The 55,546-nt window shown below is 73.2% G+C and carries 53 protein-coding genes and 1 pseudogene; 24 read left to right on the top strand and 30 right to left on the bottom strand.

The features are described 5' to 3' along the window. The first annotated feature begins 71 nt into the window (after positions 1–71). The 4 genes from ACFVYI_RS20830 to ACFVYI_RS20815 all read left to right on the top strand — a co-directional run bounded on the left by ACFVYI_RS20830 (position 72) and on the right by ACFVYI_RS20815 (position 2,769). Complete coding sequence (locus ACFVYI_RS20830) at positions 72–1,709, top strand: BCCT family transporter (RefSeq protein WP_387887607.1); 1,638 nt, start codon at positions 72–74, stop codon at positions 1,707–1,709. Positions 1,710–1,872: 163 nt separating this feature from the next. Beyond that, a complete protein-coding gene (locus ACFVYI_RS20825) occupies positions 1,873–2,052 on the top strand; it encodes a hypothetical protein (protein WP_387887605.1) in 180 nt (59 codons plus the stop codon). Between the two features lie 40 nt (positions 2,053–2,092). After that, positions 2,093–2,374 carry a hypothetical protein gene (locus ACFVYI_RS20820; protein WP_387887603.1) on the top strand — a complete coding sequence of 94 codons (282 nt, stop codon included), beginning with the start codon at positions 2,093–2,095 and terminating at the stop codon, positions 2,372–2,374. Continuing rightward, entirely contained in the window at positions 2,371–2,769 is a 399-nt protein-coding gene (locus tag ACFVYI_RS20815; RefSeq protein WP_387887602.1) for a type II toxin-antitoxin system VapC family toxin, read from the top strand. Before ACFVYI_RS20820 ends, ACFVYI_RS20815 begins: the two co-directional genes overlap by 4 nt. A gap of 3 nt (positions 2,770–2,772) precedes the next feature. Here the strand turns inward: ACFVYI_RS20815 and ACFVYI_RS20810 are convergent, their stop codons facing one another. Next, on the bottom strand, positions 2,773–4,485 hold the full coding sequence (locus ACFVYI_RS20810) for a DUF2398 family protein (RefSeq protein WP_387887599.1): 1,713 nt from the start codon (positions 4,483–4,485) through the stop codon (positions 2,773–2,775). A 224-nt stretch (positions 4,486–4,709) separates the two neighbouring features. Between ACFVYI_RS20810 and ACFVYI_RS20805 the strand changes: the two genes are divergently transcribed. Beyond that, positions 4,710–5,465: a lysoplasmalogenase gene (locus ACFVYI_RS20805; protein WP_387887596.1), complete on the top strand. Its 756-nt coding sequence runs from the start codon at positions 4,710–4,712 to the stop codon at positions 5,463–5,465. A gap of 80 nt (positions 5,466–5,545) precedes the next feature. Here ACFVYI_RS20805 and ACFVYI_RS20800 read toward each other — a convergent pair whose 3' ends face one another. From ACFVYI_RS20800 to ACFVYI_RS20765, 8 genes are all read right to left on the bottom strand, one after another. After that, the gene (locus tag ACFVYI_RS20800) at positions 5,546–6,163 is read right to left on the bottom strand and encodes a hypothetical protein (RefSeq protein WP_387887595.1); all 618 of its coding nucleotides are present in this window, start codon (positions 6,161–6,163) and stop codon (positions 5,546–5,548) included. A 180-nt stretch (positions 6,164–6,343) separates the two neighbouring features. Continuing rightward, on the bottom strand, positions 6,344–7,147 hold the full coding sequence (locus tag ACFVYI_RS20795; protein ID WP_387887592.1) for an exodeoxyribonuclease III: 804 nt from the start codon (positions 7,145–7,147) through the stop codon (positions 6,344–6,346). Between the two features lie 128 nt (positions 7,148–7,275). Further along, a complete protein-coding gene (gene ggt, locus ACFVYI_RS20790; RefSeq protein WP_387887589.1) occupies positions 7,276–9,063 on the bottom strand; it encodes a gamma-glutamyltransferase in 1,788 nt (595 codons plus the stop codon). A 164-nt stretch (positions 9,064–9,227) separates the two neighbouring features. Next, a complete protein-coding gene (locus ACFVYI_RS20785) occupies positions 9,228–10,172 on the bottom strand; it encodes a hypothetical protein (RefSeq protein WP_387887586.1) in 945 nt (314 codons plus the stop codon). 119 nt (positions 10,173–10,291) lie between these two features. Continuing rightward, complete coding sequence (locus ACFVYI_RS20780) at positions 10,292–11,398, bottom strand: ROK family glucokinase (protein WP_387887584.1); 1,107 nt, start codon at positions 11,396–11,398, stop codon at positions 10,292–10,294. Then, positions 11,395–12,273 carry an ATP-binding cassette domain-containing protein gene (locus ACFVYI_RS20775; protein WP_387887582.1) on the bottom strand — a complete coding sequence of 293 codons (879 nt, stop codon included), beginning with the start codon at positions 12,271–12,273 and terminating at the stop codon, positions 11,395–11,397. Before ACFVYI_RS20775 ends, ACFVYI_RS20780 begins: the two co-directional genes overlap by 4 nt. Then, positions 12,270–13,301, bottom strand: a complete 1,032-nt coding sequence (locus ACFVYI_RS20770) for an ABC transporter permease (protein ID WP_387887580.1) — start codon at positions 13,299–13,301, stop codon at positions 12,270–12,272. The genes ACFVYI_RS20775 and ACFVYI_RS20770 overlap by 4 nt, the downstream gene beginning before the upstream one ends. Next, on the bottom strand, positions 13,298–14,317 hold the full coding sequence (locus ACFVYI_RS20765; protein WP_387887578.1) for a sugar ABC transporter substrate-binding protein: 1,020 nt from the start codon (positions 14,315–14,317) through the stop codon (positions 13,298–13,300). Before ACFVYI_RS20765 ends, ACFVYI_RS20770 begins: the two co-directional genes overlap by 4 nt. A 357-nt stretch (positions 14,318–14,674) precedes the next feature. On the opposite strand from ACFVYI_RS20765, the gene ACFVYI_RS20760 reads away from it, so the two are divergent. Beyond that, positions 14,675–15,775 carry an alpha/beta hydrolase gene (locus tag ACFVYI_RS20760; protein ID WP_387887577.1) on the top strand — a complete coding sequence of 367 codons (1,101 nt, stop codon included), beginning with the start codon at positions 14,675–14,677 and terminating at the stop codon, positions 15,773–15,775. An 84-nt stretch (positions 15,776–15,859) separates the two neighbouring features. Here the strand turns inward: ACFVYI_RS20760 and ACFVYI_RS20755 are convergent, their stop codons facing one another. Next, positions 15,860–17,452: a PucR family transcriptional regulator gene (locus tag ACFVYI_RS20755; RefSeq protein ID WP_387887574.1), complete on the bottom strand. Its 1,593-nt coding sequence runs from the start codon at positions 17,450–17,452 to the stop codon at positions 15,860–15,862. 423 nt (positions 17,453–17,875) lie between these two features. On the opposite strand from ACFVYI_RS20755, the gene ACFVYI_RS20750 reads away from it, so the two are divergent. From ACFVYI_RS20750 to ACFVYI_RS20730, 5 genes are all read left to right on the top strand, one after another. Next, a complete protein-coding gene (locus ACFVYI_RS20750) occupies positions 17,876–18,763 on the top strand; it encodes an FAD binding domain-containing protein (RefSeq protein WP_387887572.1) in 888 nt (295 codons plus the stop codon). After that, positions 18,760–19,245: a (2Fe-2S)-binding protein gene (locus tag ACFVYI_RS20745; protein WP_387887570.1), complete on the top strand. Its 486-nt coding sequence runs from the start codon at positions 18,760–18,762 to the stop codon at positions 19,243–19,245. The genes ACFVYI_RS20750 and ACFVYI_RS20745 overlap by 4 nt, the downstream gene beginning before the upstream one ends. Next, the gene (pucD, locus tag ACFVYI_RS20740) at positions 19,242–21,614 is read left to right on the top strand and encodes a xanthine dehydrogenase subunit D (protein ID WP_387887569.1); all 2,373 of its coding nucleotides are present in this window, start codon (positions 19,242–19,244) and stop codon (positions 21,612–21,614) included. Before ACFVYI_RS20745 ends, pucD begins: the two co-directional genes overlap by 4 nt. Before the next feature lie 328 nt (positions 21,615–21,942). Then, positions 21,943–23,424, top strand: coding sequence for an NCS2 family permease (locus tag ACFVYI_RS20735; RefSeq protein WP_387887566.1), 1,482 nt, complete (start codon positions 21,943–21,945; stop codon positions 23,422–23,424). An 83-nt stretch (positions 23,425–23,507) separates the two neighbouring features. Further along, a complete protein-coding gene (locus ACFVYI_RS20730) occupies positions 23,508–24,689 on the top strand; it encodes an XdhC family protein (protein ID WP_387887564.1) in 1,182 nt (393 codons plus the stop codon). 9 nt (positions 24,690–24,698) lie between these two features. On the opposite strand, the gene ACFVYI_RS20725 is transcribed toward ACFVYI_RS20730, so the two are convergent. Continuing rightward, positions 24,699–24,992 carry a hypothetical protein gene (locus ACFVYI_RS20725; protein ID WP_387887563.1) on the bottom strand — a complete coding sequence of 98 codons (294 nt, stop codon included), beginning with the start codon at positions 24,990–24,992 and terminating at the stop codon, positions 24,699–24,701. 161 nt (positions 24,993–25,153) lie between these two features. Between ACFVYI_RS20725 and ACFVYI_RS20720 the strand changes: the two genes are divergently transcribed. Beyond that, the gene (locus tag ACFVYI_RS20720; protein WP_387887560.1) at positions 25,154–25,447 is read left to right on the top strand and encodes a hypothetical protein; all 294 of its coding nucleotides are present in this window, start codon (positions 25,154–25,156) and stop codon (positions 25,445–25,447) included. 7 nt (positions 25,448–25,454) lie between these two features. Here ACFVYI_RS20720 and ACFVYI_RS20715 read toward each other — a convergent pair whose 3' ends face one another. Both ACFVYI_RS20715 and ACFVYI_RS20710 read right to left on the bottom strand, forming a co-directional pair. Then, positions 25,455–26,075, bottom strand: coding sequence for a LysE family translocator (locus ACFVYI_RS20715; protein ID WP_387887559.1), 621 nt, complete (start codon positions 26,073–26,075; stop codon positions 25,455–25,457). Positions 26,076–26,127: 52 nt separating this feature from the next. After that, the gene (locus tag ACFVYI_RS20710; RefSeq protein ID WP_387887556.1) at positions 26,128–26,331 is read right to left on the bottom strand and encodes a cold-shock protein; all 204 of its coding nucleotides are present in this window, start codon (positions 26,329–26,331) and stop codon (positions 26,128–26,130) included. Between the two features lie 110 nt (positions 26,332–26,441). Between ACFVYI_RS20710 and ACFVYI_RS20705 the strand changes: the two genes are divergently transcribed. Further along, positions 26,442–27,419, top strand: a complete 978-nt coding sequence (locus tag ACFVYI_RS20705; protein WP_387887554.1) for a helix-turn-helix transcriptional regulator — start codon at positions 26,442–26,444, stop codon at positions 27,417–27,419. Here ACFVYI_RS20705 and ACFVYI_RS20700 read toward each other — a convergent pair. Further along, positions 27,410–28,324 (bottom strand): SDR family oxidoreductase, encoded by a 915-nt coding sequence (locus tag ACFVYI_RS20700; protein WP_387887551.1) that lies wholly within the window; start codon positions 28,322–28,324, stop codon positions 27,410–27,412. The two genes, ACFVYI_RS20705 and ACFVYI_RS20700, sit on opposite strands and share 10 nt — an antisense overlap. Before the next feature lie 115 nt (positions 28,325–28,439). Between ACFVYI_RS20700 and ACFVYI_RS20695 the strand changes: the two genes are divergently transcribed. Then, complete coding sequence (locus ACFVYI_RS20695; RefSeq protein ID WP_387887548.1) at positions 28,440–28,688, top strand: ribbon-helix-helix protein, CopG family; 249 nt, start codon at positions 28,440–28,442, stop codon at positions 28,686–28,688. Here the strand turns inward: ACFVYI_RS20695 and ACFVYI_RS20690 are convergent. The 13 genes and pseudogenes from ACFVYI_RS20690 to ACFVYI_RS20630 form a co-directional block, all read right to left on the bottom strand. Further along, complete coding sequence (locus ACFVYI_RS20690; protein ID WP_387887547.1) at positions 28,646–29,062, bottom strand: PIN domain nuclease; 417 nt, start codon at positions 29,060–29,062, stop codon at positions 28,646–28,648. The two genes, ACFVYI_RS20695 and ACFVYI_RS20690, sit on opposite strands and share 43 nt — an antisense overlap. Further along, positions 29,055–29,252 (bottom strand): type II toxin-antitoxin system VapB family antitoxin, encoded by a 198-nt coding sequence (locus ACFVYI_RS20685; protein WP_387887544.1) that lies wholly within the window; start codon positions 29,250–29,252, stop codon positions 29,055–29,057. Before ACFVYI_RS20685 ends, ACFVYI_RS20690 begins: the two co-directional genes overlap by 8 nt. A 79-nt stretch (positions 29,253–29,331) precedes the next feature. Further along, a complete protein-coding gene (locus ACFVYI_RS20680) occupies positions 29,332–31,053 on the bottom strand; it encodes an SDR family oxidoreductase (RefSeq protein ID WP_387887541.1) in 1,722 nt (573 codons plus the stop codon). After that, the gene (locus ACFVYI_RS20675) at positions 31,050–31,952 is read right to left on the bottom strand and encodes a M24 family metallopeptidase (RefSeq protein WP_387887539.1); all 903 of its coding nucleotides are present in this window, start codon (positions 31,950–31,952) and stop codon (positions 31,050–31,052) included. The genes ACFVYI_RS20680 and ACFVYI_RS20675 overlap by 4 nt, the downstream gene beginning before the upstream one ends. A 10-nt stretch (positions 31,953–31,962) precedes the next feature. After that, complete coding sequence (locus ACFVYI_RS20670) at positions 31,963–33,051, bottom strand: PDR/VanB family oxidoreductase (protein WP_387887537.1); 1,089 nt, start codon at positions 33,049–33,051, stop codon at positions 31,963–31,965. Between the two features lie 19 nt (positions 33,052–33,070). Beyond that, positions 33,071–33,985, bottom strand: coding sequence for a metal-dependent hydrolase (locus ACFVYI_RS20665; protein ID WP_387887535.1), 915 nt, complete (start codon positions 33,983–33,985; stop codon positions 33,071–33,073). A gap of 290 nt (positions 33,986–34,275) precedes the next feature. Further along, a complete protein-coding gene (locus ACFVYI_RS20660; RefSeq protein ID WP_387887533.1) occupies positions 34,276–35,055 on the bottom strand; it encodes an IclR family transcriptional regulator in 780 nt (259 codons plus the stop codon). Between the two features lie 257 nt (positions 35,056–35,312). Then, on the bottom strand, positions 35,313–36,773 hold the full coding sequence (locus ACFVYI_RS20655; protein WP_387887530.1) for a catalase: 1,461 nt from the start codon (positions 36,771–36,773) through the stop codon (positions 35,313–35,315). 266 nt (positions 36,774–37,039) lie between these two features. After that, positions 37,040–38,107, bottom strand: a pseudogene (gene alc, locus ACFVYI_RS20650) (allantoicase); the annotation flags it as partial. After that, entirely contained in the window at positions 38,104–39,483 is a 1,380-nt protein-coding gene (gene allB / locus ACFVYI_RS20645; RefSeq protein WP_387887529.1) for an allantoinase AllB, read from the bottom strand. The pseudogene alc and the gene allB, both read right to left, overlap by 4 nt. A 135-nt stretch (positions 39,484–39,618) precedes the next feature. Further along, the gene (locus ACFVYI_RS20640) at positions 39,619–40,761 is read right to left on the bottom strand and encodes a glycerate kinase (RefSeq protein WP_387887527.1); all 1,143 of its coding nucleotides are present in this window, start codon (positions 40,759–40,761) and stop codon (positions 39,619–39,621) included. 318 nt (positions 40,762–41,079) lie between these two features. Continuing rightward, on the bottom strand, positions 41,080–41,967 hold the full coding sequence (locus ACFVYI_RS20635) for a 2-hydroxy-3-oxopropionate reductase (RefSeq protein WP_387887525.1): 888 nt from the start codon (positions 41,965–41,967) through the stop codon (positions 41,080–41,082). A gap of 38 nt (positions 41,968–42,005) precedes the next feature. Further along, positions 42,006–42,875 (bottom strand): TIM barrel protein, encoded by an 870-nt coding sequence (locus tag ACFVYI_RS20630; RefSeq protein WP_387887523.1) that lies wholly within the window; start codon positions 42,873–42,875, stop codon positions 42,006–42,008. Between the two features lie 224 nt (positions 42,876–43,099). Between ACFVYI_RS20630 and ACFVYI_RS20625 the strand changes: the two genes are divergently transcribed. From ACFVYI_RS20625 to ACFVYI_RS20595, 7 genes are all read left to right on the top strand, one after another. Beyond that, the gene (locus tag ACFVYI_RS20625) at positions 43,100–43,345 is read left to right on the top strand and encodes a thiamine-binding protein (protein WP_387887521.1); all 246 of its coding nucleotides are present in this window, start codon (positions 43,100–43,102) and stop codon (positions 43,343–43,345) included. Then, entirely contained in the window at positions 43,342–43,722 is a 381-nt protein-coding gene (locus tag ACFVYI_RS20620; RefSeq protein ID WP_387887518.1) for a helix-turn-helix domain-containing protein, read from the top strand. The genes ACFVYI_RS20625 and ACFVYI_RS20620 overlap by 4 nt, the downstream gene beginning before the upstream one ends. Before the next feature lie 226 nt (positions 43,723–43,948). Next, entirely contained in the window at positions 43,949–44,452 is a 504-nt protein-coding gene (gene uraD / locus ACFVYI_RS20615; RefSeq protein WP_387887515.1) for a 2-oxo-4-hydroxy-4-carboxy-5-ureidoimidazoline decarboxylase, read from the top strand. A gap of 60 nt (positions 44,453–44,512) precedes the next feature. Next, positions 44,513–44,848 carry a hydroxyisourate hydrolase gene (gene uraH / locus ACFVYI_RS20610; protein ID WP_387887513.1) on the top strand — a complete coding sequence of 112 codons (336 nt, stop codon included), beginning with the start codon at positions 44,513–44,515 and terminating at the stop codon, positions 44,846–44,848. A gap of 26 nt (positions 44,849–44,874) precedes the next feature. Next, entirely contained in the window at positions 44,875–45,789 is a 915-nt protein-coding gene (gene pucL / locus ACFVYI_RS20605) for a factor-independent urate hydroxylase (RefSeq protein ID WP_387887511.1), read from the top strand. 266 nt (positions 45,790–46,055) lie between these two features. Then, positions 46,056–47,534, top strand: a complete 1,479-nt coding sequence (locus tag ACFVYI_RS20600) for a nucleobase:cation symporter-2 family protein (protein WP_387887508.1) — start codon at positions 46,056–46,058, stop codon at positions 47,532–47,534. Positions 47,535–47,604: 70 nt separating this feature from the next. After that, the gene (locus ACFVYI_RS20595; RefSeq protein WP_387887506.1) at positions 47,605–48,990 is read left to right on the top strand and encodes an 8-oxoguanine deaminase; all 1,386 of its coding nucleotides are present in this window, start codon (positions 47,605–47,607) and stop codon (positions 48,988–48,990) included. A gap of 163 nt (positions 48,991–49,153) precedes the next feature. Here ACFVYI_RS20595 and ACFVYI_RS20590 read toward each other — a convergent pair whose 3' ends face one another. Next, positions 49,154–50,401 carry an MFS transporter gene (locus ACFVYI_RS20590; protein ID WP_387887504.1) on the bottom strand — a complete coding sequence of 416 codons (1,248 nt, stop codon included), beginning with the start codon at positions 50,399–50,401 and terminating at the stop codon, positions 49,154–49,156. A gap of 55 nt (positions 50,402–50,456) precedes the next feature. Here ACFVYI_RS20590 and ACFVYI_RS20585 point away from each other — a divergent pair, with 55 nt between their 5' ends. Next, a complete protein-coding gene (locus ACFVYI_RS20585; protein ID WP_387887502.1) occupies positions 50,457–51,473 on the top strand; it encodes a helix-turn-helix domain-containing protein in 1,017 nt (338 codons plus the stop codon). Between the two features lie 82 nt (positions 51,474–51,555). On the opposite strand, the gene ACFVYI_RS20580 is transcribed toward ACFVYI_RS20585, so the two are convergent. Both ACFVYI_RS20580 and aceB read right to left on the bottom strand, forming a co-directional pair. Beyond that, the gene (locus ACFVYI_RS20580) at positions 51,556–51,942 is read right to left on the bottom strand and encodes a gamma-glutamylcyclotransferase (RefSeq protein WP_387887499.1); all 387 of its coding nucleotides are present in this window, start codon (positions 51,940–51,942) and stop codon (positions 51,556–51,558) included. Between the two features lie 140 nt (positions 51,943–52,082). Then, on the bottom strand, positions 52,083–53,735 hold the full coding sequence (gene aceB, locus ACFVYI_RS20575) for a malate synthase A (protein ID WP_387887497.1): 1,653 nt from the start codon (positions 53,733–53,735) through the stop codon (positions 52,083–52,085). Between the two features lie 202 nt (positions 53,736–53,937). Here aceB and ACFVYI_RS20570 point away from each other — a divergent pair, with 202 nt between their 5' ends. Further along, the gene (locus tag ACFVYI_RS20570; protein ID WP_387887495.1) at positions 53,938–54,735 is read left to right on the top strand and encodes an IclR family transcriptional regulator; all 798 of its coding nucleotides are present in this window, start codon (positions 53,938–53,940) and stop codon (positions 54,733–54,735) included. Positions 54,736–54,919: 184 nt separating this feature from the next. After that, complete coding sequence (locus ACFVYI_RS20565; RefSeq protein WP_387887493.1) at positions 54,920–55,498, top strand: hypothetical protein; 579 nt, start codon at positions 54,920–54,922, stop codon at positions 55,496–55,498. Positions 55,499–55,546: the final 48 nt, after the last annotated feature.

Here is a 55,546-nt window from a genome sequence, read left to right as displayed (position 1 = left end):
GACATAGTACGACATGTATCCATTTTCCGATCGTGTCGCCGACCGTCCAGTACGCCAGGAGAGGGCCCCCCATGAGCAGTCAGCCACCAGGCCCTGACGAACCCGCCGCGACCCTCCCCGTCGACCGGACGGTGTTCGGCGTCAGTGCCGTCCTGGTGCTGGGGGTGGTCGCCTGGGGCATCTTCGCCAAGGACTCGCTCGGCCGGACGTCCGACACCGCGCTCGACTGGGTCCTGCACAACTTCGGCTGGCTGTTCGTGGTCGCCGCCGACACCTTCCTCGTGCTCACCGTCCTGCTGGCGTTCAGCCGCTTCGGCCGGATCCGGCTCGGCCGCGACGACGACGAGCCGGAGTTCTCCACCCTCGCCTGGGTCGCGATGATGTTCAGCGCCGGCATGGGCATCGGCCTCATGTTCTACGGCGTCGGCGAGCCGCTCCAGCTGTACGCCGCCCCGCAGCCCGGCTCCGGCCTGGAGCCGCAGAGCCCGGCCGCCGCCCAGCAGGCGCTGGAGTTCTCGCTCTTCCACTGGACCCTGCACCCCTGGGCGATCTACGCGGTCAGCGGCCTGGCGCTCGCCTACACCACCTTCCGCAAGGGCCGGGGCAACCGGATCTCCGCCGCCTTCGTACCGCTGATCGGGCAGCGCGGCGCGGACGGCTGGCCCGGCCGGGCGATCGACCTGCTCGCGGTGTTCGCCACCGTCTTCGGCTCGGCGACCAGCCTCGGCCTGGGCGCCCTCCAGGTGGCGGACGGCCTCGGCTTCATCTCCTCCGTCGAGAACACCGAGCGCACCCAGCTGGTCATCATCGGCTCGCTGACCGCCGCCTTCGTCCTCTCCGCCTTCTCCGGCGTGCACAAGGGCGTCAAGTGGCTCTCCACCTCGAACGTCGTACTGGCCTCGCTGATCATGCTCTTCGTCTTCGTGTTCGGCCCGTCCGTCTTCGTCCTGGACGCCATCCCGTCCACGGTCGGCGGCTACCTCTCCGACCTGCTCGTCATGTCGAGCCAGACCGGCGCCTTCACCGACGAGGGCTGGCTCGGCTCCTGGACGATCTTCTACTGGGCCTGGTGGCTCTCCTGGGCGCCGTTCGTCGGCACCTTCATCGCCCGGATCTCGCGCGGCCGGACCGTCCGGCAGTTCCTGACCGGCGTGCTGCTGGTGCCCAGCGGGGCGACGGTGGTCTGGTTCTGCGTGATGGGCGGGACGGCGATCCGGCTGAACTCCACCGGCGAGGCCGACCTGGTGGCCACCATCCCGCAGGGGGCCGAGGCGTCGCTGTTCGAGATGCTGCGCGCGCTCCCGCTCGGCTCGGTGACCAGTGTGATCGCGGTGCTGCTGGTGATGACCTTCTTCATCACCAGCGCCGACTCCGCCTCCCTCGTCCTCGGCTCGCTCTCCAGCCGCGGATCGCTGCACCCGCGCACCTGGCTGGTGGTGGTCTGGGGCGTGCTGATGGGCGGCGTGGCCGCCGCGCTGCTGCTCGCCGGCGGGCTCACCGCACTGCAGAACGCCACCATCCTGGTCGCGCTGCCGTTCGTCGTGGTGATGCTGCTGCTCTGCCTCGCCCTGGTGAAGGAACTGCGCGAGGACCCGGCGGCCGGGCCTTCGCGGTTCCACGCCGCGCACGGCCTGCGGGACGCCGTGCGGGTCGCCGTCGGCGAGGCGATGGCCGACGCCCGGCAGGGCCCACGGCCGCCGTCCCGGTGAGCCGGCCCCGTCGAAGCCGCTCGCGCAAGGGTCCCGCCCCACCCCCGACCCGGGGTGGGGCCCCGCGGCCACGGGCCCTGTCGGCACGAACCGACGCCCAGCCCCCATCCGGACTTCACCCGCGCGTAGCGCTCGTTAACGCCGCACTGGAACGCTCTCTGACATGAACGCCAACCCTCCGGCGACCCTCCAGGACCCGCGCTTCCCGCTCCCCCAGCGCCACCGCCGCTTCCTGGCCTGCGCCGCCGTCCTCGCCTCCATCGCCCTCGGCACCCTGGGCGTGGGAGCCACCGTCGAAACCGTCCAGCACGGCCCCCTCACGGCGGCCACGGCCAGACGATGATGTGATCGGCGCCACATCGACCCGTGGTATGGTCGCCGGTATGGCCACGACCAAGAAGTACACCGTGACTCTGCCCGAGAAGCTCGCGGAACAGATCCGCGCAAAGGTCGGGCCGGGCGAGTTCAGCCGCTACGTCACGCAGGCCATAGAGCACCAGGCCGAGCGGGACCGACTGAACGAACTGGTGGACTGGTGGGAGTCCGAGTACGGCCCGGTTCCCGACGAAGCACTGCGCGAGGCCGAGACCGAGCGGCGTGAGCACGAGGCCTGGTTCGCCGCCCGGGAGGCGCGCTCGCTGGAGCAGGAACGGCGGGCCAGTTGAACGCCGACCTCGTCTATGTCCTCGACTCCGAAGGCCTGTCCCAAGGCGCACTGGGTGCCACCCCCATGGGCGCGCGGCTCAAGGACGCGGCACGGAGCGGCATCCGAGTCGTCACCAGCGCGATGACCATGATCGAAGCGGAGCACGAGCGTATCAACAAGGCCGCTTGGAGCTGGACCCTCTCTCGCATTGTTGTCGAGCCGGTCACCCAGGAGGTCGCCGAGGAAGCACTCGTCCTTCTTCGGGACGCCGGGCTGCACGGCCACAAGTACGCGATCGACGCGGCGCTGGTGGCCGTCGCGCTTCGACAGCGGGGCAGGGTCGTCGTCTACACCTCGGACGTCGACGACATCGAACGCATCTCCGGCGGACGCCTCAGAGTCGCCCGACTCTGACCCTCAGGCCCGCTGCTCCGCCCGGGGGCCGGCCGGCCCGGGGACGGCCGCCGGGGCCTCCCGGCGGGAGTGCCGGCCCGTTCCGGGAGCCGGGAGCAGATCGGGCGCGGGCGCGTAGCGGGCGGCGGGGGCGCGGAGCAGCCAGCCCGGCGGGCGGGTGCCGCGGGGAGTGGGGGCGATCAGGCCCATCCGGTGCAGCAGGTCGAGGGCCTCGCGGCGCAGCGCGGTGCGGTCGGCGAGGTAGTCGCGCCGCCAGCCGGCCGGGAGGCCGTACTCGTCCGCGATGTCCCCGAGGACGCCGTCTATCAGCGCGTCGGGGATCGGGACGTCCGCGCCGGTGGCCTCGCCGGGCAGCGGACGGACCTCCTCGACCAGGCGCTCGACCAGCAGCAGGGCGGCCTGGGCGAGGGTGCCCGTCCCGGGCAGGGCGAGGTCGGTGAGCTCGTCGGCGGGGTCGAGCAGGGCAACCCCCTCGGCCCGCAGTTCGACCTCCAGGCCGAGGAACTCGGCGAGCGCGGCCGGGCCGGTCCGGCGGTGGAGGTCGAGCCAGTCGCGCTGTTCCTCGGGCAGGTCGGCGGCGAGCACGGCCGGGGTCTCGGCGAGGCGGCGGCGGACGGCGGTGCCGGGCTCGGCCTCGGCGGCGCGGCGGATCAGGTCGGCTGCGTCGTCGGCCAGGCCGGGCGGCCCGGCGGGAACGGCGCGGGCGAGCTCCCGGTCGACCGTCAGGACGACGCTCTCCTCGGGCAGGTCGGCGGGTATCTCGCCGAGCACCTGCCAGTCGGCCAGCGCGGCGAGGGCCATGGCGAGGTCGGCGGGCGCGGCGGCCGGACCGGGGGTGGCGTCCCGCATCGCCGCCAGCAGGCGACCGAGCGGGAGGTGCTCCGGGGCGTCCACCAGCAGCGCCAGCGCGAGGGCGAGCTGGGTGTACCCGCCGGGGGTGAACGGGGCGCCGGTGCCGGGGTGTTCGAGGCGGCGGGCGGCGCGGGGGCCCAGCCCGGCCTTGCAGAGGCGGGCGTGCCAGGGGCCGACCACCAGGCGGTAGCCCAGCAGGGTGTCGAACTGGCCGGTCAGCCAGTCACGGTGACGCCGGATCAGCGGGAACCCGTCGGCGTGCGGCCCGGAGGCCGTGACCAGCGGGTGGGCGAGCAGCAGACGGGCGGCGATCCGGCGCTCGGCGGCGGTGGAACGGTCCTGCGGGCCGGCGACCGAGCGGGCCGGCTCGGGCCTGCGGTGCTTTCCGGGCAGGCCCGGCTTGGCACCTGAGAGGACGACGGGCAGCGCCCCCTCACCCTGCCGGGCCCGGCGCTGGCGGCGTGCCGGCCGCGGCTCGCGCACGCGCAGCGCGGCGGGGGCGTGTGCGGTGGGGCCGTGCCACCAGCTGACCGCGGCGTCACCCGCCGGGGCCTCCGGGCCGGCCGGCGTTTCGGCGGGAACGCCGAAGTGGCGGGCCGGGTAGAGGCCGAAGGAGGCGACGCAGAGGTCGTCGGCGGTGGCCGGATCGGCCTCGGCGAACCAGTGGGCGAGCCGGAGCAGCCCCGGGTCGGGCGAGAGTGCGGCGGCGGCCGCGGCGGACCCGGACTCCTGCGGAGCGTCAGGACCGGCTTCGCGTACGGCGACGACGGCGACGGTGGTGCCCTGCCCCGCCCCGCCCGTGCGCCCGTCCGACGTGCCGCCGGCCACCCGCGTGGTGCCGGCCGCGTACTCCTGCTGCTCCATGTCGTGGACCAGACTAGACGGTGGGCGCGGCCGCCGGTGGCAGCAACCGGACCTCACCGCGAATTGGCCGGCGCTCCCTCGGCCGGGCGGGCCCCGGCACCGGTCGACGACCGCCCCCGGTCGGCACCCCCGGGGCTACGCGCGGGTAACATTCCCTTTCCCCGGACGGCCCCGGTCGCCTAGGGTGCGGACGAACGCCCCTCACCCCCGGAGGACACCGCCGCATGAGCATCCGCACCACCACCCGCGCCGTTCTCGGCGGGCGCCTGCGCACCGCCACCGGGCTGCTCACCGGCTTCGCCGCCACCTCGGCGGCCCACCTGGGCGCGATCCTCACCGACACGCCCGTCCTGCGGCACGCCACCAAGCCGGCCCTGATGCCGCTGCTGGCCGCGCACAGCGTCACGGCCGCCACCGCGGCCGCACAGGAGGCGCCGAAGCTGCTGGCGCCCGCACTGCTGCTCAGCGGTGGCGGGGACGTCCTGCTCCAGCTCGGCGACGACACCGCGTTCCTGGCCGGCATGGGCTCCTTCGCGGCGGCGCACGTCTGCTACGTGACGATGTTCGTCCGGCAGGGGGCGCTGACGGACCGGCGGCGGGCGCTGGTGGTAGCGGCCGCGTACGCGACGGCCTGGGCGGTGATGGTGGGGCGGCTCTGGCCGGACCTCGGGGACCTCCGGGCCCCGGTCGCCGGGTACAGCCTGCTGCTCGCCTCGACCGCCGTCACCTCGGCCGGGCTGGGCTGGCGGACCGGCCTGGGCGGGGCGCTCTTCCTGCTCTCCGACACCCTGATCGCCACCAAGCTGGCGAAGTGGCGCGAGCTGCCGGGGCATCAGTTCTGGATCATGGCGACGTACATCATGGCCCAGTACCTGCTGGCCAACGGCCTCCTGCGCGCCGCGCAGAATCCCCAGGAGGACCGCGCGGCCCTGGCGCCCGGGAAGCCCGGGGGATTCCCGGGCTTCGCCGCGACGGTCTGACACACGCCGGTACCGCCGGACCCGGGGGTCCGGCGGTACCGGTGGTCGGACGCGGTGCGGCGCCCCGGGACGCGGGGCCTTCAGGCGGAGCCGGCGCCACCGCGCCGCCGCAGCAGCCAGAAGCCGCCGATGCCGCCGACGACCAGCGCCGCGCCGCCCGCCAGCTCGGCGGGGTTGGCCGCGACCGAGCCGCCCAGGCCGGTCTGCACCGCGCCGTGCGGGGCGACCTGCTGGCTGCCCGCGCCGGACTGGCCGAGCGAGCCGGCCCACTCCCCGGCCGCCTTGCCCCACTCGCCGAGGCTCTGGCCGGGCGAGGAGGAGGCTCCGGAGGAGGAGGCCGCGACGGTCGTCACCGTGACGCTGGTCGCGAAGGCGCCGCCGTCGGGACAGGTGCCGTCGACCTTGCTGTCGCCGCCGGCCTTGCTCGCCAGCCGGGCGGAGCCGGTGTGCCGACCGTCCGAGCCCAGGGTGAGGGTGGCCGGGCCGCCCTCGAAGGCCTGGGAACTCGCGGTGATGGTCTTGGCGTCGGGCTTGTCGGACTTCTCACAGGAGACCGTGACCGTCACGGTCTGGCCCGGTGCGGCCTGGGACGGGCTGACCGTGGCGGCGCCGTCCTTGGCCAGCGCGAGGGGGGCCGTCAGGCCGGTCAGCACCGTCGCGCCGATCAGGGCGGCGGCGGCCGTACGCGTGGGGCGCATACCGGAACCTCCGGGATTCTCGGGCGCGGCCGGGGACTCCGAAGTCCACGTGATCGAACAACCACACCCAGTCATTCACCGACGGTAGGCACACACCCGGCGCCCGGCCACCGCTCTGGCCCGTTCGGGCGAGACCCCGCTACGGGGCGTGACGCCGGGCCCGGCCCGGCTCCGGCGGGCTCAGAGGTCCAGGTCGACGACGACCGGGGCGTGGTCCGACGTCCCCTTGCCCTTGCGGGCCTCGCGGTCCACATAGCTGTCCGTGACGGCGTCGGCGAAGGGCTTGTTGGCGTAGGTGAGGTCGATCCGCATGCCCCGGTTCTTCGGGAAGGCCAGCTGGCGGTAGTCCCAGTAGGTGTAGGGGCGGTCGTACTTGAGCGGGCGGGGCACGACGTCCTGGAGGCCCGCCTCGCCGAGGGCGGCGAGGGCGGCGCGCTCGGCGGGGGTGACGTGCGTCAGGCCTTCGAAGGCGGCCACGTCGAAGACGTCCTCGTCGGTCGGGGCGATGTTGAAGTCCCCGAGGACGGCGAAGGGGCGCTCCCCCGCGGCGTCCTCCAGCGAGGCGAGGCGCAGGGCCTCCAGCCACTCCAGCTTGTAGCGGTAGTGGGCGTGGTCCACCTCGCGGCCGTTGGGCACGTAGACCGACCAGACCCGGACCGGACCGCAGGTGGCGGCGACGGCGCGCGGCTCGACGTCGGGCAGCAGGGCGTCGTCGGCGAGGTAGCCGGGCTGGCCGGGGAGGTCGCGCACCACGTCCTCCAGGCCGATCCGGGAGACGACGGCCACGCCGTTCCACCGGCCGGTGCCGTGTGCGGCGGTCTCGTACCCGAGCTCGCGGACCGGCTCGTGGGGGAAGGCGTCGGTGGAGCACTTGAGCTCCTGGAGGCAGAGGACGTCCGGCTTGGCGCTCTCCAGCCATTCCAGCAGCTTGGGCAGCCGCGCGGTGACGGAGTTGATGTTCCAGGTGGCGATGCGGACGGTCACGGCGGGCGGCCTTCCCGGTGGTACGGACGAGGGTGGGCGCCCGGCAGGACGCCCACCCCGAATCTACCGCCCGGCACCGACAGGCCCGGGGGCCCGCCGCGAACGGTGCCCTCGCGACGGGGCCGGCGCTAGGGGGCCGGGCGCACCACCGCCGCGGAACCGCCGCCGCGGCGCACCGGCTCGGCGGCCGCCACCCAGCGGCCGTCCGGCAGGCGCTCGACGCCGGTCGCGGCGCCGATCTCGGGCGTACCGGCGAACACGTGGCCGAGCGCCTCCAACCGGGCCCGTTCGGGCAGCGCCAGGAAGGCCGGCTCGGCCTGGGTGGCAGCGGTGTTGCGCTGGCTGGCGCGCGGCGCGGCGATCGCCTGCTCCAGGCTCAGGCCCCGGTCCAGACGGCCGAGCAGCACCTGCAAGGTGGTGGTGATGATGGTCGCGCCACCGGGCGAGCCGGCCGCCAGCACGGGCTCGCCGTCGCGCAGCACGATGGTCGGCGAGAGCGAGGAGCGCGGGCGCTTGCCCGGGCCGGGCAGGTTGGGGTCGGGCACCCCGGGGGTCAGCGGGGTGAAGTTGAAGTCGGTCAGCTCGTTGTTGAGCAGGAAGCCCCGGCCGGGGACGGTGATGCCGCTGCCACCGGTCTGCTCCAGGGTCAGGGTGTACGAGACGACGTTGCCCCAGCGGTCGGCCACCGTCAGGTGACTGGTGCTCAGGCCCTCGTACGGCTCGGGCTGGGCCACGCCGGTGCTCGCGCAGTCGGCCGGGTGGCGCGGGTCGCCGGGGGCGAGCGGGCTGGTGAGCGCCCGGTCGGGGCTGATCAGGCAGGCCCGGGAGGCGACGTACCGCGGGGAGAGCAGCTCCTTCGTCGGCACGTCGTTGAAGGCCGGGTCGCCGACCCAGCGGTTGCGGTCGGCGAAGGAGATCCGGGAGGCTTCCAGGAAGTGGTGGTAGTACTGCGTGCCGTCGTACCGGGCGACGTCGCCGTCCTCCAGGATGCCCAGCGCCTCGCCGACGGTGGTGCCGCCGGAGCTGGAGGGGGCGATCGAGTAGAGGTCGTAGTCGCGGTAGGCGACGTGGGTGGGCTGCTGGCGCCGGACCTGGTAGGCCGCCAGGTCGGCGGCGTCCACCTTGCCGGGGCGGGCGTTGCGCCCGGACGCCTGGTCCACCGGCGGGTGCTGGATGGTCCGGACGATGTCGGCGCCGAGGTCGCCCCGGTAGAGCGTCCCGGTGCCCTCGGCGCCCAACTGACGGTAGGTGGCGGCGAGCTCGGGGTTGCGGAACGTGGAGCCGACGGCGGGGAGCTTGCCGCCGGGCAGGAAGAGCTTCGCCGTGGCGGGGAAGTCCTTGAAGCGGTCCTGGTTGAGCGCGGTCTGGTCCTGGAAGGTCTGGTCGACGGTGAAGCCCTGCTCGGCGATCCGTCGGGCCGGCTTCAGCGCGTCGGCGAAGGAGCGCTTGCCCCACTGCCGCACGGCCGTCTCCCAGGTCGCCGGGGTGCCGGGCACACCGATCGACAGCCCGCTGGTGACGGCGTCCGCGAAGGGCAGCGGCTTGCCGCCCTCCAGGAACAGCTTGTCGTCGGCCGTCCGGGAGGCCGTCTCGCGGCCGTCGATGGTGTGCACCCGGCCGCTGTCGTGGTCGTAGTAGACGAAGTACCCGCCGCCGCCGATGCCGGCCGAGTACGGCTCGGTGACACCGAGCGCCGCCGCGACGGCGACGGCCGCGTCCACCGCGTTCCCGCCCTTGCGCAGCACCTCGATACCGGCCGCCGTGGCGTCGGCGTCCACGCTGGCCACCGCACCGCCCCAGCCCACCGCCTCGGGCACCTTGGGCGGCGGGGCGGCCGCGCCGGCCGGCCCGGCCGCGGAACAGACCAGAGCGGTGGCAAGCAGGAGCGGCGGGGCGATTCGGGCCAGAGCTCTCATCCGGAGGCCTCCTGAGTCGACGTCAACTCCGTTGTTTCACAGGAGGCATGGCCCGGACAACAGGGCACCGCGACTACCAACCGGTAGTTGACGTACCGCCGGGGTGCCGATCGGACCGGATGATCACATTTCGAATGCGAACAGGTGAAGCGATGAACAAGTGATCATATGGACGGTAGCTTGTGCGGGCCTGCCATGGATTCCTCACACAAAGGACGCGCCAGCCCCGTGTACCCGGCCCCACCACCACCGTTCCCCACCGTCGCCCGCCCGGTCCGACGCCCCTGGTGGCAGCACCGCGGCGTCCACGTCGCGAGCTTCCTCGTCTTCCCGTTCGCGGCCTTCCTCATCGCCTGGACCTGGCCGCGGCCGCTCTGGAGGAAGCTGTTCAGCAGCGCGGTGGCGGCGTTCTGCTGCCTGGTCTGGATCGGCGCGGTGACCGACCCGAAGCCGCCCGCGCAGCCGCCCGTCCCGGCCGTCGCGACCGCCACCCCGAGCCCGCCCCCCACCGCGACGCCGACGCCCACCGAGACACCGGCGGCCGTCGCCACCCCCACCGAGGCGCCGGCACCGGCGGCGACCACCGCGCCGGCGGTGGAGACTCCCGCGCCGGTGACGCCGACGCCCGCGCCGCACCCGGAGCCGCCGGCCCCGGCGGCCCCCACGTCGAAGGCGCCCGTGCCCGCTCCGGCGGCCCCCACCACCCGGCCCGCCGGCGGCGGAAGCACCGGGACGACCGGCGGGTCCGGCACGGGCGGGGCTGCCACGACGACCGGCGGCACCGGTACGGGCGGCACCAGTACGGGCGGTACCGCCACCGGGGGTGACGGCTCGACCGGCGGGAGCTCGACCACGGGCGGCTCCTCGACCGGCGGGAGCTCGACCACGGGCGGCTCCTCGACCGGCGGATCGAGCACCGGCGGGTCGTCCACCAGCGGGTCGTCCACCAGTGGGTCGTCCACCGGCGGGTCGACCACCGGCGGGTCGTCCACCGGCGGGTCGAGCACCGGCGGCAGTGTCGGCACCGTCCACCCGGGCGCCTTCTGCTCCCCGGCCGGCGCCACCGGCGTGACCAGCGCGGGCACCCCGATGGTCTGCGGCCCGGGCACGGACGGCCGCAACCGCTGGAAGTCGGCCGGCTGACCGACCCGGCACAAGCAGACGGAGTGGGAGGTCGGCCGGTCCGACGTCCCACTCCGTTGTTCCACCCCGGCGCCGTCTTGGCCCGCTACGGCACCGCGCGCTCCACCCGGCGGCGCTTGATGGTGCGGAAGCGGCGGGCGACCTGACGGGCGAGGTCGGCGGCGCCGACCAGGCCCGCCTCGTTGCCGAGGGCCGCGTGCACGATGGTCGCCTCGGGGCGGAAGCCGCGGCCGGTGAGGGTGCGGCGGAAGGCCGCGCGGGCCGGGGCGAGGAGGAGGTCGCCGGCCTCGGAGACTCCGCCGCCGATCACGAAGCGGCCCGGGTCGAGGGCGGCCGCGAGGTTGGCGATGCCGACCCCGAGCCAGGTGCCGACCTCGTAGAGCAGCTCGGTGGCGGTCGGATCGCCCGCCCGGGCGGCCTCGGTGACCAGCGGACCGGTGATGCCCTCGACGACGCCGCCGGCCCGCGCCAGCAGCGGCTGGACGACCGGCGACTCCTCGGCGACCAGCTCGCGCGCGTCGCGCACCAGCGCGTTGCCGGAGGAGTACTGCTCCCAGCAGCCCCGGTTGCCGCACGGACAGCGGTGGCCGCCGGGCACCACCTGCATGTGTCCGAACTCCCCCGCCAGCCCGTACTTGCCCCGGTCGACGTAGCCGTCGCGGACGACCGCGCCGCCGATGCCGGTGCCGAGGGTGAGCATCACCATGAGGTCCTCACCGCGCCCGGCCCCGAACCGCCACTCGGCCCAGGCGGCCGCGTTGGCGTCGTTCTCGACGATCACCGGGAACCGCAGCCGCTCGCTCAGCGCCTGCTGGAGCGGCTCGTTGCGCCAGTTCAGGTGCGGCGCGAAGAGCACCCGCGAGCGCTCGGCGTCGACCCAGCCGGCCGCGCCGATGCCCACCGCGTGGACGTCGTGCCGGTCGGCGAGTTCGAGCACCAGCTCCACGATGACGTCCTCGACGACCCGGGGGCTCTTGCTCTTGTCGGGGGTGTCGGTGCGCAGCTTCTCCAGCACCTTGCCCTCGCCGTCCACCACGCCGGCGACCACCTTGGTGCCGCCGATGTCGACGCCGATGGTGGGCAGCCGCAGGATGCTGGCGGGCAGGGCCCGGCGGCGGCGCTCGGCCCGCGGGCCGAGACCGAGCAGGCTGGGCAGGACCGGTGGCCGGGTGGCGGCGTTGGGGCTGGTCACGGCTGCGGACGCTCCTCACGGGAGTCACGGGGATCGCTGGAGTCATCGGGATCGCGGGGATCACGGGGTCCGCCGGCCTCGTGCGGTGCACGGGTCCCGGTGCCGGGGCGGGCCAGCTCGTGCGAGAGCTCGGCGAGGTCGGAGCCGCCGGCCATCTCGGTGGTGAGCTGTTCGAGACCGATCTCCGCCCGCGGGTGGCTGCCGGCCATCCGGCCCCGCTTGAGCAGGGTGAAGTGGTCGCCGACCAGGTACGCGTGATGCGGGTTGTGGGTGATCAGCACCACCCCGAGACCGGCGTCGCGGGCGGCGGTGACGTACTTGAGCACCACCCCGGACTGCTTGACGCCGAGCGCGGCCGTCGGCTCGTCCAGGATCAGCGCCTCGGCGCCGAAGTGGACGGCCCGGGCGATCGCCACGCACTGCCGCTGGCCGCCGGAGAGGGTGCCGATCGGGCGGTCGACGTCGTGCAGGTCGATGCCCATCCGGGCGAGCGCCTCCCGGGTGGTGGCGCGCATCCCCTCGGCGTCCAGGCGCAGCCCGCCCCAGCGGCGCAGGCCCCGCTCGGAGCCGAGGAAGAAGTTCCGCCAGACCGGCATCAGCGGGACGACCGCGAGGTCCTGGTAGACGGTGGCGATGCCGCGGTCCAGGGCCTGGCGCGGCGAGTCGAAGCGGACCTCCTCGCCACCGACGGTGAAGCGGCCCTCGTCGTGCTGGTGCAGCCCGGCGATGATCTTGATCAGGGTGGACTTGCCGGCGCCGTTGTCGCCGAGCACGCAGCTGATCTCGCCGGCCCGCAGGGTGAGCGAGACGTCCTGCAGCGCGCGGACGGTGCCGTACGTCTTGCCGACGCCTTCGAGGGAGAGCAGTTCGGTCATCGTGGTCCCCGTTCGGCGCGGCGCTTCACCCAGGTGTTCAGCAGGGCGGCGAGCAGCAGCATCGCGCCCAGGAAGAACTTGAACCAGTCGGGGTTCCACTGGGCGTAGATGATGCCCTTGCTCGCCATGCCGAAGATCAGCGCGCCGAGCGCGGAGCCGACCACCGAGCCGTAGCCGCCGGTGATCAGGCAGCCGCCGATGACGGCCGCCACGATGTAGATCAGCTCGTTGCCGACGCCCTCGCCGGACTGCACGGTGTCGAAGGAGAAGAGCAGGTGCTGGCCGAGCACCCAGGCCCCGAAGCCGACGCCGAGGTAGAGCACGGTCTTGGTCCGGGCGACGGGTACGCCGACCGCCCGGGCGGCGGCCGCGTCGCCGCCGACCGCGAAGATCCAGTTGCCGAAGCGGGTCCGCAGCAGCACCCAGCTGCCGACCAGCAGCAGGCCGAGCCACCACCAGACGGTGGCCTTGATCGTCAGCCCGCCGACGGTGACCTCGGAGGCGAACAGCCAGCGGCAGGCGCCGAACCCCTCCATGTCGGCGATCGGCTTGGTGGAGACGGTGCCGGAGACCAGCTTGGTGACCCCGAGGTTGGCGCCGGTGAGCATCAGGAAGGTGCCCAGGGTGACGATGAAGCTGGGCAGCTTCGTCCGGCTGAGCATCCAGCCGTTGAAGCCGCCGACCGACAGCGTGACCAGCAGCGAGACCAGCACGCCGACCCAGGTCACGGCGGTGAGCTGGTAGGAGACCATCGACGAGGTCAGCGCGGCGGTGGTGACGAGCACGCCGGCCGACAGGTCGAACTCGCCGCCGATCATCAGCAGCGAGACCGGGACGGCCATGATCCCGATGGTGGAGGCCGCGTACAGCACGGTGCCCAGCGAGGAGACCCGCAGGAACGGTTCGGCGGTGGCGGCGAAGACCAGGAAGACCGCGACGGCGGCGATCAGCGCGCCCAGCTCCGGGCGGGCGAGCAGCCGTCGCAGGGCCGCCGGACGGTCCTGGACGAGGAGGTCGGTGGTGCTCAACGCGTCCCCCTCGCGACGTACTCGGCGAGGGCGTCGGCGTTGTCGCGGGTGAGGATCTGCGGGCCGGTCAGGACGGGCTTGCCGCCGCCGAGCATGTCCAGGTTGGAGCGGTAGAGCCAGAGCAGGTCGACGCCCTCGTAACCCTGCAGGTAGGGCTGCTGGTCGACGGCGAAGCCGACGGTGCCGGACTTGAGGCCGGCCACCACCTGCGTGCCCAGGTCGAAGGTGTCGAGCTCGACGGTGCGGCGGGCGTCCTGGATGGCCTGCAGCCCGGTGGCGGCCATCGGGCCGGAGAGGGTGAGCACGGTGTCGATGCCCGGGTCGGCCTGCAGCTTGGCGGAGACCGCGGCCCGCGCGTCGGGCATGTTGACGCCGTCCACGTAGAGCACCTGGAAGGCGCCGCCGGCCTTGGACTGGGCGCCGGAGCAGCGCTGCTCCTGGCCGACGTTGCCCTGCTCGTGGATCACGCAGAGGACGTTCTTGCGCCCCCGCGCGGCGAGCTCGGCGCCGGCCGCCTGGCCGGCGGTGGACTCGTCCTGGCCGATGTGGGTCAGCGCGCCGAACCTGGCGGAGTACTCCTGGCCGGAGTTGACGGTGATCACCGGGATGCCGGCCGCCTTGGCCTTGCCGAGCACGTCGGCGAGCGCGTCGCCCTTGGCCAGGGTGACCAGCAGCCCGTCGACCTTCTGGTCGATGGCGGCCTGGACCAGCTGGACCTGGTTCTGGGTCTGGGCGTCGTTGGAGTACAGGAAGGTGATGTTGTCCTTGGCCGCGGCCTGCTCGGCGCCCTTGCGCACGGTGTCCCAGAAGGCGTCCCCGGCCCCGGCGTGGGTCACCATGGCGATCTTCCATCGCGGGGTGGTGACGGCACTGCCGCCGGCGGCCGCGGCCTGGCTGCGGGCGTGCTCGGCGCGGAGGCCTCCGGTACTGCTGCAGCCGGCCACGGCGGCCAGCACGGCGAGGGCGGCACAGGCGGACCGGAACCGGCGGGAAGGGCGAAAGCGGGTAGTGCTCATCCCCATAGTCTCGCTTCCCGCCGTGCGGGGCATTGCACCGCCTCGCCCGCCGCCCGGGTCCGTCCGGGCGGTATCGTGCCCTCCCGGGGCAATCCTGGGAGTCCGCTGGGCGCACCGTCCGGGCGCGGGCCGTCAGGGTGGCAGACTGGGGCGGGCCCGGAAAGGGATCAGCGCGTAAACGTGATGTTCCTCTCAGGTTCCATACAGATTCGGACGGCAACCGATCCCGCGTTCCCGGCCGTCTGATGCCATTGGAGCGCGTTCCGGGCGAGTGGGGCCCCGGACGGCTTTGAACCCGGATACGAGAACTTGATGCAACTGACAGGCACGCCATTCCTCATCTGCACGATCATTCTCGTGCCGATCTCCATCGCGGTGGCCTTGCTGCTCTGGAGCAAGGTGCGCGGACCGAGGCCGGTGCGGATCCTGTCCAGGCTTGCCATGATCGTCTTCTGCCAGATCACCGCCGTGACGACGGTCTTCGTCATGGTCAACAACGCCAACCTGATCTACGGCAACTGGGACGACCTGCTCGGCACCGGCAACCACGTCCGGGCCGTGCCGCCCGTCCCGACCGAGGCGGGCGGCGGGGCCGCCGGCGGGGAGCGGCCCGGCGGCGGGGACTCCGCCAAGCAGCCGCCCAAGGCCCAGCAGCAGTTCCGCAACGTGGACGACCCGAAGGTGCCGAACGACGTCCAGAAGACCGACCTCAAGGGCCAGCTGTCCGGCGTGGACGGCGAGGTGCTGGTCTGGCTGCCGCCGCAGTACCACGACCCGGCGTTCAAGGACCGCAAGTTCCCGGTCGTCGAGCTGATCCCGGGCTTCCCCGGCTCGTCCTCCACCTGGTACGGCACGCTCAAGGTCTCCGAGCAGCTGAAGCCGCTGATGCAGGAGGGCAAGGTCGCGCCGTTCATCCTGGTCTCGCCGCGCACCCTGCTGCTGGGCAACAGCACCGACGCCGGCTGCACCGACGTGCCCGGCAAGGTCAACGCCGACACCTGGCTGACCCGCGACGTGCCCCAGATGGTGCTGGACAACTTCCGCGCCGACCCGTCGGCCGACCGCTGGGCGGTCGCCGGCTACTCGGCCGGCGCCCACTGCGCCACCAAGCTGTCCCTGGCCCACCCCAACCGCTACCGGGCCGGCATCAGCCTCTCCGGCTACAACGACCCGGCGACCGAGAAGGACTCGCTGGTCGGCAAGGACGCCAAGCTGCGCGAGGCCAACAACCCGGTCACCATCGTGAAGGCCGCCGCCCAGCCGCCGAAGGTCGCGCTGTACATCAGCGGCAACAAGGGCGACGGCTACGAGGACGGCCAGGCGATCGCCGCCGCCGCGAAGGCCCCGACCACCGTCCAGGTCCAGGAGACCACCGGGCCGCACTCCAGCGACGTCTGGAAGAACATGGTGCCGGGCGTCTTCCAGTGGCTCACCTCGATCATCCCCGCCCAGCCGTAGCCGGGCCGCACCGCACCGCAGGGCCCGCCACGACGCCACCGGCGTCCGTGGCGGGCCCTGCGCACGTGCTCGGACCGGTTCTGATCAGGCCAGTTCGAGGGCCAGGTAGAAGTCGACGCGGTCCTCCAGGCGGGAGAGGTCCCGGCCGGTCAGCTCCTCGATCCGGCCGATCCGGTAGCGCAGCGTGTTGACGTGCACGTGCAGCTGGGCGGCGCAGCGGGTCCACGAGCCGTCCGAGCGCAGGAACGCCTCCAGGGTGCGGACCAGGTCCGCCTGGTGCTCGATGTCGTAGGCGATCACCTTGTCCAGCAGCCGGCTGCGGAACGCCCGGCGGACCTCGTCCGGGACGGCGGCCAGCAGCAGCACGTGCGAGGCCAGCTCCTCCGGGCCGGCCACGCAGACCCGGCCGACCCGGGCGGCGGCGATCCGGCGGGCGTGCCGGGCCTCCTCCAGGGCGCCGCGCAGGCCGCCCGCCTCCGGGGCGGGGGCCGAGACGCCGAGGGTGATCCGGCCCTCCGAACCGAGGCCGGCCTCCAGCGGGGCGAGCAGCTCCCGCAGGGTGTCGGCGGGCACCGCGCTGTCCAGCGCGGGCAGCACCACCACCGCGCCGGTGCCCGCCCCGGCGACCAGCGCGCGGTCGGTGGCGCCGTTGAGAGCTTCCTCCAGGATCAAGCGCACCGCGCCCTCCGGCAGGCCGGTGCCCTCGGCGCTGAGCACCAGCCAGGAGCCGTCCGGCGTCTGCGGCTTGGGCTCGGGGCTCTCGTAGCGGGCGGCCATCGCGGTGGAGGCGTACAGGGTGCGGCTGATCTCGCCCGGGTCGGCGTCGCGCTGGAGCAGGGCCAGCACCTCGTCGGCGAGGCGGCGGCGCAGCCGGCGGCCCTCGTCGCGGCGCTGGCGCTCGGCGGCGACCAGCCGGGCCAGGTTCTCGGCGAGCTGCTGGCGCTTGGTGGTCCACTCGGTGACGTCGCCGGCCACCGCGAGCACCCAGTCGGCGAGCGGCGCCTGGGTGTCGGCGACGGCCGGCGCGGGCAGCAGCGAGTAGGAGCCGGTGACCAGCCGGGCCCGGTGCGGGGGCCGGCGGCGCTGGCGCTGGGCGCCGAGGTGGGCGCGGACCAGTTGGTCGCGGTCCTCGGCGGAGAGCCGGTCGACCGGGCCGGCGATCACCGCGCCGGTGGGGGTGAGCACCCAGCAGTCGAGGTCGAGGTCGCCGCCGAGCAGGTCGAGGACGGCGTCCAGGCCGCCGCCGCCGGCCGCGGAGACCAGCAGGCGGTGGCGGTCGACCAGGGCGGCCAGGTCGGCGGCGCGGTCGGCGGAGACCTGCCGGCCGATGAACTCGGTGACGGTGCCGAAGGCGATGTCGTCGGGTACCGCCAGAAGGGGCATCCGGTGCCGGCGACACGCCTCGACCAGGTCCTCCGGCACGGGCCCGACCTCGGCCTCGCCGGCCGCCAGGGCGACCGCGCCGCCGGCCACGATGGTCCGCACGAAGCGTTCGGAATCCGCCGGGCCGGTGCGCCAGAGCATGCCGGTGAGCACCAGCTCGCCGCCGTGCAGATAGCGGCCGGGGTCGTGCAGGTCCGTGGTCATCACGCCGCTGACCTGCCGGTCGAGCTCGTCCTCGGCCGCGAGCAGGCGCAGTCTCGGGGCTCCGGGGGCGAGCAGGTCGCGGACACGCATCCGGGACTCCTAACGGGCTTGGGGTGGGGGTGAGGGGGCCCGAGCGCTCGGTCCGGGGACACAGTGTGCCCGAACATCCGTGCTCGGCGTTACGTCCCAACGGACGCCCGGATCACGGGGCCATAGCTTGGGAATCACGGCCGGATTACGGTCGTAGACAGCGCCCGGAAAACAGCTGGGCTGCGAGATTGTCCTCCTTAGAGGAACGTACAGGATGCCAGGCGGGACCACAGCCGGGGCTTCATGCCATCGGTGACTGCCAGTGGGCCCCGTCACAGCGGTTCACTGGCCACACGCCGCCGGACACATCCCGGTGACCAGGACCCGACGCGGAGGCGACGAAGCGGACAGCGTGGTCCGAACACCGAGTTCCGGGCACTGTGCCCACCCGTCCGGCCGGCAACGACTTGAGGAGACACCCGCATGGAGTTCCTTCGGCCCGCTACCTGGGACGAGGCACTCGCGGCGAAGGCTGAGTACCCGACCGCGCTGCCCATCTCGGGCGGTACGGACGTCATGGTCGAGATGAACTTCGACGTGCACCGGCCATCCGCGATTCTCGACCTGAACCGCATCACCGAGCTCACCGAATGGTCGAACGACGGCGATGTCGTCCGGCTCGGCGCCTCCGTCCCCTACTCCCGGATCATCGACGAGCTGTCCGGCCCGCTGCCCGGACTCGCGCTGGCGGCCCACACCGTCGGCTCGCCGCAGATCCGCAACCGCGGCGGCGTCGGCGGCAACCTCGGCGGTGCCTCCCCGGCCGGCGACGCGCACCCCGCGCTGCTGGCCGCCGGCCGCGACGTGTTCGTCGAGGCGGGCTCCGTGCGCGGCACCCGGATGATCCCGATCGACGAGTTCTACGTCGGCGTCAAGCGCAACAGCCTGGCGGCCGACGAGCTGATCAGGGCCGTGCACATCCCGGTCGCGGACGGGCCGCAGCAGTTCTCGAAGATCGGCACCCGCAACGCCATGGTGATCGCGGTCTGCGCCTTCGGCTTCGCGCTGCACCCGAAGAACGGCACCGTCGGCACCGGGATCGGTTCGGCCGCCCCCACGCCGCGCCGCGCCGTCGAGGCCGAGGAGTACCTGCGGGGCGTGCTCGCCGAGCGCGGTCTCTGGGAGTCGGGCGAGCTGCTCGGCGCCGAGGTGATCCAGCGGTTCGGCGAGCTGGTGAAGGCCGCCGCCTCCCCCATCGACGACGTCCGCGGCACCGCCGACTACCGGCGGCACTCGCTGGCCGTGATGGCCCGCCGCACCCTCACCTGGACGTGGAACGACTACAGCAAGCAGATCAGGAGCGCGGCATGAGGGTCACTTTCACCGCCAACGGCAAGCCGGTCGAGGCCGACGACGTGTGGGAGGGCGAGAGCCTGCTGTACGTGCTGCGCGAGCGGGTCGGCCTCCCGGGCTCGAAGAACGCCTGCGAGCAGGGCGAGTGCGGCTCCTGCACGGTCTACCTGGACGGCGTCCCGGTCTGTTCGTGTCTGGTCGCGGCCGGTCAGGTGCAGGACCGCGAGGTCCGCACCGTCGAGGGCCTGACCGACGAGCAGGGCGAGCTGGGCCTGGTCCAGCAGGCGTTCATCGACGCCGGCGCCGTGCAGTGCGGCTTCTGCACGCCCGGTCTGCTGGTGCAGACCGACGCCCTGCTGGCGAAGGAGGCCCAGCCGAGCGACAACGACATCCGCGAGGCGCTGTCGGGCAACCTGTGCCGCTGCACCGGCTACGAGAAGATCATGGACGCGGTGCGGCTGGCTTCCGCCCGCACGTGCGAGAAGGCGGCCTCCGAATGAGTACGCGTACCATCCAGGGCCAGAAGAACCTGCAAAACATCAACCAGGCCAGCAAGGACGGCATCGGCGGCTCGCCGCTGCGCCCGGACGGCAACCTGAAGGTCAGGGGCGAGTTCGCCTACTCGTCCGACATGTGGCACGAGGACATGCTCTGGGGCATGGCGCTGCGCTCGCCGCACCCCCGGGCCAACATCCTCTCGGTGGACATCTCCGACGCGCTGAAGGTCCCGGGCGTCTACGCCGTCCTCACCCACGAGGACATCCCCGGCACCAAGTACTACGGCCTGGAGATCCAGGACCAGCCGGCCCTGGCGATCGACAAGGTCCGCTACCACGGTGAGGCGATCGCGCTGGTCGCGGCCGACCACCCGGAGACGGCCCGCCGCGCGGTGAAGAAGATCAAGGTCGAGTACGAGGTGCTCACCCCGATCACCACCGAGGAGCAGTGCCTCGACCCGGAGACCCACGGCTACGTGCACGAGCCGCACGAGTTCAAGTCGCACGGCCACGGCAACATCTGCCACGAGCAGAAGCTGGTCTCCGGCCTCGGCGTGACCGACGAGGTGCGGGCCCTGGCGGACGTCATCGTCAAGGGCAGCTACGAGGTCGGCATGCAGGACCAGGCCTTCCTCGGCCCGGAGTCCGGCCTGGCCGTACCGGCCGAGGACGGCGGCATCGACCTCTACATCGCCACCCAGTGGCTGCACGTGGACCGTCAGCAGATGGCCCCCGTGCTGGCCCTGCCGGAGGAGAAGGTCCGCCTCACGCTGGCCGGTGTCGGCGGCGCCTTCGGCGGCCGCGAGGACATCTCGATGCAGATCCACGCCTGCCTGCTGGCCCAGCGCACCGGCAAGCCGGTCAAGATCGTCTACGCCCGGGACGAGTCCTTCTACGGCCACGTGCACCGCCACCCGGCGAAGATGACCTACGAGCACGGCGCGACCCGGGACGGCAAGCTGGTCTTCGCCGACTGCCGGATCGTGCTGGACGGCGGCGCGTACGCCTCCGCCTCGCCGGCCGTGGTCGGCAACGCGGCCTCGCTCGGGCACGGGCCGTACGTGATCCCGAACGTCAAGATGCACGCCATCGCGCTCTACAGCAACAACCCGTCCTGCGGGGCGATGCGCGGCTTCGGCGCGGTGCAGGCCGCGTTCGGCTACGAGACCCAGATGGACCGGCTCGCCGCCGAGCTGGGCATGGACCCGGTCGAGCTGCGCCAGCTGAACGCGATGTCCGAGGGCGACTACATGCCCACCGGCCAGCAGATCGACTCGCCCGCCCCGGTGGCCGAACTCCTGCGCCGGGTCAAGGACATGCCGCTCCCGCCGCCGCTGGACGTGGACCACCTGGACGTCCGCCAGCTGCCGGGCGCGCTGTCCAACACCTCGCACGGCGAGGGCATCGTGCGCGGCGTCGGCTACTCGGTCGGCATCAAGAACGTCGGCTTCTCCGAGGGCTTCGACGACTACTCCACCGCCCGGGTGCGCCTGGAGGTCATCGGCGGCGAGCCGGTCGCCATGGTGCACACCGCGATGGCCGAGGTCGGCCAGGGCGGCGTCACCGTGCACGCCCAGATCGCGCGCACCGAGCTGGGCGTCGAGCAGGTCACCATCCACCCGGCCAACACCGAGGTCGGCTCGGCCGGTTCGACCTCCGCGTCCCGGCAGACCTACATGACCGGCGGTGCGGTGAAGCTGGCCGCCGAGGCCGTCAAGCAGGCGCTGATCGAGAAGGGCCGCCGGCGCTACGGCTGGACCCAGCACGACCTGACGCTGGCCGGCGGCAAGGTGGTCTCGCAGTCGGCGGGCGCCCTGGTCTCCATGGTCGACCTGCTCGGCGACGAGGCGATCGACCTCACCCGCGAGCACCACCACCGCCCGACCGTCCCCTTCGACAAGGAGACCGGGCAGGGCTTCGGCCACGTCCAGTACACCTTCTGCGCCAACCGCGCGGTGGTCGACGTGGACGTCGAGCTGGGCCTGGTCAAGGTGGTCGAGCTGACCGCCGTCCAGGACGTCGGCAAGGCGCTCAACCCGCTCTCGGTGGTGGGCCAGATCCAGGGTGGCTGCACCCAGGCGCTCGGCCTGGCCGTGATGGAGGAGATCATCGTCAAGGACGGGAAGGTGCGCAACGCGTCCTTCACCGACTACCTGATCCCCACCATCCTGGACACCCCGCCGATCCCGGTGGAGATCCTCGAACTGCCCGACCCGCACGCCCCGTACGGGCTGCGCGGGGTGGGCGAGGCACCGACCGTCTCCGCGACGCCGTCGATCGTGGCCGCCATCCGCAACGCCACCGGCCTGGCGCTCAACCGGATCCCCGTCCGGCCCGAGCACCTGACCACCGAGACCCCCGGGGCGCTGTAGCCCCGGAACCTCCCCCACACCTCCCCGGGGCGACGCCAAAGAACGTCTTCCCCGTCGCCCCGGGGCAGTTCCACCCCCGCAGTACAAGGCACCACACCATGCACCAGCTGACGCAAAGCGAACGCATCCTCCCGCTGCCTCTCCCACGCCGGGGTTCTGCAGCGGTGCGCACCACCCACTCCCGGCCGACGGCCGGAGGCACGCACTGCACCGCAGCACTGCCACAGAGTGCGCCCAGTGAGTCGAATCGTCCCCCTGTGCCAACTTCGTTGACTGGCTGTCAGGTCGGCTCGCCCACCCCAACCCCCTTTGACACTTGGGAGTGGACATGACCAGGATCCCCACGGAGCCCGGCACCACTGAAGACAGACCCACCGAGGACGACACCCCCACGTCGGCCCCGGTGACACCGCCGAAGAACGCGCTGGACGCGTACTTCAAGATCACTGCTCGGGGATCGACCTTCGGCAACGAGATCCGCGGCGGCCTCACCACCTTCATGGCGATGGCCTACATCGTGCTGCTCAACCCGATCATCCTCAGCGGCGCCGACGTCCACGGCGTCAAGCTGGACCACGCCCAGCTCACCACCGCGACCGCGCTCGCCGCCGCCGTCACCACGATCCTGATGGGCGTGGTCGGCAACGTCCCCCTGGCGGTCGCCGCCGGCCTCTCCGTCTCCGGCGTGATATCCGCCCTGGTGGTGCCGCACACCACCTGGGCCCAGGCCATGGGCCTCTGCGTCATCTACGGCCTGCTGATCGTGCTGCTCGTCGTGTCCGGCCTGCGCGAGAAGATCATGAACGGCATCCCACTGCCGCTCAAGCACGCCATCACCATCGGCATCGGCCTCTTCGTCTCGCTGATCGGCCTGGTCAAGGCCGGCTTCGTGCACACCGGCGGTCCCACCCCGCTCGCGCTCGGCCCCTTCGGCGAACTCGCCGGCTGGCCCGTGCTTGTCTTCTGCCTCACCGTACTGACGATCTTCGTCCTGCTGGCCCGCAACGTCCGCGGCGCGATCCTGATCGGCATCGCCGGCGGCACCGTGGTGGCCTTCGTCGTCAACGCGGTCTTCGACCTCCCGGCGAAGACCTGGGTCAGCTCCGCGCCGGTGTGGCCGGGCAGCCCGGTCTCCGCACCCGACTTCGGCCTCTTCGGCCACGTCGACCTCTTCGGTGCCTTCGGCGGCAACGGGCTCGGCGCGATCAGCGCCTCGGTCGCCGTCTTCACCCTGGTCCTGGCCGGCTTCTTCGACGCGATGGCCACCATCATCGGCGTCGGCACCGAGGCGGGCCTGGCCGACAAGCAGGGCCGGATGCCCGGTCTGTCCAAGGCGCTGTTCATCGACGGCGCCGGCGGCGCCGTCGGCGGTCTGGCCGGCGCCTCGGGCCAGACGGTGTTCGTCGAGTCGGCCACCGGCGTCGGCGACGGCGCCCGCACCGGCCTCGCCTCGACCGTCACCGGCGGCGTGTTCGCCCTGATGCTGTTCTTCTCGCCGCTCGCGGCGATCGTTCCCACCGAGGTCGCCTCCGCCGCCCTGGTCGTCATCGGCTCGATGATGATGAGCCAGGCCCGGCACATCGACTGGTCCGACCGCGAGGTCGCCATCCCGGCCTTCCTCACCTGCACCCTGATGCCGTTCACCTACAGCATCACCGCCGGTGTCGCCGCGGGCGTCATCTCGTACACCGTCATCAAGGCCGGCACCGGCAAGTGGCGCGAGCCCGGCCCGCTGATGTGGATCCTGACCGGCGTGTTCGTGGTCTACTTCGCGCTCACCCCGATCAAGTCCTGGCTGGGCGTGCACTAGCAGCACCGCCGCCGTACGGGAATCGTTTCCCGTACGGCGGCACCTCCCGTTCCGTCATCCGAGGTGTTAAGGAGCTCCCCGACATGCACGACATCGCCGAGCAGCTGCAGGCCTGGCACGCGTCCGGGCGTTCCTTCGCCGTGGCCACGGTGGTCGGGGTCTCGGGCAGCGCGCCGCGCGACCCGGGCGCCGCACTCGCCGTCGACGCGGCGGGCGAGGCCGTCGGCAGCGTCTCCGGCGGCTGCGTCGAGGGAGCCGTCTACGAGCTCTGCCAGGCCGCCATCGAGTCCGGCGAACCGGTGCTGGAGCGGTTCGGCTACAGCGACGAGGACGCCTTCGCGGTCGGCCTGACCTGCGGCGGTGTCCTGGACGTCTTCGTCCAGCCGGTCGTCCCCGGCGCCGACGCCGCGCTCGACGCCGGCATCACCTACATCGCCTCCGGCACCCCGGTCGCCCTGGCCCGGGTGATCGAGGGCCCCGGCGCACTGGTCGGCGCCACCGTCGCCGTCACCGCCGACACCCACCACGGGGCGCTGTCCCCCGCGCCCTCGACCGTGGCCCCGCTGGAGCGCGCCGTGGTCGCCGAGGCCCGGGCCATGCTCGACGCCGGACGCACCGGCCGGCTGGTCCTCGGCCTGGACGGGCGCCCCTGCGACGACCGGGAGCAGGGCACCGTCACCTTCTTCGTCGAGTCCTACGTCCCCGCGCCGCGGATGATCGTCTTCGGTGCGATCGACTTCGCCGCCGCCGTGGTGCGGATCGGCAAGTTCCTCGGCTACCACGTCACCGTCTGCGACGCCCGCCCGGTCTTCGCCACCGAGCGGCGCTTCCCCGACGCCGACCAGGTGGTGGTCGACTGGCCGCACCGCTACCTGGACTCCCAGCTCGACCGGCTCGACGGGCGGACGGTGCTCTGCGTCCTCACCCACGACGCCAAGTTCGACATCCCGCTGCTGGAGCGCGCCCTGCGGCTGCCGGTCGGCTACGTCGGCGCGATGGGCTCGCGCCGCACCCACCGGGACCGCAACGCCCGGCTGCGCGAGGTCGGCCTGACCGACGCCGAGATCGGCCGGCTGCGCTCGCCGATCGGCCTGGACCTCGGCGCCCGCACCCCCGAGGAGACCGCCGTCTCGGTCGCCGCCGAGATCGTCGCCCACCGGCGGGGCGGCAGCTGCCTGCCGCTGAGCAGCGGCGACGGGCCGATCCACCACGACCTGGCACGCTCCGGGGTGACCGCCGAGGACGCGCACTCGCACGCGGCCTGACCCCGGCCCTCAGCGCACGACGTGGTGGACCTCGCGGATCAGCGGCGGTGCGGTCGGGATGCCGACCTCCTGGAGGATCGGCATCAGCACCGCCGCGAAGTGCTCGAAGGCCTCCCGGGACTCCCACACGTCCGTGACGTGCCAGCCGCCGTCCGACGTCGGACCGGCCACGTGCACGATCAGCCCGCGCACCGGCCAGTCGGCGGGCCCGTTCAGCCCGGCCCCGCCGGTCAGCCGGTCCACCGCCTCCTCGTACTGGGCCCGGCTGACGCCGGGGAACTCGAACGTCGCGATGATCGCCATGGGCTGCTCCCGCCTGGTGGGCTCCGTCGCCTCCCATGCAGCCCCGCTCCCGGCCGCACGGCCATCCCGGCGCCACCACCCGGGTGACGTTGCGTGGCCACGGCGACAGCGGGACGCTGGAGTTCAGGACTCGCCCCGAGCCCGGGGAAGGAGCACGGACCATGCGCGCCCTGCTGGAAATCACGCTGGACACCGCGACCACCAACAAGCTGATCAAGGACGGTGCCGTCGCCGCGACGTTCGACCGCATCATGGGCGAGCTCAAGCCCGAGGCCGCCTACTTCTTCGCCCGGGGAGGCCGGCGCAGCCAGATCATCGTCATCGACGTCGCGGACGAGGCCTCGCTGCCCTCCATCTGCGAGCCGTTCTGGCTGGAGTTCAACGCCGACATCGACATCCGCATCTGCATGAACCCCGACGAACTGCGCACCGGCCTGGACCGGCTCGGCCGCTGAGACCGGCCTACTCCGAGAGCGCCAGCCGCACGCCGAAGCCGAGCACCACCGCACCGGTCACCCGGTCCATCAGCCGGCGCGCGGCGGGCCGGCTCAGCCAGCCGCGCACCGCCCTGGCGAAGCCCACCAGCACCGCCGACCAGAGCACCCCCTCCAGCACGTGGACACCGGTCAGGGCCACCCCGGCGGCGAAGTGCGGGACGCCCGCGGGGATGAACTGCGGCAGCACGGCGACGTAGAAGACACCGACCTTGGGGTTGAGCAGGTTGGTGAGCGTTCCGCGCCGCCAGCCGGACCGGAAGCCGCCGCCGGTGGGCGCCCGCTCCGGTTCGGCGCCGCCGCCCCGGTGGCGCAGCATGCCGATCCCCATCCAGACCAGGTAGGCGGCTCCGGCCCAGCGCAGGATCTCGTACGCCAGCTGGGAGGCGGTCAGCAGGGCCGTCACCCCGGCCGAGGTGAGGGTGCCCCAGATCAGGGTGCCGGTCTGGATGCCGAGCACCACGCCCCAGGCCTGCCGGCGCTCCCCCAGGGCGGAGGTGCGCAGGACGAGCGCGGTGTCGAGCCCGGGGGTGAGCGTGAGCAGTCCGACCACGAGGGCGAAGGACCACAGGGCAGTCGTCATCTCCATGGACCCTGATGGTAGGGCCCCGGCCGGCGCGGGCGGGCCGGCCGGCCGCCGGTCACAGCGGCCGCACCCGCTCGGCCACCCACCGCCCCTCCTGCTCGGTCGGGTCGTACTCCACCCGCCGGCCCTCGGTGAGGACCCGGTCGCCCTCGCCGACGATCGAGTCGAAGTAGACGTACAGGGCGGGCCCGTCCTCGTCGGGGGTGATCAGGCCGTAGCCGTGGTTCGCGTGGTAGGACTGCACGGTGCCGGTGGCCATGGGTGTTCGCTCGCTTCCGCTGGGTGATGGACCTCATGGCTACCAAACGCGCGGCCCGGATCGGGAGCGACACTCCCTAGGATCGACCCGACCGGAGAGGGGTGGAGGCCATGCGGGCGGCACGGGCCATTTCGCTGCTGTTGCTGCTCCAGGCCCGGCGGGCGATGACCGGGGCCGAGCTGGCGGCCGAGCTGGAGGTGTCCGAGCGCACCGTCCAGCGGGACGTCCTGGCGCTGGCCGAGGCGGGCGTACCGGTCTACGCCGAACGCGGCCGGGCCGGCGGCTACCGGCTGCTGGACGGCTACCGCACCCGGCTGACCGGGCTGGACCGGGCCGAGGCCGAGGTGCTGCTGCTCGCCGGGCTGCCGGGCCCGCTGGGCGACATGGGGCTCGACGCCCCGGCGCTGGCCGCCCGGCTGAAGGTGCTGAACGAACTCGGCGAGGCGCCCGCCAGCGGGGTGCGGCGCTTCCACCTGGACGCGCCCGGCTGGTTCCGCACCGCGCCCGCGCCGCCGCTGCTCCCCGCGGTCTCCCGGGCCGTCTGGGGCGAACGCCTGCTGCGGGCCCGGTACCGGCGCGGCGCGGACACCGTCGAGCGGACGCTGCGCCCGTACGGGCTGGTGCTGAAGGCGGGCGCCTGGTACCTGGTGGCCCGGCCGGACGGCGCGGACGGCGCGGACGGCACCCGGGTGTACCGGGTGGACCGGCTGGTCGCCGCCGAGCCGCTGGACCGGCCGTTCGACCGGGCGGAGGAGTTCGACCTCGCCGCGTTCTGGGAGGCCAAGGCCGAGGAGTTCGCCCGCTCGCTGCTGCGGGAGAGCGTCCTGGTCCGGCTCAGCCCGCTCGGGGCCGAGCGGCTCCCCCACCTGCTGGAGCCGCACGCCGCCCGGCAGGCGCTGGCCACCGCCGGGGAGCCGGACGGCGAGGGCTGGGTCACCGTGCGGCTCCCGGTCGAGTCGCCGGAGGTGGCCTACGACGAGCTGCTGCGCCTCGGGCCCGAGGCCGAACTGCTCGAACCCCCGGCGCTACGGCGGCGGCTGGCGCGGGCCGCGGCCCGCACCGCCGCCCGCTACGCCGTTCAGCGGTAGCCGGCCGGGTCGAGCGGGCCGTCCGCCGTCTCCGCGTCCACCAGGTAGCTCCAGGCGTCCGGGCGGCTGCCGTCCAGATCGGTGAAGCCGTACTCCCTCGCCAGGGCGCCGCTGGAGAGCGAGGTGCCGTTGAAGCGCGCCACCGCGGGGTCGCAGGCCAGCGCCACCACCGCGCGGCCGACATAGCCGGGCGACTCCGAGATGCCGAAGTCCGGCTGCCGGTGCGTCGCCTCGCGCCAGGTCTCCTCGGTGACGCCGAAGTGCTCCAGCATCATCTCGGAGCGCAGCCAGCCGGGCGTGAGCGCGACCGCCGTCGCACCGCGCGGGCCGAGCTCGTGGCCCAGCGCGAAGGCCATCCGCAGCACCGAGGACTTGGCGAGGTCGTAGAAGAGGGAGTTGCGGTACCGGGTGGCGTTGTAGTCGGCGGTGCCGTCGGTCATCTCCACCACCAGCCCGCCCGGGCGGCGCAGCAGCAGCGGCAGCAGGTGGTGGTTGGTGATCGCGTGCGTCTCGACGGCCAGGCGCAGCAGGCGCAGCCCGTTGTCCAGGTCGTGCTCCCAGACCGGGCGCTCCCACTCGAAGAGATTCTCGCCGCCCCAGATGTCGTTCACCAGGAGGTCGAGCCCGCCCTGCTCGGCCTCGACCCGCTTCGCCACGGCCGCCACGTCGGCGGGGACGAGGTGGTCCGCCCGCACCGCGATCCCCCGGCCGCCGGCCGCGGTGACCAGCGCCGCCGTCTCCTCCAGGGTCTCGGACCGCCCGTACTCCGACCGGTGACCCCCGGCGCTGCGCCCCGTCGCGTAGACCGTCGCCCCGGCGGCCCCCAGCTGCACCGCGATCCCGCGCCCGGCCCCCCGGGTCGCCCCGGCGACCAGTGCGACCTTGCCCTTGAGCGGCTGTGCCATGTCGTGCCCTTCGTCCGTGCTTCCTCCGGCACCACCGATGCTGCCGTGGAATCCCGACACCTGCTGTCGGGATTCCACGCAGAAGCGGAGCTGCCCGACGTGGCAGGATCGGCGTATGCCACTGAAGCGCATCACCGTGGCCGTGGAGGCCGACGACCTCGCCCTCCTCCGAGCCGCAGCGGCCCGCGAAAAGACGACCGTGGCGGCACTCGTCCGCGAGGCGATCCACTTCGCCGCGCTGTCCGGCCGGACGCGGGACGAACCGTTCTTCAGCGCCACGTACACGTCGGTGGGCGCGGCGGCGGACGCACCTGGTCCGGATCAGTCCGCCGTGCCCGGCGGGACGACCCACCGCGTCGGCTGACCCGTGACAGCCGCGATCATGTCGTAGTCGCCGTCGTAGTGCAGGACCGTGGCGCCGTGGCGCTCGGCGGTGGCCGCGATGACGAGGTCCGCCACTGACAGCGCCCGCCAGTTGCCGATGGAGGTGAGGAGGGCCTGGACTTCGACGGCGCGGTCCCACACTTCATCGGGTGTCGGCAGCCAGTCGAAGCCGCGCAGACCCTCGCGGATCCGGTCGGCGTCGGACTTGGACCGGGCGCTGTGCATGATCTCCAACTCGACGGCGCCGCAGAGCGCGAGCAGCCCCTCGTTGAACAGCCGGTCGACCACGGCCCGAACCGGCGGCTTGGAGTACCGGGCGAACGCCGACTTGTCGATCAGGAAGCGCTCACTCACCCTTGTCCACCGGTCCGGTGAGATCGGGCAGCCCGCCCTCGGCGAGCCAGGTGAGAAACTCCCGGCCCTTGCGGCGCTTGACCGCGTCCTCAAGGGCGGCGTTGACGGTCGCCACCTTGGTCGACGTCCCGAAGATCTCGGCGGCCTCGGCCAGCAGTTCGTCATTGACGTCTATCACGGTACGGGCCATGGCCGACCTCCCAGAACAGCGCGGGCCTGCGATATCAATATCCAGCCTAGCCGATATCACAGGCCCACGGGCCGCTCCCTCAGGTCACGTTGAGGCGGGCCGCCAGGCGCAGCAGGCCCGGCGAGAGGCGGCTCAGGAAGCGGGCCGCCTTGGCCTCGGGGGTGACCGGGACGACCGGCTTGCCGGTGCGGACGGCGTGCAGGATCGCGGCCGCGACCTTCTCGGGCGGGAAGCCCCGGCGGGCGTAGAGCTTCGCGGCACGGGCCTGCTTGGCGGCCTGCTGGTCGGCGCTGGTGGCGGAGAACGTGGAGGTGCGGGTGATGTTGGTGTTGACGATGCCGGGGCAGATGGTCGAGACGCCGATGCCGTGCCCGGCCATCTCGGCCCGCAGGCAGTCGGAGAGCATGAAGACGGCCGCCTTGCTGGTCGCGTAGGCGGTGAGCGCCTTGGACGGCAGGTAGGCGGCGGCCGAGGCGAGGTTGACGAGGTGACCGCCCTCGCCGCGGTCGGCCATCAGCGAGCCGAAGGCGCGGCAGCCGTGGATCACGCCCCAGAGGTTGACGTCCAGGACGCGCTGCCACTCCTTCTCGGTGGTCTCCAGGAACGTCCCGGAGTGGCCGATGCCCGCGTTGTTGACCACCACGTCGGGCACGCCGTGCGCGGCGGCGACCGCCTCGGCGAAGGCGTCGACGGCGGCGCCGTCGCTGACGTCGACCCGGTAGGCGTGCGCCGGCGGGCCGATCAGGGAGGCGAGTTCGGCGGTGCGCCGGGCCGCGTCGAGGTCGAGGTCGCAGACCACCACCCGGGCGCCGTCCTCGGCGAAGGCCAGGGCGGTGGCCCGGCCGATGCCGCTGCCGCCGCCGGTGACGACGACGAGCGGGCCGGTGCCGGCCGGGTCGGGGGCCTGACCGGCGTCGACACCGGCGGTGAACTCGCGGACCATCCCGGCCACGGCGGTTCCCTTCTCCAGGAGGGCGGACCAGTGGGTGGCGTGCAGGGAGCGGCGGGTCAGCTTCGGCACCCAGCGCTCCAGCCCCTCGGAGAGGTACTCGCCGACGTAGTGGTCCCGGGTGAGGGTGATCAGCTGGACCGGCACCTCGGTGGGCCGCTCACGCGGATTGCGCAGGGTGGGGCGCATGTTGGCCCGGTAGAGCTCGATGCCGCGCACCGCGTCGCGCCGCAGGGTGGGCTGCGGGTGGCCGGGGCGCGGGGTGACGGCCTCCAGGTCGCGCAGCACCCGGGGCCAGGCGCGGGCCAGGCCGAGCCGCCAGATGCCGGGGGCGAGGTAGGGCAGGTGGAAGGCGGTGATGTACCAGGAGTGCACGCCCTGCGCGAGCAACTGCTTGAGGTGGCGCGGGGTGGGGCGGCGGTAGCGCTCGCGCATCCAGTGGCCGATGTGGTCCAGGCAGGGGCCGGACATGGTGGTGTAGGAGGCGATCCGCCGCTCGGCGCCGGGCGCGGTGACGGCCTCCCAGGACTGCAGCGAGCCCCAGTCGTGGGCCACCACGTGCACCGGCCGGTCGGGGCTGACCGCGTCGGCGACGGCGAAGAGGTCGGCGGCCAGGTGTTCCAGCCGGTAGCCCTCGCGCGAGACGGGCACACCGGACTCGCCGGCGCCGCGCACGTCGTAGCGGACCACGTGGTGGTCGCGGGCGAGGTCGGCGGCGATGTCCTCCCAGACCGCGTGGGTGTCCGGGTAGCCGTGCACCAGCAGGACGGTGGGCGCTTCGGGGTCGCCGTCCTCGAAGACGGCGAGCGGCAGCCCGCCGGAGTGGACGGTGCGGCGGCGGGTGGTCGTCATCGGGTCGCCTCCTGGGCGGTCGCCTCGGCGTGGGCCGCGGTCCAGCGCCGCACGTGCGGCAGGTCGTCGTCGAGCCAGTAGGCGCCGCCGTGCTCGTCGTCAGGGGTCCCGGTGACCACCAGCAGCTCCTCGAACTTGATGCCCACCGCGCGGAACCCGATGTGCGGCTCCACCGCCCACAGGCCCGGGGTCGGCGCGTGCCGGGACGACCGGCCGTCCGCCCAGAGCGGGGACCGGCCCTGCAGGCGCTCGCCGATCAGCTCGCGGCCGAGCGTCTGGAGTGTACGCACCCCGAAGCCGAGGACGTTCACTCCGGCCGGGCCGCGGCTGGTCGTCCGGGTGACCTGATGGCCGATCACCCGGCCCGGGTAGACCCGGTGGCGGTTGTCGTAGCCGTGCGCGGCGATCTGCGCGTCCACCGCCGCGTACACCTCGTCGAGCGGCCGGCGGGCGCGGACCTCGGTGAGGATCAGCTCGCGGTAGACCTGGAGGTCGGCGGCGAGCCGGTCCCAGACCGGGTTCTCGCCGACCTTGCCGCCGTAGCCGATGTCGGCGGTGTAGCCGTCCACGATCGGCGCGCAGTCCAGCACGTACGGCATGCCCTCGGCCAGCCGGCGGCCGCCGGCGAAGAACTGCAGCGGGGTGTGGAAGTGCCGGAAGGCGGTGCGGTCGCCGAACCAGGCGAAGGGGACGTGGAAGAAGTCCTGCACGCCGGCGGCGACCAGGCACCGGCGCAGCCGGGCGGTGGCCTGCCGCTCGGTGACGCCCGGTTCGATCCAGGCGGCGACCTGTTCGGCGCAGTGGTAGGCGAGTTGCTGGACCTCGCGGAAACGGGCGAGGTCGTGGTCGGTGAACGGGAAGACCGGGGTGCGGGGCACGGCGGGGGTGCGAAGCGGCACGGCGGGGCTCCTAGAGGTCCAGGACCAGGGTCTCGCCCTCGGCGGCCCGGGAGACGCAGGGCAGCAGGGCGCCGGCGGCGCGCTGCTCGGGGGTGAGGCGGCGGTCGCGGTGGTCCGCGGCGCCGGACAGCAGCCGGACCTCGCAGGTGCCGCAGAACCCCTGGTGGCAGGAGTAGGGCAGGTCGGGCCGCGCCTCGCGGAGCACGTCCAGGGCCGACCGGTCGGCGGGGACGTCCAGGACGGGGCCGGCCGCGCCGAGGCGGACGGCGAACGGCTCGCCGTCGGTGATCGGCGCGGCGCCGAAGCGCTCGAAGTGCAGGGCGCCGGCGGGCGATCCGTCCAGCGCCCGCTGGACGGCGGCCAGCATCGGGGCCGGGCCGCAGCAGTAGACGGCGGCGCCGCGCGGGGCGTGGGCCAGCAGCTCGGCGCCGGTGGGCGGGCCGCCGTGCTCGTCGTCGGTGCGCAGGTGTACCCGGCGCGGGTCGAGGGCCCGCAGCGCCTCCCCGTACGGGAGGGTGTCGGCGCTGCGGCCGACGTGGACGAGCCGCCAGTCCAGGCCGTGACGCCGTGCCTCGTGGACCATCGGCAGCAGCGGGGTGATCCCGATGCCGCCGGCCAGCAGCAGGACGGCCGGCTCGGCGCAGAAGGCGAAGCCGTTGCGCGGGCGGCGGGCGGTGAGGCGGGCGCCGGGGTGCAGTTCGGCGTGGATCTCGACCGAGCCACCGCCGCCCCCGGGAAGCCGGCGGACGGCGATCCGGTAGGCGGTGCGGTCGGCCGGGTCCCCGCAGAGCGAGTAGTGGCGCTCGCGGCCCGAGGGCAGCGCGAGGCGCAGGTGCGCGCCGGGCTGCCAGGGCGGGAGCACCCCGCCGGAGGGGTCGCCGAGCAGCAGTTCGACGACGTCGGTGGCGATCACGCGGCGGGCGGTGACGACGAGTTGCAGCGGCGGGGTGGGGCGGCCGAGCGGCCGCCGGGGGCTGCGGCGCAGCAGCGGGCCGCCCAGGGCCGGGCTGTAGCGGTCGCCGAAGGCGGTGAGGCGCCGCATGAACCGGTCCGCGCGGGGGCGGCCGTAGAGGTCCGGGGGCGGGTTGTGCAGGTCCATCCGGGCGACTCTCCTGGCGTCAGTGGGCGGCGGCGCGGGCGGCCGGGGAGGTGGCGAGGTATCCGAGGGCCTGGCTGGAGGAGCCCTCCTGGGTGGGGTGGTAGCCGGGCCGCAGGTAGCGCAGGCCGGAGCGGAGCGAGCGGACCGGGTCGGGCAGCAGGCCACGCCTGGCGAGCCGCTGCGCCTCGCGCCAGCTGGGGCGGATCCGGCCGTCCAGGGTGGGGTCGGCGGCCAGCAGGAAGCGGGCCCCGCGCACCCAGAGGTGGACCAGCAGCGGCCCGGAGACGGCCATGCCGCGGATCCGGCGGCCGTAGCCGGGGTCGAGGTGGACCATCAGGTCGTAGGCGACGCTGCGGTGTTCGACCTCCTCGGCGCCGTGCCAGCGCAGCAGGTCCAGCATCGTCGGGTCGGCCTTCGCCCGGTCCAGGCCCGGGGAGTTGAGCGCCCAGTTGCCCAGGAAGGCGGTGAAGTGCTCGATCGCGGCGACGAAGGCGACCCGCTCGATGATGTTCTCGCGCTGCCGCGCGGGCGGCAGGCCGGGCTTGTCCCCGAGGACGCGCTGGAACAGCCAGGCGATCTGGCGGACGTAGGGGCGCGGGTCGAGGCCCTGGGCGAGCAGGTGGTCCAGCACCTCCTGGTGGGCCTCCGCGTGGATGGCCTCCTGGCCGATGAAGCCGAGCACCTCCTCGCGCAGCTGGTCGTCCCGGATCAGCGGCAGCGCGTCCTTGAACACCTTGACGAACCAGCGCTCGCCCTCCGGGAGCAGGAGGTGCAGGACGTTGATGACGTGGGTGGCCATCGGCTCGTCCGGGATCCAGTGCAGCGGCAGGCCGGACCAGTCGAAGCGGACGTCCCGGGGCTCCAGGACGAGGCTGTCGTGGATCCGGGCGGCGGGGGCGGCGACGGCGGGAACGGGTGTGGTGGTGCGGGGCATGGAGGCCCTCCTGACCTGGGGGCGGGGTGGCTCGGCTCGCGCGGCTCCAGGCAACCTACTCGCGGGTAGCGCCTGCTTCAAGGGTTTCGGCGACTCCTATCGACATCGAGTCTAATAAGTGATGTGCACCGGGCGGCGCCCCGGGAAACGCGAAAGCCCCGCCGGATCCGACGGGGCTTGCGGGCGCGGCCGAGCGCGGCCGGCCAGGACGGGTCACGCCCCGTCAGGACCGGCCGCGCCCCGTAGGACCGGCCTCGACCGGGCGGGCCGGGCGGCCCGGGCGGCCCGGGTCAGACCGCCATCGCGAGCATCAGCGGCGCGGCCCGGGCGGCCAGCAGCTCGGCGGCTGCCTTGAGCCGGTGCACGTTGTCGACCGGCATCGAGGTGGCCAGGCAGCCGACCGTGCTCCCCGCCGTCACCGGCACGGCGGCGCAGACGGTGCCGAGCGCGTACTCCTGGATGTCCAGCACCGGCACGGTGGCCGGCTGGCGCTCCAGCCGGTGCATCAGCTGGTCGGCGTCGACGACCGTCCGCGAGGTGAGCCGGGCGACCGGGTGACGGGAGAGGTGGTCCAGGCGGGCGTCGTGGTCGAGCTGGCTGAGCAGGCACTTGCCGATCGCACTGGCGTGCGCGGTGGCCCGGAAGTCCACCCACTCCTGCACCGCCGGTGCGTGCTCGCCGGCGGCCACCGCCTCGACCGACAATTCGCCGTCGTGGTAGCGGGTGAAGTACACCGCCGCGCCCAACTCGTCGCGCAGCTCGGCGAGTTTGCGGTCCAGCCGGGCCCGCACCAGCTGCTCCCGGTTGCGCTGCCCGAGCAGCGCGAAGGTACCGCCGAGCACCCAACCGCCGTCCTGGCACTGGAGGTAGCCCTCGATCTCCAGGATCTCGGCGAGCCGGCGGACGGTCGGCAGGCCCAGGGACGTCTCCCGGGCGAGGGAGACCAGGGTGGCACCGCCGGGGTGCCGGTCGACGGCCTCCAGCAGTCTGAGGGCGTGCTGCAGGGAGGTGAACGGACCGGGCACGCCCTGGTCCAGCGTGGCGTGACGACCCGGGGCTGGTGTCGACATGTCGTCCCCTTCCGATGTCCCCCACGGAGTTACCCGCGGGTGTTCTCCAGCCTAACCACCCCGGGGCCCCGGCAGTTGCCGCTCCGCGGATATTCGTGCAGGTACGGTAAAGAACTTGACCGGCGGGGGTGCGAGGTGGTGGGCGCGGGCAGCACAACGGCCCCTCCCCCACTGCCCTGGGGGGAGGGGCCCGAAGTGCGGCCGCCGGGGTGCGGGCCCCGGCGGCCGGCGAGGGTGGTTCGGAAGGGGGCGGTGGGTCAGCCCTCGTCGCCGGCGCGGAGCTTGGTGACGGCGGCCTCCAGGCGGGCGCCGTACTCCTCGTCGGCCGCGTGGAAGTGGGCGAGGTTCTTCTCGACGATGTCGTCGCGCGTCACCTGTGCCAGGAAGCCCGCGATGTTGTCGATCAGGCGGGTCTTCTCGCCGGCCGACATCAGCCGGTAGAGCTCACCGGCCTGGAAGAAGTCGTCGTCCTTGGTGTGGGCCGGCGTGGTGTAGGTGCCGGCGTGGCCGTTCACCGCGACCGGCGCGGCGAGCGCGCTGTCGGTCTGGGCCGGGCCGTCGTACGAGTTGGGCTCGTAGTTCTTGCCGCGGCCGGACTTGTTGACGGCGGCGAAGCCGTCGCGGCCGTAGTTGTTCGCCTCGGTCGCCCGGGGCGCGTTGACGGCGAGCAGGGTGTGGTTGACGCCGAGGCGGTAGCGCTGGGCGTCCGCGTAGGCGAACAGGCGGCCCTGGAGCATCTTGTCCGGGGACGGGCCGATGCCGGGCACGAAGTTGTTCGGCGAGAACGCGGACTGCTCGACGTCGGCGAAGACGTTCTCCGGGTTCTTGTTCAGCACCAGCCGGCCGACCTTGACCAGCGGGTAGTCGGCGTGCGGCCACACCTTGGTCAGGTCGAAGGGGTTGAAGCGGTAGTCCGCGGCCTCGGCGACCGGCATCAGCTGGACGTAGAGCGTCCAGCTCGGGAAGACGCCGCGCTCGATGGCCTGGTGCAGGTCGCGCTGGTGGCTGTCGGCGTCGGCGCCGAGCACCTCGGCGGACTGGCCGCCGTCCAGCGAGCGGATGCCCTGGTTGGTCTTGAAGTGGTACTTCACCCAGAAGGCGTCGCCCTGCTCGTTGACCCACTGGTAGGTGTGCGAGCCGTAGCCGTTCATGTGGCGGTAGGAGGCCGGGATGCCGCGGTCGCCGAAGAGCCAGGTGATCTGGTGGGTGGAGGCCGGCGAGTGGGCCCAGAAGTCCCAGACGTTGTCGGCCTCCTGGACGCCCGTGAACGGGTCGCGCTTCTGCGAGTGGATGAAGTCGGGGAACTTGATCGGGTCCTTGATGAAGAACACCGGGGTGTTGTTGCCGACGAGGTCGTAGTTGCCCTCCTCGGTGTAGAACTTCAGCGCGAAGCCGCGCGGGTCGCGCACCGCGTCGCTGGAGCCCAGGTTGCCCGCCACGGTGGAGAAGCGCAGGAACAGCTCGGTGCGCTTGCCGACCTCGGAGAGGAAGGCCGCCCTGGTGTACTGCGAGACCTCGTCGGTGACCTCGAAGTAGCCGTAGGCGCCGGAGCCCCGGGCGTGCACGACGCGCTCCGGGATGCGCTCGCGGTTGAACCGGGCCAGCTTCTCCAGGAGCTGCTGGTCCTGGATGAGCAGCGGGCCGTACTCGCCGGCCGAGGCCGAGTTCTGGTTGTCGGCGACGGGCGCGCCGGACTCCGTGGTCAGGATCTTGGACATGGAGGGTCCTTCAGGGTCGATAAGGCGTGCGTGGAGAGGAGAGTGACGCCGGTTCAGATGCCGAGCAGGCGCCAGACGGCCGAGCGGCGGCGGGAGGAGTGCTCGCCGTCCGGTCCGTCGCCCGGCTGCAGCGCGGCGACGGCGGCGGTGGCCGCGGCCCGGTCCGCCAGCGGGCGGGCGGCGGCCAGTGCGGCGGCCTCCGCGCCGGTGAGACCGGCCTCCGTGAGCGCGGCGGTGGCCTCGGCGGCCGGGACGGCGTCGAACCAGCGCAGGGCCAGGGCCGCGCGGCCGGCCTCGGTCAGACGGCCGGTGAGGCGCAGGCGGGCGAGGCCGCCGTCCGGGTGGACGTTGATCCGCACGTGGGTCACCGGGCGGCCGACGTCGAGTCGGAAGCGGTGCCGGGTGTCGGGCTGGAGGCGCGTGCGGGGCAGGATCTCGAACCAGCCGTCACGGTCGGCGGCGGCGTGTCGTATCGGTGCTGGCCCGCCGCCCGACGCGTCGTAGCCGGTCAGGTCGGCCCAGCCGGGGGCGTTGGCGACGAAGTGGGTGGTATCCACCTCGGCGGCCAGGACCTCGCCGCCCCCGGCCAGGGCGATCTGCACCCAGTCGTTGGCCTTGTCGCGCCGACGCCGGGTCTCCCAGCCCTCGCCCATGACGGTGGCGCGACCGGGAGCGTTCAGGTTGTGCGGGGAGGAGAAGTAGCGGTCGGACGCCGCCTCGGCCACGCCGCCGTACTCCTGGGCGGCCAGGTCGAAGGTGAGGCCGTCCAGCTCGCGCGGGTCGGGCAGCACCTCGCCGTGCACCCGCAGCCGGGCGACCCCGCCGTCCGGGAAGATGTTGAGGCGCACATGGGTGTAGCGGGTGTCGTCGCCTATCGCGAACTCGTGCGCGGTGTCGCCCTGGAGCGGGGTGCGCGGCAGCAGTTCGACCCAGTCGGCGGCCGCGAGCTCCCCCGGCGACGGGTGCCCGGGGACGGCCGCGGCCTCGACCGAGGCGCTCTCCGGGTAGTTGCCGGTGAAGTGGGCGGTGTCGATGACGAGGCCGCGGACCACACCGCCGACGCCGAGCCGCACGACCGCCCAGTCGTGGTCGTCGTCGGTGGGGTGCGGCTGGTCGGCTCCGACGCCGCGGCGGCGCCTGGACTCCCAGCCGTCCATGATCTGGCCCTTGTGGCCGAAGGTGTGCGGGCGGAACTCGGCGGGCTTGGCGACCAGCAGGTTCTCCGCGTCCGCGAAGGTGTCCTCGTTGGTGGCGACGACGCCCGCGCCGAGCAGCCGCGACGCCAGGTCGACCAGCTCGGTGAACGGAGCGCTCGGGGTGTTGACGGTGCTCACTGGCTCTCCTGGTGACGGGTGATCCGGCGGCCGAAGGGCTCGGCGGCGGTGTCGACCACCCGGCCGCGCAGCCAGGTGGTGCGGACGGCGCCGGTCAGCGTGCGGCCCGCGTAGGGGGTGACGGGATTGCGGTGGTGCAGCTCGGCGGCCCGCACCGCGAACGCGCCGTCCGGGTCGAAGGCGACAAGGTCGGCGTCGTGACCGACGGCGATGGCGCCCTTGGTCCCGGTGAGGCCGACCAGGGAGGCCGGGCCGCTCGCCATCCAGCGGACCACGTCGGACAGGGTGTGGCCGCGGCGGCGGGCTTCCGTCCAGATGGCCGGCAGGCCGAGCTGGAGGGAGGCGATGCCGCCCCAGGCGGCCGCGAAGTCGCCGCTGCCGCCGTACGCGGGCAGCAGCTTGAGGTCCGGGGTGGAGGGCGAGTGGTCGGAGACGATCGCGATGAACTCGCCGGCGGCCAGGGCGGCCCAGAGCTCGTCGCGGTTGGCCTCGTCGCGGATCGGCGGACAGCACTTGAACGCGGTGTCGCCGTCCGGCACCTCCTCGGCGGCCAGCGTGAGGTAGTGCGGGCAGGTCTCGGCGGTCACCCGGACGCCGTCCGCGCGGGCCTGGCGCAGCAGCGGCAGCACGGCGGCGGAGGAGACGTGCAGGATGTGGACCCGGGCGCCGGTGCGCCGGGCGGTGTCGAGCAGCCGGGCGACGGCCGCGGTCTCGGCGCCGGCGGGGCGGGAGGCGAGGAAGTCGCGGTAGTGGACGCCGGGTTGCTGGGGAGCGGCGGCGAGCACGGCCGGGTCCTCGGCGTGGATGATCGCCAGCGCGCCGATCCGGGCCTGCTCGGCCAGCGCGGCCTCCAGGTCGGCCTGTTCGACGTGCGGGAACTCGTCCACCCCGGACGGGGCCAGGAAGCTCTTGAAGCCGAACACGCCCGCGCGGTGCAGCGGTTCGAGATCCGGGACGTTGCCGGGGACGGCGCCGCCCCAGAAGCCGAGGTCGACCCAGGCCTGGCCCTCGGCGGTCTTCCGCTTGACCTCCAGGCCGTCCACCGTGGTGGTGGGCGGGATCGAGTTGAGCGGCATGTCGATGATCGTGGTGACACCGCCGGCGGCCGCGGCCCGGGTGGCGGTGGCGAAGCCCTCCCACTCGGTCCGGCCGGGCTCGTTGACGTGCACGTGGGTGTCGACCAGACCGGGGAGCAGGGCGGTGTCGCCGAGGTCGGTCGCCGGCCGGTCGCCGGCCGTGAGCGCGCCGTACTCGGCGATCCGCTCGATCGTCCCGTTCCGGATCAGCACGTCGGCGGGACGCTCGCCGTCCGGCAGGACGGCCCGGCGGGAGCGGATCACCGCCGCCTCGCTGAAGGACGCCTCGCTGGGGGGCATGGGGGACCTCCGAAACCTGGGTACGGGTGGGGTGTGCCGAAGGAATGCCCGGAGCCTAGGGCCGCCTTCAACAAAACGTCAATGTAGGAAGATACGAGAGCCGGACGGTCCTGCCGGCCGGGCCGGACGGTCCGCTCAGCCGCTCAGCAAGGCGACCGCGAGCCGCTCCCCCGCGACCTCGGCCAGCTCCGCCGCGCGGGTCATGCTGTCCCCCGGCTGTTCGGCCAGGTCGGTGAGCGCGTACGCGGTGGTGAAGCCGGCCGCGCGCCACTCGCGCTCCGACAGCTCCAGCCGTCCGGCCACGGCGGCCACCCGAACCCCCGCCCGAGTGGCCGCCGCGGCGACTCCGGCGGGTGCCTTGCCGTGGAGCGTCTGAGCGTCCAGGCAGCCCTCGCCGGTCACGACGAGGCGTGCCCCACGCACGGCCTCGTCGAAACCCAGCAGTTCGAGCATCAACTCGATGCCGGGTCGCATGGTGGCGCCGAGCAGGGCGAGGGCGGCAAAGCCCACCCCGCCCGCGGCCCCGGCGCCGGGAGCCTCCCGGACGTCCCGGCCGACGGCTTCGCCGACCAGGTCGGCGAAGCGGGTCAGCCCCTCCTCCAGGACCACCAGGTCGTCGCCGTCGGCGCCCTTCTGCGGCCCGTAGACGGCGGTCGCACCGCGCGGACCGAGCAGCGGGTTGTCCACGTCGCAGGCCACCACGACCTCGACGCCGGTGAGCACGTCGGCCAGCGGTCCGAGGTCGATCCGGGCCAGCTTGCGCAGCGCGCCGCCGCCGGGCGGCAGCTCGCCGCCGTCGGCGTCCCGCAGGCCGACGCCGAGCGCCTGGACCATGCCCGCGCCGCCGTCGGTACAGGCGCTGCCGCCGAGGCCGAGCACGATCCGCCTGGCCCCCAGGGCCACCGCCCGGCCGATCAGCTGACCGACCCCGTAGGAGCCGGCCGCGAGCGGGGCGGTCCGGCCGCCGGGGAGCCTGGCCAGCCCGGAGGACTGCGCCAGCTCGACCACGGCGGTGTCGCCCCGGACGGCGAGCGCGGCGTCCACTGGCAGGCCGGTGGGGCCGGCCACCTTGGCCGGGATCCGGGTGAACCCGGCCGCCAGCGCGGCGGCCAGGGTGCCCTCGCCGCCGTCGGCGACGGGCAGTTCGCGGACCTCGACACCGGGCGCGGCGCGGCGGATGCCGGCGGCGATCCGGGCGGCGACCTCGGCGCCCTCCAGGGTGCCCTTGAACTTGTCGGGAGCTACGACCACATGGCCCTGGGTGGGGGTGGCGGGCATGGTGCGGGCCTCACTTCCGGACGGTTCTGGCGCTGTTTCGTCAAGCATGTGCCCCGTAGGGCCGGGGTGGGCCCCCTCCCCGCCGTTCCCCTCGTCCCGCTTCCGACGTACGAGAGGCTCCCCTCGGCGAGGGAGGGGGCCGGGCGGCGCGCGGCACGACCGAAGTGCCCCCGACAGGGAGTGCGCGCCGCCGGTTTGGTCGATCGGCAGGAGGCGGATGAGCCCCAGCCCGCCTGCCGATCGGGCTTGGCCTCCTGGTGGCGCGGGCACGACCGGATAGGTACACGCCACCAGGAGGAGTCAGTGGTACCGCGGGGGCTACTTGACCTCGCGGCCGGAGAGCCGCTCGACGCCGCGCAGCAGCGCCGAGTGGTCCAGCGAACCGTCGCCGTTGGCACGGGCGGAGGCGACCAGCTGGGCGACCACGGCGCCGACCGGCAGCGCGGCGCCCACGGCGCGGGCGGCGTCGGTGACGATGCCCATGTCCTTGTGGTGCAGGTCGATCCGGAAGCCCGGCGCGAACTCGCGGTTCAGCATGTTCGCCTTCTTGCGGTTCAGCACGGTCGAGCCGGCCAGGCCGCCGCCGAGCACGTCCAGCGCGGCGGCGAGGTCGACCCCGGCGTTCTCCAGGAACACCACGGCCTCGGCCAGCACCTGGATGTTGACGGCGACGATCAGCTGGTTGGCGGCCTTGACGGTCTGGCCGGCGCCGGCCGGGCCGACGTGGACGACCGTGGTGCCCAGCGCGTCGAACAGCGGCTTGGCCTCGGCGAAGTCCTCGGCCGCGCCGCCGACCATGATCGACAGCACCGCCTCGACGGCACCGGCCTCGCCACCGGAGACCGGGGCGTCCAGGGTGCGGACGCCCTTCTCCTTGGCGGCGGCCTCCACCTTGATCGAGGTCTGCGGGGTGATGCTCGACATGTCGATGACGAGCGTGCCGGGCCGCACGTTCTCCAGCACACCGCCCTCGCCGAGGATGGCCTGCTCGACGTGCGGGTCGGCCGGGACCATGGTGATGACGACCTCGGCGTCCCTCACCGCGTCCGCGATGCTGCTCGCACCGTGGCCGCCGGCCGCGACCAGGGCGTCGATCTGCGGCTGGGTGAGGTTGTAGCCGGTGACGTGGTGGCCGGCCTTGACCAGGTTGGCGGCCATCGGGCTGCCCATGATGCCGAGGCCGATGAAGGCGATCTTGCGGCTCATCGCGTCGTTCCTTTGTACGTGGAGGGGTGGGGTCGGGACTACTTCGCGGCGCGGTGCTCGCGCGGCAGCCACTCGAAGCTGTCGGCGCTGACACCGCCGGCCGGGCGGTACTCCAGGCCGATCCGGCCGCCCGCGGCGGAGCCGCTGATCGGCCCATAGCCGGCGGCGGTCAGGCGGGCGAAGAGGTCCTCGAAGTCCAGCTCGCCGGTGCCGGGCTCGTTGCGGCCGGGGGTGTCGGCGATCTGGACGTGGCCGAAGCGGTCGGCGTAGGTGTCGATGACGGCCGCCAGGTCCTCGCCGTTCCTGGCCAGGTGGTAGAGGTCGCAGAGGAACTTCGCGTTGCCCAGGCCGGTCGCGGCGTTGACCTTGTCGACGACCTCGACCGCGGCGGCCGCGGAGACCAGCGGGTAGTCCGGGGACTCGGGCTTGTTCAGTGCCTCGATCAGCAGGACCGCGCCGGTCTCGTGGGCGGCCTTCGCGGCGACGACGAGGTTCTCCAGCGCGAGCGCGTCCTGCTCGGCCGGGTCCACGCCCTCGATCCGGTTGCCGTAGAGCGCGTTGAGCGCCGTGGTGCCGAGCGAGGCGGCCAGCCCGGCGGCGACCGGGACGTTGGCCCGGAACCGCTCCTTCTCGGCCGGGACCGAGACGGTGCCGCGGGCGCCCTTGCTGAGGTCGTCCAGGAAGTTGAGGCCGGTGAGCTGCACGCCGGCGTCGCCGAAGGCCTTGCGGAGCGCGTCCTGCTCGGCCTCGGACGGGGCGTGCTCCTCGCCGAACGGCCACCACAGCTCGGCGGCGGTGAAGCCGGCGGCGGCGGCGGCGGCCGGGCGCTCCAGGAGCGGGAGCTCACCGAACAGGATCGACAGGTTGACGGTGAAGCTGTGCGCGGCGGCGGCAGTCACGTCAATCACCTCTCATCTCTTCCGTCTATCCGCAACTTCCACGATCCGGAAGAGCGATTCTGCTTGGTGGAAGCATGTCCGCCGCGTCGAGCGGGTGTCAAGAGCGTCGCAACAATTTGTTGAAGCGGCCGAAACCGACCCCCGACCCCGGGCCCGCCCTGTTCGATCGACCAGCCACCGACCGCCCGATGACCGGGCGCACCCCCGCTCGCTACAGTGAGCAGGTGCGATTGATGGTGGAGTTCACGACAGAACCATTCGAACTGGACACGTTCCCGGAGCACGCCGTGGCGGCCCGGAAGGTGGTCGACGAGGCCGGCCTGGCCGTCGCGGTCGGCCCCTTCGGAACCGGCGCGGAGGGCGAGGCCGACCAGGTCCTGGCCGCCGTGACCAAGCTGCTCCGGGAGACCCTGGACGCCGGCGCGACCCGGATCTCGGTCCAGGTCAGCGTGCTCGGCGAGGAGGGCGGTACGCCGTGACCGAGCACGTGGACCACCCGCTCGCCGTGGCGATCAAGCCACTGCTGGACGCCGTCGGCGCGACGCCCGTACCGCTGGCGGAGGCGAAGTCCGAGGACGTCCTGCTGGAGTGGGAGGGCACCCCGGCCCTGGCCGTCCGGCTGCCGCACCTGAGCAGTGCGCTGGACCGGCTGCTGGCCGAGATGACCCGCCAGTTCGACGGCCGGCCGCTGGCCGAGCTGGACCGCTGGGAGAAGCAGCGCGTGGTCGCCCTGCTGGAGGAGCGGGGCGCCTTCACCGTCCGCCACGGGGTGGAGACGGTCGCCTCGGCGCTCGGCGTGAGCCGCTTCACCGTGTACAACTACCTCAACCGCCAGGACGGCACGAAGTCCGGCTGAGCGTGCGACACCGGAGTCCGGCCGACACGGCCGGCCGGGTGAACCCCGCCGGCCGGGCCAGTCTTCACCAGCCCCCGGCGGGGCACACTTGTCTCATCGCACACGAAACGGCCCGGTAACCGGGCGCGGTTCAAAACGTAACCACCAACCGTTCAACAAAGTGTTGACGGCCCGGTTGGGTGGATCTAGCTTGTGCGGGTGGCACCACTCTTCAGGAGGTCCACCCGTGACCAACCACCCCCACGCCCTTGACGCCCTGGCGGCGGCCGACGCCGCCGAGCTGAGGGAGATCCTGCTGGAGGTCTGCTCCAGCACCACCTGGGCCGACGCCGTGGCATCGGCCCGACCCTGGTCCGACCGCGCGGCCCTGCTCGACGCCAACGCGGCGGCCATGGCCGCCCTGACGGTCGCCGACCTGCACGACGCGATGGCCGGCCACGCCCGGATCGGCACGCCCAAGGCGGGCGACGCCACCTCCGAGCGCGAGCAGGCCGGCATCCGGGGAGTGGACACCGCACTCCTCGACGAGCTGCACGAGGCCAACGCCGCCTACGAGGCCAAGTTCGGCCACGTGTTCCTGATCTGCGCCACCGGCCGCACCGCGGACACCATGCTCGCCGCCCTGCGGGAACGCTTCCCCAACGACACCGCCGCCGAGGCGGAGATCGTCCGGGGCGAGCTGCGCAAGATCAACGACATTCGGATCAACCGCCTGCTCGACGAGAACTGACGTCTCGTCACGTAGGTTCGACGCATCGTCACACCTGCCATCAGTAAGGTCACTTCACCCATGACTGGCATCTCCACCCACGTGCTCGACACCAGCCTCGGCCGCCCGGCCGAGGGGGTCCCGGTCGAGCTCGCACTGCACACCGAGGGTGGCTGGAAGGTGCTCGGCACCTCCGCCACGGACTCCGACGGCCGGGCCAAGGACCTGCCGGCCGCGGAGGCGGGCTCGGTCGTCCGGCTGCTCTTCGACACCACCGCGTACTACGCGCGCACGTCGCAGGAGCCGCCGTTCTTCCCCGAGGTCTCGATCGTCTTCACGGTCGCGCCCGCGCAGCACCACTACCACGTGCCGCTGCTGCTGAACCCGTTCGGATACTCGGTCTACCGCGGAAGCTAGACCGCTTGATTGATTGGGAGCCTGTCATGGCCCACGTGCTCGGTCAGAACCAGTACGGCAAGGCGGAGAACCGCATCGTCCGCGTCTACCGTGACAGCACCCGTCACGAGATCAAGGACCTGAACGTCTCGGTCGCCCTCTCCGGCGACCTCGACGACGTCCACCTCACCGGCTCGAACGCCAACTGCCTGCCCACCGACACCACCAAGAACACCGTCTTCGCCTTCGCGAAGGAGTACGGGATCGAGTCCGCGGAGCAGTTCGGCATCGCGCTGGCACGCCACTTCGTGGACGACAACGAGCCGATCCACCGCGCCCGGATCCGGATCGAGGAGTACACCTGGGACCGGATCCGGACCCCGGACAACTCGGCCCGCTTCATCGGCTCCGAGGAGGTCGGCCACTCCTTCGTCCGCCAGGGCCAGGAGACCAGGACCAGCGAGATCACCTACGACGGCGAGACGGTCCAGGTCATCTCGGGCCTGAAGGACCTCGTGGTGATGAACTCCACCAACTCGGAGTTCTGGGGCTACATCAAGGACAAGTACACCACCCTGCAGGAGGCCTACGACCGCATCCTCGCCACCCAGGTGACGGCGCGGTGGAAGTACGGCTTCGACGGCCGGGACGACGAGGCCCAGCCCAACTGGAACCGCTCCTACACCCATGTGAAGCGGCACCTCCTGGAGGCGTTCGCCGAGACCTACTCCTACTCGCTGCAGCAGACCCTGCACTCGATGGGCACCCGGGTCCTGAACAACCGCGCCGAGGTGGACGAGGTACGCCTCGAACTGCCCAACAAGCACCACTTCCTGGTCGACCTGGCGCCGTTCGGCCTCAAGAACGACAACGAGGTCTACTACGCCGCCGACCGGATGTACGGCCTGATCGAGGGCACCGTGCACCGCGAGGGCGTCGTCCCGGTGATCCCGGTCGCCTGACCGCCCCCCACCCCATGAACCCCGCCCGGCACCACCGCACCCTCCGGCCTCCCACGGCCGGCTGGTGCCGGACGGTTCGCAGTACCCGTAACTCCTGCACCAGAAGTTTCTCCACCCCCCACCCACCGGAGATCGTGCCCGCCTCGCGGCGGCCGGCCCGGGGTGCTGGAGAAGCGTCCCGAGGGATCCTTGTTCCGCCGTCCCGCCCTCGGGGGATCTCCAGCGCCGCGGGCGCGCCGAGAGCCAGGGCACAAGAGGGGCTCGACATGGCACTTCGCTCCACCCGCACCTCAGACGGCGGTTCCACCCCCGACCGGGACATCGTCCACGGGCCACCCGGTCCGGACGGTGTGTCGACCAACCTCCCCGACACCCCTTCCGGGCCGGGAGTCCACCCCGTGGACGAGCTGCTGCCGCCGGTGAAACTGATCTCCACCGGACTGCAGCACGTCGCCGCGATGTACGCGGGAGTCGTCGCTCCCCCGCTCATCGTCGGCGCCGGCGTGGGGCTCTCCCCCACCGAGCTCGCCCTGCTCATCTCGGCCAGCCTGTTCACCGCCGGACTGGCCACCCTCCTGCAGACCCTCGGCATCTGGAAGATCGGCGCGCGGCTGCCGTTCGTGAACGGCGTCTCGTTCGCGGGCGTCGCGCCCATGATCGCCATAGCCAAGGAGCACGGACCGAAGGACGCCCTCCCGGTGATCTTCGGAGCGGTGATCGTCGCGGGGCTCCTGTGCTTCCTCGCGGCGCCGTACTTCTGCAAACTGATCAGGTTCTTCCCACCGGTCGTCCAGGGCACCGTGATCACCCTCATCGGGGTGTCCCTGCTGCCGGTGGCGGTCAACTGGGCGCGCGGCGGTTCGCCGGGCGCGCCCGGGTTCGGCTCCATGCGGGCCATCGGCCTCGCCGCGATCACCCTCGTCGCGGTGGTGCTCTGCAACCGGCTGCTGCGCGGCTTCTGGCAACAGCTCTCCCTGCTCGTCGGGCTGGCGATCGGCACCCTGCTCGCCTTCCCGCTGGGCCTGGCCGACTTCGGGGCGGTGCAGGACGCGAAGGTCTTCGCGCTCCCGTCCCCGTTCCACTTCGGCGCCCCCGTCTTCGACGCGGCCGCGATCCTCTCGCTCTGCATCGTCATGGTGGTCTCGATGACCGAGTCCACCGCCGACATGCTGGCGCTCGGGAAGATCGTCGACCGCGAGGCCGACGAACCCACGCTCGCCGCCGGCCTGCGGGCGGACGGGCTGGCCACCGCGCTGAGCCCGGTCTTCAACGGCTTCGCCGCCAGCGCCTTCGCCCAGAACATCGGGCTGGTGGCACTGACGAAGGTCCGCAGCCGCTTCGTGGTCGCGGCCGGCGGAGGCATCCTGATCATGCTCGGACTCTTCCCGGTGCTCGGATCGGTCGTCTCCCTCGTCCCGCAGCCCGTCCTGGGCGGTGCCGGGATCGTGCTCTTCGGCACGGTCGCGGCGAGCGGTATCCGCACCCTCGCGGAGGCCGGCATGGAGTCCAGCTCCAACACCATCCTGGTGTCGGTCGCGCTCGGGGTCGGCATCATCCCGATCGCGGCGCCGACCTTCTACGACGCGTTCCCGGAGTCCGTCCGCACCCTCCTGCACTCCGGAATCTCGGCCGGCAGCGTGATGGCCGTCCTGCTCAACCTGCTCTTCCACCACGTCGGAGTCGCCCGTCGGTCGCCGACCGACGGGCCCCCCGCCACGACGGTGCCGACGGCGACACCGTCCTGACCGGTTGTCGGAGGGCGCGTGCCGCTCATCGCGCGCCCTCCGTCAACCCTCCCCCCATAGGAGTAACGCCATGGCAGTCCAGCCCCCGCCCGCCGACCAGCGGATCGTGATCGAGAACGTCGCGATCGCGACGGTCGACGCCAACGACACCGAGTACGCCCGCGGCCACGTGGTCGTCCTCGGCAACAGGATCGAGTCGGTCGGCGACGGCCCCGCCCCGCAGTGGCTGGACAACGTGGTACGCCGGATCAACGGCGAGGGCCACCTCGTCACCCCCGGACTGGTCAACACCCACCACCACTTCTACCAGTGGATCACCCGCGGGCTCGCCCAGGACAACATCCTCTTCGACTGGCTGGTCGCCCTCTACCCGACCTGGGCCCGGATCGACGACAAGCTCGTGCACGCCGCCGCCCAGGGCTCGGCCGCCGCGCTGCTCAAGTCCGGCTGCACCACCGCGTCGGACCACCACTACGTCTTCCCCAAGGACGGCGGCGACATCCTCGGCGCCGAGATCGAGGCCGTCCAGGAGCTCGGCATGCGCTTCACCGCGCTGCGCGGCTCGATGGACCGCAGCAAGAAGGACGGCGGCCTGCCGCCGGACCACGCGGTCGAGAACACCGAGGAGATCCTGATCGCCTCCGAGGCGGCCGTCGACCGGTACCACGACGCCTCCTTCGACTCGATGCTGCAGATCGCCATCGCCCCCTGCTCGCCCTTCTCGGTCTCCACCGAGCTGATGCGCGAGGCCGCCCTGCTGGCCCGCCGCAAGGGCGTCCGGCTGCACACCCACGGCTCCGAGACCGCCGAGGAGGAGGCGTTCTGCAAGGAGCTGTTCGGCATGGGCCCGACCGACTACTTCGAGTCGGTGGGCTGGCTGGGCGAGGACGTCTGGATGGCGCACTGCGTCCACATGAACGACTCCGACATCGCCAAGTTCGCCGAGACCGGCACCGGCGTCGCGCACTGCCCGTCCTCCAACGCCCGCCTGGCCGCCGGCATCGCCCGCGTCCCCGACATGCTGAAGGCCGGCGTCCCGGTCGGCCTCGGCGTGGACGGCACCGCCTCCAACGAGTCCGGCGAGCTGGGCACCGAGCTGCGCAACGCCCTGCTGATCAACCGCCTGCACGGCTACCCGACCGCGCTCACCGGCCGCCAGGCGCTGCGTCTGGGCACCATGGGCGGCGCCCGGGTGCTCGGCCGGCACAACGAGATCGGCTCGATCGAGGTCGGCAAGCTGGCCGACCTCGCCCTGTGGAAGATCGATGGCATCATGCACTCCTCGATCGCCGACCCGATCGCCGCCCTCACCCTCGGCGCCCTGCCGCCGCTGGCCGCCCTCTTCGTCAACGGCAACGCCGTCGTCGAGAAGGGGCAGCTGACCACGGTGAACGAGGACCGGATCGCCCAGGCCTGCGCCCGTGCCGCCAAGGAGCTCGCCGCCCGCCCCGTGTGACCCCCTGAGCTCCGGGCCGCCCAGGGACGGTGCGTCACCCGGACTCCGTGAGCCGGCTCCTCGGGGCGGCACACGGACCACAGCCCCGGACCCACGGCGAGGGTCCGGGGCTGTGGCGTGCCCGGCGGCCCGCTCCCACCCCCGTGGGGAGCGGGCCGCACGATCAGTGGGCGACGGCCGGTGGCTCCGCCCCCCGGGTCGCCGCCGGGAGCGCGGCGCCCGCGAGCACGAAGACGCCCGCCAGGACCGCCCACCCGGCCTGACCGTGATCGACCACGGTCAGGCCGACCACCAGCGGGCCGATCACGTGAGCCGCCGCCTGGCCGCTCATGAACACCCCCTGGTACTCGCCGTGGGCCCGCGGATCGGCCAGGTCCAGGCTCAGCGTCCAACCGCCGGCGGAGGTGAGCAGCTCACCGAGGCTGTGCACCAGCGCCCCGGCCAGGATCGCCCCCGCCGCCAGGGCGGCCGAACCGTGCGCGGCCGCCGCGTAGAGCAGACAGCCCGCTCCCAGCAGCAGAGCGCCCCGGGCACAGGCCCGGGCCGCGGACGGGACGTCGGCCACACCGCGGCTGGCGCGGACCTGGAACACCACCACCAGCAGGCAGTTGACCACGTTGACGGCGGCGACGGCCGCCGCCGGAGCGTCCGTCGCGAGCACGATCCACAGCGGGATCCCCACCGTGAGCACCGCGAACTGGAGCTCCAGCAGCGCGTGCAGTGCGGTGATCACCAGGTAGCGGCGGTCACGCAGCGCCGTGCGCCGCCGGACGGAGCCCGCCGGGCCCCCCTCCTGACGGACCGTCACCCCCGCGGTCGGCAGGCCGGCCAGCAGCGCCGTCGCACCCAGGAAGCTCAGGGCGTCCAGCACCATCACGGCGACGTACCCGGCGTAGCTGTCGGACTGCAGCGCCAACGCCGCACCACTGGACCCGATCACCAGCCCCGCGTTCATCACCGAGCGCAGCAGCGCCCGCGAACGCACCTGGCTCTCGGCCGGCAGCATCCGGGCGATCAGCGCGCTGCGCACCGCCGCCGCGCCGCGTTCCAGCACCGTCGCCACACAGGCCAGCGCCACGAAGGCGGCGAACGAGTGCACGAACGCGTAGCCGACGACGGCGACCGCCTCCAGCGGCCCGACCACCGTCAGCAGCCGCCGGGCGCCCACCCGGTCGGCGAGCCGGCCCATCGGCACCCCGGCGAACACCCCGCAGACACCGGCCATGCTCAGCCCGAGCGCCACCTTGCCGGGCGTCAGGCCGACGGAACGGGTCAGGAACAGCACGCTGACCGTCACGAACAGGCCGTTGCCGACGGTGTTCACCAGGCTCATCAGGGCGAGCCTGCGCAGCAGTGGGTCGGCCGGCAGCAGCCGGCGAACGCCCGTGGGGGGCACCGCGGTGGAAGTCATGGCAGTAGGACAGCGGGCTTCCCGGAGCGGCGGAACTCATTTACCGTTACGGTCAATGTTCGAGTTCCGCTTGGGCGTCGACGACCTCGCCGCCACCTGGTTCGGCTACTCCGCCCTGCAGGAGACGGTGTTGAGCATGCGCGCCCGCCGCTCACCGGGCCGCTACCCGGAGCAGCAGCCGTGGATCGCCGGCTGGCAGGAGCGCTACGAGACGCTGGACACCGAGCTGTTGGAGTCGATGATCGCGCCGGTCGGCTTCGTGCCGGACTTCCTCACGCCACGGCCCGCCGGGCCGCGCCCGGACTTCGCGGCCGAGCTGGCGCGACTGGCGGCCACCCCGGCGGAGGTGGTGCGGGCCGACGTGCTGGAGGCGTACCGGGGCGGCGGGACGCCGAGCCCGCTGCCGCCGGTACTGGCCGCGCTGATCGACGACCCGGCGGCGCTGACCGCCCGGGTGGCCGAGGCACTGGACGCGTACTGGACGCGCTGCCTCTCCCCCGCCTGGTGGCCTCGGGCCCGGTCGGTGCTGGAGGCGGACATCGCCCACCGGGGCCGGATGCTCTCGGAGCGCGGGGCCGAGGGGCTCTTCGCCGACCTCGACGACAGGCTGACCTGGCACGCCGGGGTGCTGCGCCTCGTCGACCCGCACCCCGCCGTGAAGGCGGTGGGCACCACGGTGGACGTCGCCGGGCGGGGGCTGGTGCTGATCCCGACGCTGTTCGGGCTCGGCGCGCAGACCGACGTCACCCAGGCGGGGCCGCCGCTGGTCTGCTACCCGGCGCGGGGCAAGGCGACGATGGCGGAGGGGCTGGGCCCGCAGCGGCCGGAGCGGGCGGGCGGAGCCCTGGAGGGGCTGATCGGAGCGCCGCGGGCCCGGCTGCTGGCGATGCTGACCGTCCCGGCGAGCACCACGGAGCTGGCCCAGCGGCTCGGGGTCACACCGGGCGCGGTCAGCCGTCACCTGGGCGCGCTCGCCTCGGCGGGCCTGCTGGACCGCACCCGGCACGGCCACCGCGTGCTGTACCGGCGCAGCCGGCTCGGCGACGCGCTGGCCGCGGGCGGGGACGGGTGACGACGGGTGACGGGGCCCGGGTGGACGGAGTCCGGTCGGCGCCCTTCGGCGTCCGCCGGACGTTCGCCGACCCCGGGCGGGTTCAGGCCGTGCGGCCGAGGGTGGCGAGATAGGCGCGCCAGCCGCCGTACCCGGTGATCTCGCGGTGGACGCCGCGGTCGACCTCGCCGCGGGCGAGCAGCATGGAGAGGCAGGGCGTGCCGTCGGCCAGGGTGATGACGCCGAGTTCGAGCTCACGGGGCTCGTCGGGCAGGATCACGTCGCGAAGGTGTTCGAGGGTGATGTCGTACAGCTCGCCCTCGATCGCGGTGTCGACGCCCGGGTCGGCGAGCAGGCCCGGGCAGACGTCACCGATGGAGAAGAAGCGGTAGCCCGGCGCGGTGCGGACCGGGCCGACCAGCGCGTCGGCGACCGAGGCGTGGAAGGGGCCGCCGACCATGGCCTGGCCGTTGAAGAAGATGCGTGCCACGAGGGTTCCTCCGGACATGGCCGTTCCGTACGGCGACGAGAGGACAGGTGGATTCGTCGCCGTACGGAACGGAGCAAAGGGGCGCGCCGAGTGCTACAAGCCGGCAGGCGGCTGCGGCTGCGCGCGCGGATAGATTGGGCTCAGCCCAGCAGGGGCAGCGCGGGGAGGGTCAGGAAGTCCGCGAAGTCCTCGGCCAGGGCGACCTGTTCGAAGAGCTTGGCGGCCTCGCGCCAGCGCCCACCGGCGTAGACGTCGTCGCCCAGCTCGGCCCGGAGCCCGGCGAGCTCCTCGGCCACCAGGCGGCGCACCAGGTCGGCGGTGGCCTTCTCCCCGGTGTCGGAGAGCACGACGCCGTTGTGGATCCACTGCCAGATCTGCGAGCGGGAGATCTCGGCGGTGGCCGCGTCCTCCATCATGTTGAAGATGGCGACGGCGCCGAGGCCGCGCAGCCACGCCTCGATGTAGCGGACGCCGACCTGGACGGCGTTGTGCAGGCCCGCGTGGGTGCAGTGGCCGCCGGCGCCGGCGATGTCGAGCAGCTGCGCGGCGGTGACGGCCTCGGCCGGACCGGGGTTCTCCTTCTGGTGCGGGCGCTCGCCGAGGACGGCGTCGAAGCAGGCGCGGGCGACCGGGACGAGGTCCGGGTGGGCGACCCAGGAGCCGTCGAAGCCGTTGCCGGCCTCGCGCTCCTTGTCCGCCTTGACCTTCTCCAGGGCGGCCGCGTTGACCTCGGGGTCGCGGCGGCTGGGGATGAACGCGGCCATGCCGCCGATGGCGTGCGCGCCGCGCCGGTGGCAGGTCTGCACCAGCAGCCGGGTGTAGGCGGCCATGAACGGGGAGGCCATGGTGACGGTGTTGCGGTCCGGCAGGATGTAGTGCTCACCGGCGTCGCGGAAGTTCTTGACGATCGAGAACAGGTAGTCCCAGCGGCCCGCGTTGAGCCCGGCCGCGTGGTCGCGCAGCTCGTAGAGGATCTCCTCCATCTCGAACGCGGCGGTGATGGTCTCGATCAGCACGGTGGCGCGGACGGTGCCGTGCGGGATGCCGAGCGCGGCCTGGGCGTGCGTGAAGACGTCGTTCCAGAGCCGGGCCTCCAGGTGGCTCTCGGTCTTCGGGAGGTAGAAGTAGGGGCCGGAGTTCGGGTCCTCGGCGCCGCGCGCGAGCAGCCGCGCCGCGTTGTGGAAGAAGTAGAGGCCGAAGTCGAGGAAGGCCCCGGCGACCGGGCGGCCGTCGACCAGCAGGTGGTTCTCGTCCAGGTGCCAGCCGCGCGGGCGGACCACGACGGTGGCCAGCTCGGCGGCGGGCCTGAGGGTGTAGGCCTTGCCGGCCGAGGAGGTGAAGTCGATCCGGCCCTCGAAGGCGTCGATCAGGTTGATCTGGCCGCCGACCACGTTCTCCCAGGTCGGCGAGGTGGCGTCCTCGAAGTCCGCGAGCCAGACCCGGGCGCCGGAGTTGAGCGCGTTGACGACCATCTTGCGGTCGGTGGGGCCGGTGATCTCCACCCGGCGGTCCTGGAGGGCGCGGGGGGCCTCGGCCACCGTCCAGTCGCCCTCGCGCACGGCGGCCGTCTCGGGGAGGAAGTCCAGGGTGCCGGCGCGGGCGATCTCGGCGCGGCGGGTCTTGCGGCGCTCCAGGAGCTCCTGCCGGCGGCCCTCGAAAGCGCGATGGAGGCCGACGACGAAGGCGACCGCCTCCGGAGTGAGCACCTCCTCGGCCCGATGGACTCGCGGACCGGCGACAGTGACGACCGGAGCGGCGGGGGAGGCGCCGGCGGGTCCCTGATCTGTAGCCATGAGCAGGACACTCCTAAGACGGTTGAGCATGGCGAAGGGAGTTCCGGTGGGAACTTCCTTGATCTGAACCGATCCGAAACCCAGCCTGTCGGCGGGTTCGATTCTGTAAGGTGGAGACTAGTTTCCGCGATACAGAATTTCAACGGTTTGTTGAGGTGATCGCTGGGACTCTACTCCTCCCCCGACAGCGAAGGGAACGCCGGTGGTTGCGACCCCCGACACAGCATCGACGACAGGTACGGACCGCGCGAGCGGCGGTGTGCAGTCCGTCGAGCGCGCCTTCGTGCTTCTGGAGGCGCTGGCCGACTCCGGCGGCGTGGCGACGCTCAGCGAGCTCTCCACCTCCTCCGGGCTGCCCATGCCCACCATCCACCGCCTGGTTCGTACCCTCGTGCAGCAGGGCTATGTCCGCCAGGACACCGCACGCCGCTACACCCTGGGCCCGCGGCTGATCCGGCTCGGCGAGACGGCCGGGCGACTGCTCGGCAGCTGGGCCCGCCCCTACCTGGCCGAACTGATGGAGGCCACCGGCGAGACGGCCAACCTGGCCGTGCTGGAGGGCGGCGAGGTGGTGTACGTCGGACAGGTGCAGTCGCGGCGCTCGATGCGGATGTTCACCGAGGTCGGCCGCCGGGTGCAGCCGCACTGCACGGGCGTCGGCAAGGCCCTGCTGGCCCAGCTGCCGGAGGAGGAGGCGCGGGCGGTGCTCGGCCCCAACCCGCTGCCGGCGCACACCTCGTACACCGTGACCGATCCGCAGGAGCTGCTGCTCCAGTTGGCGGAGGCGCGCGAGCGCGGCTACGTGGTGGACGACCAGGAGCAGGAGATCGGGGTGCGCTGCATCGCCCTCGCGGTACCCGGCGCGCCGACCCCGACGGCGCTCTCGGTCTCCGGCCCGGAGGCCCGGATCCGGGCGCTGGAGGAGCAGGCGGGCGCGGCCTCGCTCGTCCCCGTGATGCACCAGATCGCGGCCCGGCTGGGGCAGGTCCTCGCCCCCTGACCCGCCGTCACCGGGGTTCGTCCGTACGGGTCGTCGGACCACCCGGCTTCCCGAACGGGGGTTCCCCCGTTCGAGCGGCCCGAGGGCGGGGCGTCCCGGCGGCGGCGGGCGGGTCGGTCACGCTGGTGCGGACGCGGCCCGCGACGGTGCGGGGCGCCGGAACGCAGAGGCAGGGTGAGCGACGATGTCGCGCAGAAGGTCCGTTCGCAGTTTCCTCGGCAAGGCACTGACGGTGGGGTGCGCGGTGACGGCGCTGGCCGCCGGGCCCGCGTGGGCCACCTGCCCAGTGGCCGAGCCGGACCCGGCGGCCGGCGCCGTCACCGCGCCGGCACCGGCCGAGGCGCCCGCCGCGGCGCCGGTCCGGTCCGACTCCGACCTCCAGGTGGTCCGGATCGACCCGGACGCCGCCGCGCCCGGCGGCACCACCACGGTGCACGCCTTCGTCGGCAACCTCGGCCCGGACCGGACGGCCTCGCCGTTCACCGTGGTGGTCACCCTGCCGGAGGGTGTGACGCCCGAGGGCCCGTTCTTCCCGGAGAACTGCTCCGTGTTCCAGAACGGCCACCGGGTGCGCTGCGTCTTCCCGGCCGGACTGCCGAAGTTCCAGAGCGCCACGGCGCTGATCCCGGTACGGCTGTCCCCCGACCTCCCGGCCCCGAGCACGCTCACCGGCTGGGTCGCGGTGCGCAGCGACGACGACCGGAACGAGGCGAACAACAAGCAGTCGTTCGAGCTCTCGGTGGTGCAGACCGCCCGGAGCTGAACCGGGCCGGCCCGGGCCGTACCGTGCTGGGCCAGGACGGCCCAGCAC

Source organism: Kitasatospora sp. NPDC058218 (assembly GCF_042882445.1).
GTDB lineage: Bacteria > Actinomycetota > Actinomycetes > Streptomycetales > Streptomycetaceae > Kitasatospora.
The sequence above is the reverse complement of the archived record's forward strand: the minus strand, read 5'-3'. Positions and strand labels throughout refer to the sequence as shown.

Bases quoted from the DNA above. Each gene is read 5' to 3' on its own strand.
- ACFVYI_RS20830 (WP_387887607.1), top strand. From the start codon at position 72: ATGAGCAGTCAGCCACCAGGCCCTGACGAACCCGCCGCGACCCTCCCC.
- ACFVYI_RS20825 (WP_387887605.1), top strand. From the start codon at position 1,873: ATGAACGCCAACCCTCCGGCGACCCTCCAGGACCCGCGCTTCCCGCTC.
- ACFVYI_RS20820 (WP_387887603.1), top strand. From the start codon at position 2,093: ATGGCCACGACCAAGAAGTACACCGTGACTCTGCCCGAGAAGCTCGCG.
- ACFVYI_RS20810 (WP_387887599.1), bottom strand. From the start codon at position 4,485: ATGGAGCAGCAGGAGTACGCGGCCGGCACCACGCGGGTGGCCGGCGGC.
- ACFVYI_RS20805 (WP_387887596.1), top strand. From the start codon at position 4,710: ATGAGCATCCGCACCACCACCCGCGCCGTTCTCGGCGGGCGCCTGCGC.
- ACFVYI_RS20800 (WP_387887595.1), bottom strand. From the start codon at position 6,163: ATGCGCCCCACGCGTACGGCCGCCGCCGCCCTGATCGGCGCGACGGTG.
- ggt (WP_387887589.1), bottom strand. From the start codon at position 9,063: ATGAGAGCTCTGGCCCGAATCGCCCCGCCGCTCCTGCTTGCCACCGCT.
- ACFVYI_RS20775 (WP_387887582.1), bottom strand. From the start codon at position 12,273: ATGACCGAACTGCTCTCCCTCGAAGGCGTCGGCAAGACGTACGGCACC.
- ACFVYI_RS20765 (WP_387887578.1), bottom strand. From the start codon at position 14,317: ATGAGCACTACCCGCTTTCGCCCTTCCCGCCGGTTCCGGTCCGCCTGT.
- ACFVYI_RS20755 (WP_387887574.1), bottom strand. From the start codon at position 17,452: ATGCGTGTCCGCGACCTGCTCGCCCCCGGAGCCCCGAGACTGCGCCTG.
- ACFVYI_RS20750 (WP_387887572.1), top strand. From the start codon at position 17,876: ATGGAGTTCCTTCGGCCCGCTACCTGGGACGAGGCACTCGCGGCGAAG.
- ACFVYI_RS20745 (WP_387887570.1), top strand. From the start codon at position 18,760: ATGAGGGTCACTTTCACCGCCAACGGCAAGCCGGTCGAGGCCGACGAC.
- pucD (WP_387887569.1), top strand. From the start codon at position 19,242: ATGAGTACGCGTACCATCCAGGGCCAGAAGAACCTGCAAAACATCAAC.
- ACFVYI_RS20735 (WP_387887566.1), top strand. From the start codon at position 21,943: ATGACCAGGATCCCCACGGAGCCCGGCACCACTGAAGACAGACCCACC.
- ACFVYI_RS20730 (WP_387887564.1), top strand. From the start codon at position 23,508: ATGCACGACATCGCCGAGCAGCTGCAGGCCTGGCACGCGTCCGGGCGT.
- ACFVYI_RS20725 (WP_387887563.1), bottom strand. From the start codon at position 24,992: ATGGCGATCATCGCGACGTTCGAGTTCCCCGGCGTCAGCCGGGCCCAG.
- ACFVYI_RS20720 (WP_387887560.1), top strand. From the start codon at position 25,154: ATGCGCGCCCTGCTGGAAATCACGCTGGACACCGCGACCACCAACAAG.
- ACFVYI_RS20715 (WP_387887559.1), bottom strand. From the start codon at position 26,075: ATGGAGATGACGACTGCCCTGTGGTCCTTCGCCCTCGTGGTCGGACTG.
- ACFVYI_RS20710 (WP_387887556.1), bottom strand. From the start codon at position 26,331: ATGGCCACCGGCACCGTGCAGTCCTACCACGCGAACCACGGCTACGGC.
- ACFVYI_RS20705 (WP_387887554.1), top strand. From the start codon at position 26,442: ATGCGGGCGGCACGGGCCATTTCGCTGCTGTTGCTGCTCCAGGCCCGG.
- ACFVYI_RS20700 (WP_387887551.1), bottom strand. From the start codon at position 28,324: ATGGCACAGCCGCTCAAGGGCAAGGTCGCACTGGTCGCCGGGGCGACC.
- ACFVYI_RS20695 (WP_387887548.1), top strand. From the start codon at position 28,440: ATGCCACTGAAGCGCATCACCGTGGCCGTGGAGGCCGACGACCTCGCC.
- ACFVYI_RS20685 (WP_387887544.1), bottom strand. From the start codon at position 29,252: ATGGCCCGTACCGTGATAGACGTCAATGACGAACTGCTGGCCGAGGCC.
- ACFVYI_RS20680 (WP_387887541.1), bottom strand. From the start codon at position 31,053: ATGACGACCACCCGCCGCCGCACCGTCCACTCCGGCGGGCTGCCGCTC.
- ACFVYI_RS20670 (WP_387887537.1), bottom strand. From the start codon at position 33,051: ATGGACCTGCACAACCCGCCCCCGGACCTCTACGGCCGCCCCCGCGCG.
- ACFVYI_RS20665 (WP_387887535.1), bottom strand. From the start codon at position 33,985: ATGCCCCGCACCACCACACCCGTTCCCGCCGTCGCCGCCCCCGCCGCC.
- ACFVYI_RS20660 (WP_387887533.1), bottom strand. From the start codon at position 35,055: ATGTCGACACCAGCCCCGGGTCGTCACGCCACGCTGGACCAGGGCGTG.
- ACFVYI_RS20655 (WP_387887530.1), bottom strand. From the start codon at position 36,773: ATGTCCAAGATCCTGACCACGGAGTCCGGCGCGCCCGTCGCCGACAAC.
- allB (WP_387887529.1), bottom strand. From the start codon at position 39,483: ATGCCCCCCAGCGAGGCGTCCTTCAGCGAGGCGGCGGTGATCCGCTCC.
- ACFVYI_RS20640 (WP_387887527.1), bottom strand. From the start codon at position 40,761: ATGCCCGCCACCCCCACCCAGGGCCATGTGGTCGTAGCTCCCGACAAG.
- ACFVYI_RS20635 (WP_387887525.1), bottom strand. From the start codon at position 41,967: ATGAGCCGCAAGATCGCCTTCATCGGCCTCGGCATCATGGGCAGCCCG.
- ACFVYI_RS20625 (WP_387887521.1), top strand. From the start codon at position 43,100: ATGGTGGAGTTCACGACAGAACCATTCGAACTGGACACGTTCCCGGAG.
- uraH (WP_387887513.1), top strand. From the start codon at position 44,513: ATGACTGGCATCTCCACCCACGTGCTCGACACCAGCCTCGGCCGCCCG.
- pucL (WP_387887511.1), top strand. From the start codon at position 44,875: ATGGCCCACGTGCTCGGTCAGAACCAGTACGGCAAGGCGGAGAACCGC.
- ACFVYI_RS20600 (WP_387887508.1), top strand. From the start codon at position 46,056: ATGGCACTTCGCTCCACCCGCACCTCAGACGGCGGTTCCACCCCCGAC.
- ACFVYI_RS20595 (WP_387887506.1), top strand. From the start codon at position 47,605: ATGGCAGTCCAGCCCCCGCCCGCCGACCAGCGGATCGTGATCGAGAAC.
- ACFVYI_RS20590 (WP_387887504.1), bottom strand. From the start codon at position 50,401: ATGACTTCCACCGCGGTGCCCCCCACGGGCGTTCGCCGGCTGCTGCCG.
- ACFVYI_RS20585 (WP_387887502.1), top strand. From the start codon at position 50,457: ATGTTCGAGTTCCGCTTGGGCGTCGACGACCTCGCCGCCACCTGGTTC.
- aceB (WP_387887497.1), bottom strand. From the start codon at position 53,735: ATGGCTACAGATCAGGGACCCGCCGGCGCCTCCCCCGCCGCTCCGGTC.
- ACFVYI_RS20565 (WP_387887493.1), top strand. From the start codon at position 54,920: ATGTCGCGCAGAAGGTCCGTTCGCAGTTTCCTCGGCAAGGCACTGACG.